The following is a 41,048-nucleotide window of genomic DNA, read 5'->3' as shown; positions in this document are numbered from 1 at the left end:
GGTTAAATGCCCTCATATTCCTGGCACTGCGGGAACAGACCACGGTGGCACACCAGCACAAAGAATTGGGTTTTAGCGACATTCCCGAACAAGTCCTCGCCTGGTGCGATTGCATGAACGAAGACGATCTAACACACCTGGCGGCAGAGATCGCAAATGGCTTATGGGATGAAAATATTGCGGCTACGCTAGTGATAAAAACTAGTGAAACTCTTGCTGCACAACCGATTGACGACCAAAAGCAACCCACATTATTGAGCGACTATTAACGCACTATGACCGATCAACCTGGAAATTACTACTCAGCCAGGGCGTTGATTGAGGAATGGATGCAAGGGGCAAATTGAAAGTGCGATCGCGTAAAGGAGGAACGCGATCGCGATTAAATCATCTACCCGGATAAAATTAACTCTCCAATGGAATCAGAACCAATTTGGGAAAAAGAAGTGGATCGCTTTACCCTTCAGGAATACGAGCCAAAACCATACTCACTCGGTTGTGTTGTTATCTACAACGGGCTTGTTTATGCTGGAGATCCTGAAGACGGCGACATAGATGAAATGCAATTTTCATTTAGAGATTGGGGGATGGAGCGAGAAGAAATCACGGCAGAACAATGCTTTATGGTTTGCCAGTCCCTACTGTGGAGTAATGCCAATGTTAGTATTTCAACTTTTGCTGACTGTTTGGCCTATGCTTTACCAGATTTTGAACAGGAAGAAGATGACTAACAAAACGTGCCCAAGATGCGATTGTACGCGACTACAATACCAAGAAAATTATGGTTACTGGGAGTGCCTTGACTGCGGTCATATCTGGGCATTGGATGCTAACGATCCAGATTATGACGAAATGGAACTTTGTTCCAAGTGCCACGGTAAAGGGGTACTTGCCTATGGCGGCGTAAATTACTCCTGTACCCTGTGCGGCGGGAGTGGCTTGATTTAATGGATACCCAGCTTACCAAAATCAACGAGCGGCTAAAAATTGCTCAAATCGGGGTAAGCATTGAGCAAATCAACAATCGCCTTTATCTTCGCGCCACCCTACCACCAAAACCAACCTCCAGCAAAACTAAACCCTACCAGCAACGCATCGCCTTGGGAATCTATGCCAGCCGCGAAGGATTCAAGCGGGCCGAAGCTGAAGCTCGGCTTTTGGGCGGGTTAATTGCCTGCAAAAATTTCCAATGGAGTTCTTATTTGAAAACGCCCGCCGGAGAATCATCTGAGGTTGAAACCATCGAAAGCCTGATCCAAAGATTTGAAAAATTTTACTTTGACACCAGAGATCGCAATCACCAAAGCGAGACGACCTGGACGATTGACTACTGGCGAATATTTCAAAAATTGCCCCAAAACGAAATCTTGAATCCTCAAAATATCTTAAAAGCGGTAACGGCGACCTTTCCCGACACCAAGACCCGCAAGCGCACTTGTATGGCACTTTCGGCGCTAGCTCGGTTCGCCCAAGTAGAAATCAACCTCAAACCCTACAAAGGTAAATACTCTCCGCGACTAGTGACGCCGCGAGATTTACCAACAGACACAACCATTGCTCAGGTTTTTTACGAGATTGAATCAGAAGCTTGGCGCTGGGTGTATGGGATGCTGGCGACTTACGGCTTGCGTAACCACGAAGTTTTTCGGCTTGACCTGGGAGCGATCGCTAGCGGCAACTACATCATCAGCGTCAGCGACAACTCTAAAACGGGGGGAAGGCAAGTTTGGCCTTGCTATCCAGAATGGTTTGAGGAATTTGACCTGCAAAACGTGGTTTTACCAAAAGTTGACTTAAATCAGTCAAATCGTGCCATTGGTCACGTGGTAACAGTTTGGTTTCACCGCCACGAGATTTTTGCCCCCTACAATTTGCGCCACTGCTGGGCAATACGTACTTTGGTGTTTGGGCTTGATATAACGCTAGCCGCCCAACAAATGGGGCATTCAGCAAAAGTTCACTCCGAACTTTACCACCACTGGATTAGCCAGCAGCATCACCAAAAAGCCTTTGATTTGATGGCGACCAAAAGAGACAGGCCCCAGGTTCCCCGGATTTTGGGACACACAAAAGCGGTAAAATCTTCGTGACTAAAACTTGACTGTTTCAATCCCTAATAGGGATTTTATATCCCTAGCAATCTGCCATGAAATTTAGTCAGAACCGCTTGCTGCTTGGTACTTTTGTGATGCCAGGAACCGGACTTGAACCGGTGACACGAGGATTTTCAGTCCTCTGCTCTACCAACTGAGCTATCCCGGCTGGGGCTTTTGTGAGCCACGATTAATAAATGTAGCAAACATCCAATAAAATAGCAAGCCTTTTGAGAAAAAAGATTTATGCGGCTTTCAAATTCAACTTAAAGCAGATGAAAACGGCTACAAATAGCAGAAATTGAACAAGAACAATACTTGGGCCAGAAGCAAAGTTAAAAATACCTGACACAATGATGCCAGCAATGCTACTAATGGAACCAACTATCACCGACATGATTAGAAAGCGGCTAAAGTGATGACTCATCAGTTTGGCGGTGGAGGCGGGAATAACTAAAAAGGCGTTCACCAGTAAAACGCCGACAGCTTTAATTGCTACAGCAACGGCGAGTGAAAGCAAGACCACAAACACGTAGCGGTACAACTGGACGGGAATACCTTGAACTTGCGCTACATCGGGGTTAAGGGTCAATAAAATTTGCTGGCGCAGGGTTGATAGTAAAAATATGCTGCCTCCCACAAGTACTAGCAGCGTCAAAATCAAATCTGTGGTATCGATCGCTAGAATATCGCCGAACAGCACAGCCATCAAGTTGCCACGATATCCTTTAATTAGGCTAGTGAGAATCACACCGATCGCTAATGCCCCAGATAGCACTATGCTAAGGACGCTATCACTACCTAAGTTGGTTTTGTCGATAAAGTAGAGGACAATAACCCCAAAAACCAAGGTAAAAGGTAACAGCATCCAAGTCGGATTTATTTGTAGCAGCACCCCTAACGCCACACCTACTAATGCTGCATGACCAACCGCGTGGCTGAAAAAGGACAACTGGCGCAAGGTGACAAAACTACCCAACATCCCGCCAAGTATTCCCATTAACACAGCACCTACGATCGCACGCTGCATAAAAGGGAATGTTAACAAGCCTACCAAGTCATTGCTACTGGCGATCGCTAGCCAAGCTATCTGGCAATCATTGCAGAAATCTATAATTACTAGCATCTTTCATTCTTTAATTACGAATTACGAATTACGAATTACGAATTATTTTAATGTTGGTGCTGGTAGCGACTGAAACCTGGGCCGTAGGTTGCTAAAAGGTTTTGCGGTGAAAGGGCAATTTCCGGCTTACCAGTACAAACAATGCTTTGGTTCAGGCAAAGCACGCGATCGCAATGGCGATTTACCATATCAATATCATGAGAAACTTGCAATACCGTCCAACCCTCCTCCCGTTTTAATTCGTTTAGCAAAGCATAAAAATCTGCTGAACCTTGCACATCAACACCAGCAAAGGCTTCATCTAGTACCAAGAGTTTGCGACGCATTACCAAACAATAAGCCAATAAAACCCGCTTGAGTTGACCACCGCTAAGAGTACCAATAGCTTGATACTGTAAATGATAAGCATCCGTTCGCCGTAAAGCTTCTTCTACTGCTGCCGATTTTTCGTGGTCTTGTCTCCACAGCCGAGAGAAAAATAAATCCCCTTTTTTCGCTTCTTTCTCCCATCCAAGTCCTACTAATTCGCTGACAGAAATGGGAAAGCTACGGTCAAAAATGAAGTTTTGCGGCATATAGCCTAACAGGTGACGTAAACGCCCCAGCCTTGCAATTGGACGACCTAAAATTTCAATCATGCCAGCACTTCGAGGTATCAAATCTAAAACCGCTTTTACCAGAGTACTTTTACCAGCACCATTGGGGCCGACGATGGCTGTATCTGTTCCTGGCAATAATTCAAAGGAAACATCTCGAACAGCTAGATAGCTGCCTTGATAGACAGTTAATCCTTCTACTTTTAAAATAGCAATGTCTTTATTCATTATTTAAAAAATGATGGTAGATAAATCAGGATTTATGATTTTTAATTCCTAACTCCTAACTCCTAACTCCTAACTCCTAACTCCTAACTCCTAACTCCTAACTCCTAACTCCTAACTCCTAACTCCTAACTCCTAACTCCTAACTCCTAACTCCTAACTCCTAACTCCTAACTCCTAACTCATCTACATGCCGTTTGCAGAGTTTGCAAGTTAGCTTTCATAGCCTTGAAATAATGCTGTGGATCTGTTTCGCCAGTTTCCAGAGAATCCAGAGGACGCAAAGTTAACTTTAAGTCTTTGGAGAGGCTGGATAGAAGTTTGTTATCTACTCCTGGTTCACTAAATAAAGCTTTAACTTTGTACTTTTTCACTGCATTGACTGCATTTTGCACATCCGTTGGTGAAAGTTGATCTTCGGGAATTTGTACCACAGCAACTTGCTTGAGGTTATAGCGTTGAGCTAAATATGGAAATGCATCATGAAAGGTAATAAAGGTACAACTAGGAGTTTTCTGCAAAGTCTGCTGAAATTCGCTATTTAAACTTTCTAATTCTTTAATATAAGTCGCAGCATTCGCCTCATAAGTTGCTTTGTTCGCTGGGTCAGCAGCAATTAATCCATCCCGAATATTAGTTACCTGCTGTTTTGCCAAAACTGGATCTAACCAAACGTGAGGATTACCTTGGACGTGTTCATGGTCGTGGTCTTCTTCCTCTTGGGCCGTTTTTACAACGGGTGAAATTTCATTTAAGGGTTTAATACCTTTACTAGCATCAATTTCGGCTAATTTGCTATTTTGGGCATTTTTGACAGTATTTTCCAGAAATTCCTCCAAACCTAAACCATTTTTTATTAACACATTTGCAGTAGCGATCGCTTTGACATTTTGTGGTGTCGCTTGGTATTCATGCACCTCCGTACCAGGTGGTACTAGAATTTCTACATCTGCCACATTTCCAGCTACTGCCTTAGTAAACAAATATATCGGCAAAAATGTTGTCACTACTTTAGTTTTTCCCGACTGCACCGACGGGGTAGAGGCAGCTTCCTGTGCTTGCGGCGACTGTGCCGAAGTTGTTCCCTGATTCGGATTCGATTGGCTACAGCCAGCAGTCATTGACAACATCAGCAAAGCAATTATAGGCAAGATGCCCCTTCTTTGCCTGCCTGTTCTAATTTCTCTGCAATTCACAATCACGATATTTTCTCCTCAAAACGGATGCTGACTCTGCCTCTGTCACAATTCCTATTGACAGTAAGACGTATTCTAAATTTTATATTATAATAGTTCTCATTCTCATTTTAGGTACATAATATCATTCTGGACTTCCTGTCTAATGAGTAACAACAAAACTTTTTCAGACGGTACAGCCCTCTGAAATTTAGTTTTCCCTGAATAATTAGGATTTATTGACTTTTTTTGTTAAAAAGTTTGCTTCCTTCTGATAAAATTGCTGAGAAATATTCTCATAAAATACACGTTTAAAAAAACGTGGTTTGGGTGTGAATTGGAGATCAGTGTGAGGAGAAAAATGCAAAAATTCTGGAAATATCTGCTAGTTAGTCCAGCAGTCTGCGGTGTCATGCTATTTGTTAATACTGCTACATTTGCAGGTGAAACATCGGGTAAGTCTGAAATCAATCAACCGCAAGTTTTAGCTAATCCAGATATAAAAGCTCAAAACATCGCGCCAGATCAGATAATGGGGCAAGTTACTTCCGTGTCTCAATTTTCCGACGTACAACCCACCGACTGGGCATTTCAAGCATTGCAGTCCTTGGTTGAGCGCTATGGCTGTATTGCAGGATACCCAAATAGCACTTATCGCGGTAATCGGGCATTAACGCGATATGAGTTTGCGGCTGGTTTGAATGCTTGCCTTGATCGGGTTAACGAACTTATTGCTACAGCCACTGGCGACTTACTTAACAAACAAGATTTAGCCACATTACAAAAGCTGCAAGAAGATTTTTCAGCCGAACTAGCGACACTCCGAGGTCGTGTAGATGCAGTCGAAGCACGCACTGCTGAATTAGAGGCGAATCAGTTCTCAACCACAACTAAACTGCAAGGACAAGTTGTCGCAGTCGTTAGTGATGTTTTGTCAGGAAATACAGTCAACAGTGAGGAAATTACAGACGAGAATACAACTTTAGGGGTACGGGCGCGGATAGAACTTGTGACCAGCTTCACAGGACAAGATACGCTGTTTACCAGAATCCAGGCTAATAATATTCTCAGCCCTGACATTCGTACACCAGAGGGCAATTTATTCTTTGCTGGTGACGGTACCACCAATGCTTCTATAGATGCACTCTTCTACAGATTTCCGTTGGGCGAAAGAACAGAGGTTATCGCTATTGCCAACGCAGGTGCAGCAGACGACCTTACCACTACTGTTAATATCTTTGACGGTGATGGTGCTTTTGGTGCTTTGTCCACCTTTGGTACACGCAACCCAATTTATTATCAGATAGGCGGCGCGGGGCTTGGAGTAACGCACGAGTTCGGTGACAAATTGGCACTAAGTCTAGGGTATTTGAGTGGTACAGCTAATGACCCAACGCCCAATAATGGTTTGTTCAATGGTTCTTATGGTGCGCTAGCACAGCTGACAGTTAAACCAAGCGATCGCATTACTATCGGTTTAACTTACATCAATTCCTATAATCAACCACTACTCACAGGTAGCAATGCAGCAAATCTCGCACCCTTGGATTTAGATGCCGATGGTACATTAGATTCCCGATTTTCCAGTAATTCTTACGGTGTCCAAGCATCTATTGGCATCACTGATAACATAGTCTTGGGTGGTTGGGCTGGATACACCAACAGCCGCACATTAAATGGGAACCGTGGAGAGGTTGACATTTGGAACTATGCCGTCACTCTCGGCTTCCCTGACCTCGGTAAAGAAGGAAACTTGGCTGGTATCATCGCTGGTGTAGAACCTAGATTAACAAGTTCTAACATCGCAGGATTGGATAGCGATCCTGATACATCCTATCATCTTGAGGCGTTCTACCAATATAAGCTGAGTGACAATATCACCATTACCCCAGGAGTCATCTGGTTAACATCCCCAGATCATAACAATGACAACGATGATGTTGTGATTGGCGCACTGAGAACTACATTCAGTTTCTAATTTTCAAAATATTCAAAAAAGACGCAAATTTATCTTTTGCGTCTTTTGTTTTGTGTGTAATCTCAAAAATAAAACCCAGTAAAATGCTGGCTTTGATAAACTGAGGTTTCAATACTGCTCGGTTAAGAAGATTTGTAGGTTGGGTTGTAGCAAGATCCCCGCAGGGGTACGGAGTGAAACCCAACAAAGCTGTGAAAATGTTAGGTTTCGTTCCTCAACCCAACCTACATTGGAGTTATTTTTTAAGCTTAACCGAACAGTATTGACTCAGGTTTGCACAGCAAATTCTTCTGGTTCTATTCCCCAATTTACCCAGCGAATTGCTTCAGGCGCTGATTTCATCTCAGGTGGAACTCGCAAGACGTGAATAAACCCTGTACTGGGGCAAGTCATTTTTAATAAGTAAATTGGTTCTTCATCTACATCATTATCTATTGTTAGTAGAGTATATTCTTGCCAAAAATCTAATTCGATAGCTTGTAATTCTTGGCAAATTCGGGCGTAACCAATACCCTGAATTAACACTCGTCGTAGTTCGGCGTTTTCCTCCGATAAAAGCCACTGAGATTGCCATTGCTGCGGGTGGATTTTACCGTATTTTTCAGGCAAAGTTACGCCGTGGTAGGAGTAGATGCTGTATCCATCAGTAAATTCAATGGCGGGTTCGCCTTCAGCGTGGAGGCGATTTTCATTGTCGAAGCGCAGGTGAAGGGGGCGATCGCAGATAATGCAAATGTCATCATACGCAAATAACCAACCACATTCTTGAATTAAGGATTGAAATACTCTCCATTCCTGTTGACGATGAACAATGTTCAAAACAGAGCTACAGAAATCAAAACCACTCATCAAATTACTGTAATTTTCTGGTTGAAAATAGTCATGAAGTTGAATTTCAATCCACCACGAAAAATTATCTGCTTGTTCGTTTATTTGAGTGCTAAATTTTTCAATTAAATCGTTGAATATTTTATGATTTAAAGGATTATCTCTTCCATTATAAAGATAAAAAAAGTTGCGTAATTGCCTACGCACTTGGGTTCCAAACTGTTGATTGAGTATACTCGAAAGTTCTTGAAAAAAATGAGCCGAAAATAAGCTGCCTAAACTATTAGGTTCATTGAGGTAACTGTCTATAAATTGAGGTGACAGTCGTTTTAGCATCCAGTTGCAGGCTGCATAAGGACTATCCTGAAAAAAGATTTCAGGCTCTTCATAGTCAAAGTCAATTGCAATATAGGCAGCTTTTACCGCTTTTGCCGCTTTTTCAGGATCAATTCGCTCGGTTGAAAGCGCGATCGCTCTCCACTTCTCTCGATAAACTGGAATCAAAGCCTCTTGCTCAGGCGTTAACTTTTCAATCAGCGACATAACGCCAACCTTCAGGCTCGTATTCCCTCTGAATTTTCACCATCCAGTCACCTTGGGGAATAGAAATAGCTTTATGCTCCTCATGGGCAAGCAATGCCGACTCTGAAAACACACGCAAATAGAGTGTGCTATCTTTTTCGTATAATTCTGCGTTTCCCTCAGTAATGCGATGCTTATGCCCTGTAACTTCGCCTTCTGCCAAAGTTAAGTGAGGTATTTTTTGTCCTTCAATTTGCTGCACAGGCAGTAAAATTACATCACCTTGACGAATCGGTTTCATAGTTTTGCTTTCCTGACATGGGTACAAACCCCACTTCGCTTTTGCTCTCAAGTTTGGTTTAATTTTGGCACAAGCTCTTAGAAATTGGGGATTGGGGATTGGGCATTGGGCATTGGTCAATTAATAAATAGTTATTCTTTCCTTTCTTCCCCTACTTCCTCATCTCCCATGCCCCATGCCCCATGCCCCATGCCCCACGCCCAATGATATTTTGAAAACTGTAGTCGCCAATTATGCGTTAGATAAGTTAAAGATTGAAATAGCTGGAAATTCACACCCAGCGTTTCCCTCCCCTAACCTCTGGGATAGACTGGGCAATAAGTTCAGCGAATTTTCTCCCAAGCAGGCAGTTTATGTGAGGATTAAATCACCGCCCTAAGCGTGACCTTTTATCTTGACAATTTGTAAAAATTACCTCAATTTGACTGTTTAGCTTAGTAGCTCTTCTTTTTATTGAAATTTCCATGTCAACTCTCGTCATCGTCGAATCTCCAGCCAAAGCTCGTACCATTCGCAACTACCTGCCATCAAGCTATCGGGTGGAGGCGTCTATGGGTCATGTGCGTGACCTCCCCCAGTCGGCTAGTGAAATTCCCGCTGCCGTCAAAGGGGAATCATGGGCGCAGCTAGGGGTAAATGTGGACGCCGACTTTGAACCGGTATATGTTGTCCCGAAAGACAAAAAGAAAATTGTCACCCAGCTTAAAGAAGCCCTCAAAGATGTAGATGAACTGATTCTGGCAACGGACGAAGACCGGGAAGGCGAAAGCATTAGTTGGCATTTATACCAATTGCTGAAGCCGAAAGTTCCGACTAAACGGATGGTGTTTCACGAAATAACCGAAGAGGCGATCAAAAAAGCTCTGAAAAACTGCCGCAATATCGATGAGCAGTTGGTTCGTGCCCAAGAAACGCGGCGGATTTTAGATCGACTGGTGGGCTATACCCTGTCTCCACTGCTATGGAAAAAAATCGCCTGGGGATTATCTGCTGGGCGAGTGCAATCTGTAGCCGTGCGGCTTTTAGTCACTAGGGAACGCCAACGCCGCGCTTTCCATGAGGGTACGTACTGGGATTTGAAAGCTAGTTTCTCAAAGGAAAAACCCCCCTTTGCTGCCCAGTTGGTAACATTGGCAGGAACCAAAATAGCTAACGGCAGCGATTTTGATGCAACAAGCGGACAAATTACCGCAGGTCGCAATGTCTTGTTGCTCAACGAAGACCAAGCGGTAGCCCTCAAGGAACGCCTAACTGGGAAAACCTGGAGTGTTACTGACATCGAGGAACGCCCAGTGACGCGCAAACCGTCGCCACCGTTTACCACCTCGACGTTGCAACAAGAATCTAACCGGAAGCTGCGCCTCTCAGCCCGTGACACAATGCGGGTTGCCCAGAATTTGTACGAGCAGGGGTATATTACCTATATGCGGACAGATTCGGTACATTTGTCAGATCAAGCGATCGCAGCTGCTCGGAGTTGTGTAGAAAAGCTCTACGGTCAACAATACCTCAGTCCCCAACCTCGGCAATACACCACCAAATCCAAAGGCGCACAAGAGGCGCACGAAGCAATTCGTCCAGCAGGTAGCAGTTTTCGCACGCCCCAAGAAACTGGTTTGGGCGGTCGGGAACTTGCCGTTTACGATTTGATTTGGAAGCGGACTGTTGCCTGTCAAATGGCTGATTCCCGCCAAACTCAAATTACCGTGCAATTGCAAGTTGAGGATGCTGGATTCCGTTCTTCTGGCAAACGGATTGAATTTCCAGGATACTTACGTGCCTACGTTGAAGGTTCAGACGACCCAGAAGCAGCACTGGAAGACCAAGAAGTGATTTTGCCGAATCTGAAAGTGGGAGATCATCCGAATTGTACAGAGCTAGAAGCTGTTGGACACGAAACCCAACCGCCAGCTAGATACACCGAAGCTTCTTTAGTGAAAACCTTAGAAAGCGAAGGTATCGGTCGTCCCAGTACCTATGCCAGCATTATTGGCACCATCATCGATAAGGGTTATGCCCATTTGGTGAGTAACGCTCTTATTCCTACCTTCACCGCTTTCGCCGTCACTGACTTGCTGGAAAAACATTTCCCGGACATCGTTGATCCCAGCTTCACCTCGAAGATGGAGCAAACCCTTGATGACATTGCCACAGGTGAAGCGAAATGGCTACCCTACTTGCAGCAATTCTATCTGGGGGAAAAAGGGCTGGAAACCCTGGTAAAAGAACGAGAAAGTGAAATTGATGCCACCACAGCTAGGACTGTAGAACTGGAGAATCTAGATGCCAAAGTCCGCATTGGGAAATATGGCCCCTACATTGAAGTCGAAAATGGTGACGGAGTTATCACCGCTTCAATTCCCAAAGACTTGACCCCAGCCGACCTCGACCCCAAACAGGTAGAAGTATTGCTGCGACAAAAAATCACAGGGCCTGACCAGGTAGGTCGGCATCCCGAAACTGGCGAACCGATTTATGTGAAAATTGGTGCTTATGGGCCTTATGTCCAATTGGGTGACAAAACCGACGAAAACCCCAAACCGAAACAAGCCTCCCTACTCAAAGGTGTCACCCCAGAAACCGTTACCCTGGAAATGGCTGTTGGTCTGTTGGCGCTACCCCGGACATTAGGAGTTCATCCAGGCACTGGCGGCAAAATCCAAGCAAGTTTGGGGCGCTTTGGCCCTTATGTGGTTCATGACCAAGGTAAGGAGGGGAAAGACTACCGTTCCCTGAAAGTTGCGGATAATGTATTGACAATTAGCTTAGAACGTGCATTGGAATTATTGTCTGAACCCAAAAAAGGACGCAGTTCCACCAACAGCAAGTCCAAGGCAGCCTTACGCGAATTGGGTACACATCCAGATGATGGAGAAACAATTAACATCTACGATGGCCCTTATGGCCCTTACATCAAGCATGGCAAAACTAATGTGAGTATCCCAGAAGGTCAAACGGTAGAAAATATAACCCTAGCTGAGGCGCTGAACTTGTTGTCAGCTAAAGCATCGACAGCAAAATCGACTCGGAAAACGAGTAAATCAACGAGTTCCAAATCTAAGTCAACTGCTAAGTCATCAACGACGGCTACGAAAAAAAAGGGGACAGAAGGTTAATTGCAAGTTAAGAGTCCAAAGTCCGATCCTTAACTCTTGACCCTTGATATCCATCCTTGATAGGATGCAGTTCAGTAGGTGCAAGTGTGATACTCTAAAAAGTAAGGGAAAACACAACGCCAAATTTTAGAAGTGGCTTATGTCCCAAATACGGGATTGTGTATCAGCCCGGTTGGAAGCCAGAGGTGCGAAAATATGCCAATTTCTGCGTACCTGTTAATCAAAAATTGAGGTAGTATCTCAGGAGTCGTCAGTTCATGGACTATATAGAAAAGGTGCTGGAAAAGGTTAAGGAATTAGCACGGAGGCTAATTGAGAGCCTGTTAGGGCCAGAGGCAGAACCGGAACCGGAACTGATTCCGATTCCTGTAAACGATCGCTCGCGTCGTCGCCACTAATCTCAAAGTGCTGAACTCGACGTTGCAACCCTTAAGCATTCTGGCACTGCATGGGCCAAACTTAAATTTGCTAGGACAACGAGAACCAGGAATTTATGGTGCGTTGACACTAGCTGAAATTAACCGCCTGTTAGAAGAAGAGGGATTCAAGTTACAGGCGAAAGTTTTTTCTGTGCAGTCAAATCATGAAGGAATTTTGGTAGATACTATTCATGGCGCATTAGGACAACATCATGGGATTTTGATTAATGCAGGGGCATATACCCACACAAGTGTGGCATTGCGAGATGCGATCGCGGCTGTTAACTTGCCCACAGTCGAAGTACATCTGAGTAATATTTACCGTCGAGAAGATTTTCGCCATCATTCGTACATCGCCCCAGTAGCGATCGGGCAAATAAGTGGTTTTGGCGGACAAAGTTACTTGTTGGGCTTACAAGCTTTGGTGAATCATTTGAGAGAGACGCGATTAATCGCGTCTGTACAAGAGAGACGCGATTAATCGCGTCTGTACAAGAGAGACGCGATTAATCGCGTCTGTACAAGAGAGATGCGATTAATCGCGTCTGTTAGGAGTTAGGAATTGGTAGTTGGTAGTAAAGTTAGGAATTAGCAATATTTCATTAACTCCTCACTCCTCACTTTTAACTACATAATTTATGCGTTATTCTCCTATAAGTCGGTTTAGAGGTACTTTACTCGGTGCATTCCTGGGGGAAAGTTTAGCCACTGGTGATATACAGTCTCAGAGTTACCTAGATTTCGGCAGAATGGCGGTTCTAGGTACTGAGAGTTTGATTGCGTTGGGTAGATTAGATTTAGATGATTGGATAGCGCGTCAGCAACAAGAATCTCTTCATTTAGCAGCAACTGATGACATATCGATAAAAATAATTCTTGCGACACTACCAGTAGCACTTTTTTTTCACGAAAATCCGATTAAGCTCCGACAAAACTTGCTGCATGTCCTAAAAATCTGGGAGGATGACCCAATAGTAAGGGATGGAACACTAGCAGTAGGATATGCGATCGCTCAAGCCTTAACAGAAAAACTCAACCCCCGAACCCTCATCCCACAAACAATTTCTTTTCTCACAGAAACACCGACATCAATACCAAAAAAATTATTAACAGTTCAGAATTTATTAGAGCAAGGGGCGGGATTGTCAAGGGCGCAAGCTGAGTTTGCTAGGGAAGAACAACTCAGTAACACTATTGCTATGGCATTTTACTGCTTTTTGAGTACCTTGGAAGACTTTCGGCTAGCAGTTTTGCGGGCTACTCACAATGGCAATTCCAAAGTGCAAGATTCTACGCCTCTAACCTCACAGGCTACAGGTGCAATTACTGGTGCTTTATCAGGAGCATATAACGGTATAGGCGGAATTCCCGTAAATTGGCGAGTCTTGCTCTTGCAAAGGAATTCTCCAACATGGGGACTAACTAGCTTTTCCCAAATGTTAAAATTGATCGATGCATTTGTGGCGGTGTGGTCAGGAGTGTATGATCTTACCTTAAATCCAAGGGAGTTAACAGAGGAGGGATGTGAGGTGGCTTTGCTTTCAGTTTACGCAGCTCCTCGCGTTATTCGGTCGCGTTAACAATAATTCGTAATTCGTAATGACGCTCGTTCCGACGCTCGATGACTCGCTAACGCTGCGCTATCGCTTTGCGCGTCGCTAACGTAATTCGTAATTTGTAATTAGCGCCCGCCACCGTAGTTGCAACTGGCGCAAATCAAACTTCCCTGATGATTGTCTTATTTTGAGCCATCAAAGTCAGCAATTACAGGCAGAAATAATGAAAATAAAGCAATTTTTGCAGTTCTTAACCCAGCAATTGACTAACTGGCGGCGACAGTACAAAGGACTACGCCGTAAGGGAAAGTTAATGAGAAGCCCCAAAAGCAAAACCCATAGAAGGGAACTTCTACGGACTATTGTTAAGAATGTAATTTTATTTTTATCTAAAACCAACGATAAAAGCGAGCGCCGAAAACAAGAAAGAGCGCTCCAGTCAAAAACAAAATCGGTCAAAACTAAGAGTACTATTTATGCAGTCGCTTTAGATTGGGTACATGAACAGCGTTCCTTGGTAATTTTAGCGATCGCTTTAGTGTCCCTCACGGGCGTTATTGGGCATAGATTATACAACCAAACTCAACTCCAAGTAGGAAATCCCGCGCCCCAAACGATTACAGCGCCTTACACAGCTAGCATCGAAGATCAGAAAAAAACAGAATCACAGCGCCAAGCCGTTAGTCAAACATCCTTACAAATGTTGATGATTGATGCGCGAATGAACCAACAAATCAACGAAAATTTGCAACAACTTCTAGATAATGGCAACGAAATTCGCGCCGTTGCTGGAGCTTTTCCTTTTTTTGATCCTATAGTTTTGTCCATCTCTACCCAGCGTTACCTCCGCTCTTGTCCTGACTCGGAATGGCAAGCACTGCTAGTAGCTGTAGAAAATACTAAAAATCAGCAGAGGAAAGGAACAGAACGAACCGCCGCCTCATCCGCACCCAATCAGACACCAACGCCACAGAAGACAAAGCCTGTTGATTTTTCTCAAAACACTGACTTTACTCAAGCAGTAGCAGAACTAGAATCTTACCGCGTCACACCTTCTGAGAAAAACTTGTCTTTAGTGATTGCCCAAATTTCCCAAGCACGCCAAAGATACACCCAAGCCACTGCCAAACTTTTACAGTTAGAGAGTGTTACCCCAGAAGTAGTATACGAGGAATCCCTACTTTTGGATTTGTCAGATGAGGAGTGGGAAACAACACAAATGGGAATCCATCAGAGTGCAGAGCGGATTCTAACCCAAGGCATCCCACAAGGACTGCCAAAAAATATCTTACAGGATGCGGTGAGTTTACAATTGCAGTCCTTTGTACCAAAATCCGCCGAATTTTTGGCAAAGAACCTGTTGTTAGCTGTACTCAAGCCGAATCTGCAAAAAGATGAAGAAAAAACCAGAGAAAACGCTCAAAAGGCTGCTGCTGGGGTGCCACCAGTGATGGTGAAGGTACGGCATGGCCAGGTGATTGTCAGAAAAGGAGCGCAGATTACTGCATGGAACTTTAAGGTGCTGGAGCATTATCACCTGGTTCGCCGAGAGGTAAAATGGCGGGAGTTGGTGAAGTTAGCAGGTGTTATTGCGATCGCCATTGGCATTTTTGTCTGGGTAGAACGGCATGTCGATTACGAATTGCGACAACGCGATCGCTTATTGGTGTTATTGCTGACTTTGAGTGTGCCAGGGTTGGTAACGATGGGATTGCCTTATACCACCTGGAGTGCCCTTGGTTTATTGTTGGGAAGCTTCTACGGCCCCATTTTGGGGTTGACAGTTGTCGGATTGCTGTTGCCGATATTAGCTATTAGCTTGGATATAAGCAAGGCTGCGCTTTTAGCTGGTGTTGGGGGAGGAATATTAGGTAGTTACATAGCGCAACGATTGCGATCGCGTGAGGAATTGGCATTATTGGGTGTTGCGATCGCCTTAACTGAGGGCGGCATTTATCTGGTTGTTAAAATCTTAATTGGTCAAGCATTTGGTTCAACTTGGTATATCGTCCTCCGAGAAGCCGGATTGTTTGCTTTATCCGGTTTAGGCTGGAGTGTTGTCGCTTTAGGGTTGAGTCCTTATCTAGAAAAAGTTTTTGATTTAGTCACTCCCATCCGTTTAGCGGAGTTGGCGAACCCTAACCGCCCTTTATTAAAACGACTCGCTACTGAAACTCCTGGAACTTTTCAACATACGCTACTTGTAGCTACCCTTGCTGAAGCTGCTGCCAAACAACTAAAATGCAATGTTGAACTAGTCAGGGCTGGTACACTATATCACGATATTGGCAAAATGCACGACCCTCTTGGCTTTATTGAAAATCAAATGGGGGGGCCGAATAAACATGATACAGAGATTAAAGACCCTTGGAAGAGTGCAGAAATTATTAAAAAGCACGTAACTGAAGGGTTGGTGATGGCGCGTAAACACCTTTTACCTACGGCAATTCAAGCTTTTATTCCAGAGCATCAGGGAACGATGCTGATTGCCTATTTCTATCATCAAGCCCAGCAAATGGCTCAAGAAGATCCAAGTTTAACAGTAGACGACGCGGATTTTCGCTACGATGGCCCGATTCCCCAATCACGGGAAACAGGAATTGTCATGTTAGCAGATTCTTGCGAAGCGGCGCTGCGATCGCTTGAAGCGTCAAATTCGGGTAAGCGTGTGGGAGAGAAGCGATCGCTTAAAGATGTTTCGACTGAACAAGCTTTAACAATGCTAAATAATATTCTGCGTGCCAAATGGCAAGACAATCAACTGGTAGATTCAGGATTAACACGAGAAGAAATGTCAAAAATTGCCGAGATATTTGTGGATGTTTGGCAGCAATTTCATCACAAACGGATTGCTTATCCTAAGTTGAAGGCTAGTGGCGCTGTGCGGAATTCGTAATTAAGAAACTTAGGTTTAACTCCTGTCCGTGGGTTTAAGTCCCCCGGTTCAATAAAAATTTTGTTTTGTGTTGGGGTTAAATCCCAATACGGTTCAGTTAAGGATAATCGTAGGTTGGGTTGTAGCAAGATCCCCGTAGGGGTACGAAGTGAAACCCAACAAACCACCGAAAATGTTGGGTTTCGTTCCTCAACCCAACCTACGCAGTTTAAGGTTTTTGGCGCTAACCCAAGCGTATTGCCCCCAACCCCTCTCGAAGAGCGGGGAGGGGAGACAAAGCACAGCTTTGGCGGGGTGGGGTTCTTCGGGTTAATAAGTAATCAAGCGGACATGATATGACTATCAGGGTTTGTGTGAAATGGTATTAAACTTTAGTGTTCCAAGCTTGGAGTTTGATGTTCCGAACTCGAAGTTTAGTGTTCCAAGCTTGGAGTTTGATGTTCCGAACTCGAAGTTTGGTGTTCCAAGCTTGGAGTTTGATGTTCCGAACTCGAAGTTTGGTGTTTGGAACTCGGAGTTTGGTGTTTGGAACTCGAAGTTTGGTGTTTAGAACTCAAAGTTTGGTGTTTGAAACTCGAAGTTTGATGTTCCGAACTCGAAGTTTGGTGTTTAGAACTCAAAGTTTGATGTTCCGAACTCGAAGTTTGCTGTTTGGAACTCAAAGTTTGCTGTTCCAAGCGAACTACGCTTGGATAATAAAATCAGATGCCTTGAGAATTGGCGCACCAGTTAGAGTCACAAATAGACCACCGCTGCCGAAACCAGCCGTGCTGCCATTTTCGTTGTAGAACAACTGCCCACTCACAGGATCGTAGACAATTTTCGCGGTGCTAGTCCCCCCTGAAGAAGTGATTTCAAAATCACTCTCGTTACTAAAACCTATTCCCGCAACAGAAGTAATTGTATTAAAGGTAGCCTTATCCAGTACAATCTTGTCACTTTGTGTAGTGGCTGCAAAAAATACACCGTAGAACCCACTAATACTATCTAGACCAACATCAGTGCTGTTAAAAGCAGCACTGGTGTTGTAAAGGAAGGTGTCAACACCCTCACCACCTGTGAGTACGTCATTGCCAGCACCACCGATGAGGGTATCATTGCCAGCACCACCGATGAGGGTATCATTACCAGTTCCACCCCGCAGCAAATCATTGCCACTATTGCCGTGGATGATGTCATCACCTCCCTGACCATTAATCACATCGCCGGAGTCCTTAAAACCCGTAATGTTATTGTTAAGGTCATTGAGGAATGTAACGGTGTTCGGGTTAAATAACTCAGTTTGAGTGGAGTTGGCATCGAAGGCATCAAAACTGTCAACGATGCCCCTCTGGTTATCAAACAGGATATTGCCAATAGCTGGGCTGGTATCAGATGCTGGTAAATTATTCAAGTTTTCTAACAGGAAGTTTTCTAGAATGATTTTGGTATTACTTGTATCTTCAAAAGTGATTTCTAGATTGTTGCCATTTTGATTTAATTGCAGATTTTTAGCAGTCAATCCTAATCTAGTAAAATCCAAGGTATCAACTTCAGCAATTACTGCCGCTGATGGATTTGAAGTATCAACTTCAGCAATTACCGCCGCTGATGGATTTGAAGTATCAACTTCAGCAATTACCGCCTCTGATGGATTTGAAAAAATACCTACGCCGCCAAAGTCGGTTATGGTGTCGATGCCATCGCCTGTTGAGAAGATGAATTTGTCTCGACCACCATTACCAGTGAGCTTATCGTTACCAGCTTTGCCCTCGATGATGTTGTTGTTGAATGTGCCGATGAGGATATCTGCATCAGGCGTGCCCGCGATCAATTTCTCGACAAAACCGAAAGTGGTGGTTGCCACTGCACTGGTGTTACTCAAATCTTGCCCGTCATCGACGACAAACTCAATTGTGGTGTTAACAGTGGTAGCTGTACTGTTGTAGGTAACGCTGCTGAGGACTTGTCGATAATTGGCAATGGTATCCGTGCCGCTAAGAGTGAGAGTGCCTGTGGTGGGGTTGTAGGTAGCGGTGATGTTGCCGATGGCAGTGGCATTGAGACTTTCGGCTGCGCCATTCAAGAGATTGGTAATGGTGATGGTGGCACCAGCTAGGGTAGTGTCGTTGTCGTCCAGGGTGAAGTTGCTATCGATGATGGAGACGGGAGTGCCGCTAAAGGTGGTGCTAAAATCAATACCCTGTGAGTTGCCGTTGAGGTCGAGAACGGGGGCGCGGTTGCCAAACACCACGTAGCTTTGCCCTGAGATGTTGTCGTTGGGGTCGGCAAAGGGTGCCCCAATAATCAGGTCGTCAATACCGTCGCCGTTGATATCTCCGGCACTGCTAACATTGCCTGAACGGTCATCTTGATTGATGCCGTTGATGGCAAAGCCATTTGTGCCGTTGAGGGTGGAGAGGTTGAGTTGGGCACCAAAACCCTCCTTGCTGCCAAACACCACGTAGCTTTGCCCTGAATTGGTGCCGTTGGGGGAGGCACCATTTGTCCCGATAATCAGGTCATCAATGCCGTCGCCGTTGATGTCTCCCGCACTGCTGACAGAGCCGCCCAACAAGCCGTTACCTTTATTGATGCCGTTGATGACGAAGCCGTTAGTGCCGTTGAGGGTGGAGAGGTTGAATTGGGCAGCAAAACTTTCCTTGCTGCCAAACACCACGTAGGTTTGCCCTGAATTGTCGCCGTTGGGGTCGGCAAAGGGTGCCCCAATAATCAGGTCGTCAATACCGTCGCCGTTGATGTCTCCGGCACTGCTAACAGAGTAGCCTGAACGATCCTCTGGATTGATGCCGTTGATGGCAAAGCCATTTGTGCCGTTGAGGGTGGAGAGGTTGAATTGGACACCAAAACCCCCCTTGCTGCCAAACACCACGTAGCTTTGCCCTGAAAAGTCGTTGGCGTCGGCAAAGGGTGCCCCGATAATCAGGTCGTCAACACCGTCGCCGTTGATGTCTCCGGCACTGCTAACAGAGTTGCCTAAGGAGTTATCTTGATTGATGCCGTTGATGGCAAAGCCGTTAGTGCCGTTGAGGGTGGAGAGGTTGAATTGGGCAGCAGCAAAACTTTCGTTGCTGCCAAACACCACGTAGGTTTGCCCTGAAGAGCTGCCGTTGGGGGAGGCAAAGGGTGCCCCGATAATCACGTCGTCAATGCCGTCGCCGTTGATGTCTCCGGCACTGCTAACAGAGTTGCCTAAGGAGTCATATTGATTGATGCCGTTGATGGCAAAGCCGTTAGTGCCGTTGAGGGTGGAGAGGTTGAATTGGGCAGCAAAACTTTCGTTGCTGCCAAACACCACGTAGGTTTGCCCTGAGGTGATGCCGTTGGGGGAGGCACCCTCTGCCCCGATAATCAGGTCGTCTAGACCGTCGCCGTTGATGTCTCCGGCACTGCTAACAGAGTTGCCTGACAAGTCATTTGGATTGATGCCGTTGATGGCAAAGCCCGACGTGCCGTTGAGGGTGGAGAGGTAGAATTGGGCAGCAAAACTTTCGTTGCTGCCAAACACCACGTAGGTTTGCCCTGAGGAGCCGCCGTTGGGGTCGCCACCATCTGCCCCGATAATCAGGTCGTCTAGACCGTCGCCGTTGATGTCTCCGGCACTGCTAACATTGCCTGAACGGTCATCTGGATTGATGCCGTTGATGGCAAAGCCATTTGTGCCGTTGAGGTTAGATAAGTTGAAAACTGAATTTGCCATGAGTTCGTCCTTTTGTTTTGAGAACTAAAAATTTAAACAATTGAACTTAAAGTCAGAATGACTGTTGAGTGTTGACCTTTATAGGCAGTTCTTGCAGTCCGAGAAAGATTCTGGAATACAAGGTGTCAAAAGGGTCTCAGAGCAAGTAAATTTATTTATGCTCAAGGGAAAAATATTTATTTCGAGATGCGTTGCACGAGAAATAATTCGTCCACAGTCTAAGGCCCCTACTTTGAAGTATGGGGTTTCCCTCTGCTAAGAGCAAGAACTGCCCCCATGCCTCTTGTTGACAGTAAGCGGTCTACACGATAATGTATACTATCTTTTTGTGGAATTAATAAACAGGGGTCGCCACAGTGGTAAGTAGCTGGACAAAAATATTTCTTGAAGTTTAGTGTTCTCTTCTGGAAGTTTGGTGTTCCAAGCGGATTACACTGATGCGTAGGCGTAGCCCGCCGCAGCCATCGCTTGATAGTCGCTGGAGTAAATTAATTTAACTATTCGTAAGCGATCGCCAGATTTAGTTTTAGTAAGTCAAACTTCATCTTCATCAGTAGCCAGTACAATTTCTTTTCCGGGGTGATCGCCCTTTGTACCATTTAGTCGAGATGCCTCAGATTTTGCATTAGAAGTAGAATTTCCACCTTTTCTAGCAAGTTCAGCCATCCATTTTTTAGTTCCAAATATTCCATTCATCAAAGCAGGAATACTCAAATCTACATCTAGGGTTTTCCAGTGTAATCCTTCACCAGAAGGTGTTACCTCTACTTCTGCTAAGTCCTTGACTGAAGCACCTGCTAGCCCTTGTCCTATCTCTGAAGGGAACCCAAACATACATTTGTTGGACAAGAAAACTATAATCATTCCTAAATAAGCGTCATAAAAAGCACGAGTAGCCCGTGGTTCAAATGTAGCGATCGCATCTGAGTTTGCTCTAGCATTGGCTAGCTTTTCTTTTAATTCTTCTGTAGCCGCAATCTTCTTAACCATGATATTCTCGCCATTTTTTTAGTAGTTCCAATTGGTGATCTGCAACTAACTGTAAGGCTTTCACCGCATCTTTATCACTCATTGCTGGGGATACCCAAACCCACTCTGGAGGTAGGTTTTCATCTCCTATGTTGATTTTTGCTTCTTTGCCCCCCTTAAAAACATGGACATGAGCAGGAATATCATCGTTAAGGTAGATACGAACCTCAAAACCGCCTTTTCTTAAGATTGTTGGCATTTGATATCTTATTTTATCAGATATAACCTAAGCGCTTAGGTTTATCAATAGAGCGAGTAATTGCTATACTTTTGTCACTCTATAGCGCTTTCCTGGAAAAGAGTTTTCCCGATATTCAATCCCTAATTCCCAGTACGTCGCACCCCAGCCAAAATAAAATTAACTGCTGCTTGAGTATGCTGCTCAATCATTTCTGGACTCAGTAGTTGCAAATCTGGTCTAGTATGCTTGATGTTTTCGTAAGCGTTGAAGTATAAATTACAAACCCCAATAATATGAAGAGTGGTGAGAAATGGATCGATCTGACGGAAACAACCTTCTGCCATCCCCCGCTCTAAAATCTTGATGAGATAGCTAAAATTTTCTTGCCAATTCCCCTGTTTGAAATACTTTCCCTGATTTTGGTTTGCTTCTTGAAACCAAAGCATCCCCCGGTGCGGGTGAGCAGCTTCATAAGCGATCGCTTCTTTGACAAGCACCTTCAACGCCTCCTCTGGTGGGAATTGATCCAAATTTAGCTGTTGAAACCCTTCGTGCATCTCCACCGCCGGACGTTGCAAAACAGCTTCATATAGTCCTTCCTTGCTCTGGAAGTAGTAGTAAATCATCGCTGTGGTGACACCTGCACCTCTAGCGATCGCTTCTGTCCGCGCCCCTTGAAGTCCATTTCTGGCAAACTCCGCTTCCGCCGCATCGAGAATCTGCTTTTTCGTCGCTTCTGCATCGCGTACCTGACGCGGCTTTTTAGCTGAGAATTTTGACTGCGTTGAACGACCCACGTTGCTCCATCATCATAACGAAAATATATTAACTAAAAAATTGGTTAGTAGTTGACATAGAAGATGAAATTTATTAAATTAATACTCACTAACTAAAAAATTAGTTAGTTATTTGCATAATTCAGCAATGCAGTAGCCAAAATTAGCCGAGCAAATGCGCGGTTGTATTAGTTCGTCCATTGCAGACAAGACTTTATTATCCCGATTTTCATTCAAAAGAGTGATGTAGGACAGGCAACACCAAGTTTTAATATTGCGTGACGTTTTACTAACTCATCTAGGATTTTTCAATAAATTATCAATATTTTGGAGGAAAAATGGAACCAATTTTACCTGGTGCGCCTTGGTTAATCGCGCACAAATCTATATTAGGAGTGAATAAACCGAATAAAATCACATTAAACGGTCAAGATTATGTCATTTGGCAAAACCAAAAATTAGACTGCCAAATGAAGAGATTATGTTCTACGCAGAAAAACTCTACCGCGATTGGTAATTTGGATTTGCAAAACCTAACTACGCTTTACAATTAAGTAGATACTGTAGCTGATTACTGCTGGAGGTACTCAAATATGCGACAGCTAAAATCCGCCGAGGAAATGCCTGGTAGCTATGGCTTGCCCCTCGCCTGTTTTTGGGAAGTCAGAACAAGAGCGAAGTTGAGCAAACTAGTCAGTGGTTTACACAACTGCTAGAGAGCAGTATGGCAATATTCAAATTGAATGTCCCTTTTACTTTATATAGTCGCGGTCAAAATGCTAGGGGTAAGTTAGTGGCTTTCTTGCGTCAAGCGATTGCACAGCGTATCGAGCAAGGTAACTTAGAAGAATCAAAAGATGTTTTGGGATTGCTGCTAGCAGCTGTTGATGAAGACGGTAATAAATTGAGCGAAGCACAGATAATCAACGAGGCATTGCTACTGCTGTTTGCTGGACACGAGACGACAGCCTCCTTGCTCAGTTGGGTAATATTTGAATTAGGTAATCACCCAGAATGGCGATCGCTACTGCGCCAAGAACAATTAGCAGTTGTGGGAAATAATCCCCTTAACCTGTCCCATCTCAAACAACTTCCAGATTTAACCAACGTCTTAAAAGAAGTAGAACGGCTTTATCCGCCAGTGTATGCCTATACTCGTGGAGTCCTCAAAGATATTGAGTATGCAGGTTATCGCATCCCAGCAGGTTGGTTTGTGACTATCTCGCCGATGTTGACTCACCGTCTACCAGAACTGTATACCGATCCCGATCGCTTCGACCCCGATCGCTTTGCACCACCTCGTGAAGAAGATAAGAAACATACCTTAGCACTAGTGGGTTTTGGTCATGGTTCGCACCGATGTTTAGGTATGGAATTTGCCCAAATGGAAATGAAAATCGTGCTTTCTACACTGCTTCGCCATTATGACTGGACAGTAAAACCAGATTATTCTGCGATCGCTCCAATTCGTCAGCCTTCTAAAGTTAAAGATACTCTACAAGCATATATTGAGCCTTTAGGTAGCAACCTAAGTCTTTAAAGTGACATAAAGTTCGATTTGGTGTATTAACCGAAAATTAAGCATAACTGCTACAACTTTCAAGCAGTGTTATACCGTTCAGTTTCTAGGGAATCCTATATTTGAAACTCTATAACACTTGTCAGCCAAGAGGTATGAAAATTACAGGAACAATCAGGGGTATCAGTATCAGTCAAAATAATCGAGATTTGCGACTTGAGCGCACGGCACAGGGAGAATTGATTATCATGCCACCAACTGGATGGGGAACCGGAAATCGGAATAGTAAACTGACACAGCGCTTAAGTAATTGGGCTGACGCTGATGGCACAGGTTTAACTTTTGACTCCTCAACAGGTTTCAAACTCCCTAATGGTGCAAATCGCTCTCCTGATGCGTCTTGGGTGAGCCGGGAGCGATTAGAAACCCTGAATCCAGACCCCGACAGATTCCTGCCGAACGCTCCAGATTTTGCGGTAGAATTACGCTCTGCTTCAGACAGCTTAAAGACTGTGCAACAAAAAATGCAGGAGTATATTGACAACGGTGTGCGTTTAGGCTGGCTGATTGATCCGCAGAACCAACAGGTGGAAATTTATCGCCCAGGACAGAATGTCGAGGTTTTGCGTAGGCGTAGCCCGTCGGAGACATCGCCTACTAGCTTATCAGGAGAGAATGTATTGCCTGGATTTGTGCTGGATTTGACGCAGATTTTGAGTTAAGCGGCTCCTTCAAAATTCGTAATTCGTAATTCGTAATTCGTAATTCGTAATGACGGTTGCGGACTCGCTACTGCTGCGCTAACGTAATTCGTAATTATTACGCTGTGGATGAATCCGGGTGGCTCTGAATAAAAATGAGAGCGATGTCTACGACGGGCTACGCCTACGCTTCTTACTCGCACCTCTTCTCAAAAGGCGATCGCTCAATTTCACTCATTTCACAATCTGGGCAACTTGCAACTCTAATTTGAGAAAAATTTACAGTCAAAAATACAAAATTAATATTGACTAAATATTAAAAACACAGTCTGCAATAACCCGATGACAAAACCCAAAACACCACCTAAAGTTACAATCGCTTGCAATTCATTTTTCACAATTCCCTCGATTGCAGCTTCTAAATCAGCCGGTGAAGTTGATTTTACCCGATCAACTATCACTTGATCTATCGACAAAATCGGAATTACTTGCGCCACAATTACTTCTAAATCTTTTTCCAAATACTTATCTAATATTAAAGCCAACTCTTGACTCATGACTTCTAAAGAAGTATTGACAACAGGTGAAGTACTCAGACGATTTAGCAGCACTACAGCAATATTTTCCCAATCAACAGAATCAGTTAATCCTTGTAAAAAATCGCTGCCACTGTTTTGTAAGTAATGGCGGACACTTTCGCGGGTGGTCTTTCGGAGTTGGCGCACCGTCCCAATTGGCAAGTTTTGTAATGATAAATTTTGCAGTAATTTCCTAATGCGATCGCGGATTTGCAAATCTTTAGTCAATTCTTGCAAGCGAGTATTAGCAGCCTCTTTTTCATCCAAACAAAAAGTTCGTAGCCGTGTGAGAGTATTACGTAAGCCAAACAAATTTGCTACTACCCAATAAGTCCCACTGGTTTTTTCGCGGAAGCCTTCATCAATAATTTGAATTGTGCGATCGGTCAAAAAATCAACTATCGTCTGCCGCAACACATCTGGCGGTAAAACTACTTGCAACAACCAATCAGCAAGCCGCGTGGCTTGTTCTTCACTCAATTGAAATTCCAGCAATATCTGGTCAAAAATTTGATTGATCTGCGCTTCCAAAAAGTCTTCACGTCGCGCTAAAACCTTGAGTAACCGTGGCAAGGATTCCCCTATTAAATCCCGCAAAATGCCTGCCACAATTTTGGCACTTTTCTCGTTTTTATCTGTTTTAATTTGTTCAATAGCCAGCCGCAACAACCAGAGAATTGCTCCTTGTACGCGTTCTGTTTGCAACAAACGCCGCGCTAGATTTTGCAATTCTTGTGGTGTCAACAGTGACCCCATGATTGTCTTAGAAATGTTCAGAGCCAAACGTTCCTGGTTGCGGGGAATCAATCCAGGGGTGAAGGGTACTCTTCGTCCAGCAATGTAAATTGCTCGGTAAGGACGGAACAACATTTTGATGGCTATATCATTTGTGAAATAGCCAATAATTCCACCCAGTACCGGGGGAGACACATAAAGCCAAAGATGAGACCAGTCCAAGGGAAGAATTAAAAAAGTTAGGAGTTTAGAGCTTAGAGTTAGGAGACGCGATTAATCGCGTCTGTACAAACACGATTAATCGCGTCTGTACAAATGCGATTAATCACCTCTGTACAAGAGTTAGGAGTTAGGAATGATAAATTTTAAATGAGAATTTATCACTACTCATAATTCATAACTTTTAACTAATAACTCCTAATTTACTAAGCACTAGCACTCCCATCATACCGTTCACAATGGGGTAGTGTGTGGCAACAGCAAAACCAACTTGCCGCGCTAACTCTATTTGCTCTCTCCCGATGGGAAAGCGGTCTAAGCTAGGGCTGATGTAAGCATATTCTTCTTTTAACCCTAAATAACTGGCAACTGGCACCACAAAACTGTCCAGATACAACTGCTGAAGGGCACGTAGCTGAGGATTACTCGGTCGATGAAAGTCTAAAATTGCGGCTTTAGCACCCGGCTTCAAAACCCGATATAACTCTTGGAGACTGCGGGAAATATCTTTAACATTTCTTAAACCATAGCCCATTGTTGCGGCATCAAATTGGTTATCCTCAAAGGGTAAATTTAGCACGTCGGCTTCTACCCAGGCGATCGCAGGTTGGGGGTACTGCCAATGTGAGCGTTCTTTAGCTTTTTCTAGCAGGTTGGGGGAAAAATCCACTCCGTACACCTTCCCTGTTGCTCCTGTGCGCCGTGCCAGACGTAAGGCTAAATCACCACTACCGCAACACAAATCTAATGCAGTATCACCCGATTTAGCTGCACTCCATTTCACTGCCATTTCCTTCCATATTCGATGCTGTCCCAGACTCAACCAATCGTTCAACTGGTCATAAACCGGAGCAATACGGTTAAAAATGGACTGAATTTCGTTAGTCATTGGGTATTGGGTATTGGGCATAGGGCATAGGGCATAGGGCATAGGGCATAGGGCATGGGGCATTGGTTTTTGACTAATGACAAATGACTAATGACTAATGACTAATGACTAATGACTAATGACAACTAGTAAGAGCGATCGCTATCAGTTGGGCTGATAAATTAATTAGCATTAATTCATCTTCCCGTAAAGTGCAGGGTTGTTTCCACTGTAGGGATAATACGCCCAAAAGTTGATTACGGTAGCTAATTGGGATAACTAAATGTGCTTGCACACCCGTATTTTTGTAGTGAATAGCATCAACTAATTTTGTGTCTTTAAGTATATTTAAGGAAACTTGCATTTGCCCGGTGGCGATCGCTTCCTTTGTTAGTGGGTCAAGAGATAGCCAATTCTCAATTGTACCTGTATCGCTGTAAGTTCCTTGAGTCGCAATCAGAGTATTTCCATCTGTCAGTTGTAGAATACACCCGTCTGTTCCAAAAGTATCACTCACAGCCCTAGCAATTGGAGCGAGAGTTTCTTCTAAGCTAGAAGCTCCTTGAGTTACCTGTACCAAAACACTCAGCAGGGCTATTTGAGCATGAGAACGGCGTAATTCTTCTGTACGTTGCTTGAGCAAGTCGTAGGTTTCTGCTGCTCTTTGCACCACTGCCTTCAGTTCGCCTGGGTCCCAAGGCTTGGTAATATATTTGTAGACTTGCCCCGCATTAATCGCCTCTACCAAGTCTTCAATATCAGTAAATCCGGTGAGAATTATCCTAACCGTATCGGGAAACTGAGGTACAGTCTTGCTGAGAAACTCAGTTCCTTTCATTTCTGGCATCCGTTGATCGGAGATAATCACCGCTACCTCCCCGGATGCTGCCAAAACTTCTAGGGCGTTCACCCCACTATCAGCTTTCAGAACATTAAAGTCGCGTCGAAAGGTGCGATAAAGCAGATCGAGATTATCTGGCTCATCGTCAACTACCAGGATTTTCAGCTTTTTTGGTTGTTGGAGAGTCATCACTTGATATTGGAGTTTATCAATTTCGAGATTGGGCTTATCCATAAGATATTTCCTTTAAATATTCACTATCTTGTTATATTCCATACCAAGCTTAGTTGAGAATAGCTGAAATTTATCAAGGGTTTTTACGGAGTTAGCTAGCAAGTTTAAATACGGCAAATGTGAGTGTCACAGAGGAGATTTGCCTGCCCAAATATCTGAAGCAAGAAAAAATTGCACAAGAAGAATTAACTAGATAAGTTTCTAGGACTTACGCATTGACAAGAAATATTAAATATGGATCAAGGTTAAAAACTATATCTTTCGTAAGGGCACAGCATTGCTGTGCCCCTACAGGATGGTCTATTTAGGGACTTCCAAGAAATAAATTACCCAAACAAATAAACGTAGACGCAAAGCGGTGAAGCAGCGCGGTCTTGGGGGTTTCCCCCATCTTGGACTGCACCAAGCCGGAGGGCTTGCCGCAGGCTACCACTCCAGACACAGAGAACACAGAGGAATGAGGAGGAGAGAGCTTTTTCGTTAATTTTTGAGTATTTTTTATTTGGAAGTCCCTTATACCAATTCTGTATGAAGATGCGCTAAACCATATTTAAGTACAAGAAAGAAGAAAGAGAAACGAACCGCAAAGGACGCAAAGGACACAAAGAAAGAAAGAAAGAAGTTAAAAGGGTTTGGCGCAGCCTCACAAAGAAATGGTATTACGATCGCAGAATAATTAAGAAAAGCCTGAAAACTTCCTATTTTAGGTAATGCACATCACGATGCATTTGTACAGTGCGTAACTCGTAGTTTCTATAGATCAACGCAAGGCAGTAGTTATACTCAGAACTTGCACCAGCCCCAACAACCGCCTCAAAATTCATTCTGAGGCTATTAGCTTGCATTCTTCTAAAGAAGACTCAATAAGGATTAGAGTCCACGCTTAGTGGACTTGCGCTAAAAGCCTGTGAAATAAATTTCTTGCGGGGAAAGTGGGCAGGTGCAAGATATAACTATGGGTAGTTCATAGATTAGAATAAGACTTGCTCATGAGGTATTAATCAACCTCTCAAGTTGAAGCTCGCACTCCGATTATGACTGATCTACCACCCAACGCTCAGAATCCCGAAGAAAATGCTACCAACGATGTAGCACAAGAATTACTGCGAAGGCTGAGGCAAAAACAAGGCAACTGGGTGGAATGGGGAGCCGCGATCGCCTCGTTGCTAAAAACCGGTTACAACCCCCAAGAAATTTTTGAGGCGACTGGATTTGAGCCGATTCAACAAAATCAGGTGGTTGTTGGTTCTCAAGTTTACAATTCTTTGGAAAAGTTTGGAGTATCGGAAGCAACGCGATCGCACTATGCTACACGCGGCAGTGATGTTTTATACGAACTGCGTTTGCTCACCCAAGAAGAACGCGCCGCCGCCGCCGAACTAATCTTCGTCCACAATGTTGATGCCGATGAGGCACGGGAAATAGCAAAAGCACTTAAAGAGTTCTCTTATTACCGCACTTTACCAGAAGGATTTTCTGCCCATCCTGGGGATGCTGTTGCTCATCAAGTTTGGAAACTGGCACGCCAAAATGCAGATTTACAACAGCGATCGCGCCTAATCGCCAAAGGTTTACGCTTTGCTCACACGCCAGCAGCAAGGCAAAAAATCGAACAACTACTGACTGATTTTACTACCGTTCCCCAGCGTCCAGCGCCAATTTTACCCTTTTACCGCCTGGAATTTGAAGAACAATTACCCCGAATCTTGCCCGTGGTAGGCGAGTTGCCATTATCACGACAAGACTTGCAAGCTGTGCCTATACTGACAGAAATTGAACCATTTCGGATGGTCAAGTTTTCTGGAGAGCAAGCTTGGATACCATTACCAGGTTGGCAAGTGTTGTTGGCGGCAGAAGATCCAGTAGTGATTTTAGCGAATAGCGATCGCTTCCCCATCCAAACCCAAAGCCAAATAGGGCCAGTCGTAGTAGTGATAGATCGTGCCCAACGGCAATGGGATGCCTCCAGCTACTTTGTTGTTGAAAATGGTGATGAATTAGATTTTCAGTGGTTTGAAACTGAGCCAGAAATTCCTCTACTAGGACAAATTATCATCATCGTGCGTCCTAAGAAAATTCTAGATGAAGAATTAACTAAGGATTCATGGCAGATTGACGAATAAATTCAATTTTAGACAGGACTAACTGTGTGATGTAATCTATTAATACCGTCCAAATAGCGCATAGTAGACCGGGCATTAGTTCATTTTTCTATTTGGCCAATGCCGCCAGTTGCTTTAACTCTCTTAAGCAGAGCAAGGCACTGGCTCCCCAATGCTTTGTCTAAACTCTTTATTTTCATCGAATTAAGAGAACAGAGAACAGTATTTTTTCAATTTAAAGTTTATAAAACTATTACAAAATTTAAATAAATTTTCAAACCATTTTTAATAGAACTCACTGGAGCAAGAATCTCAACAAATGTATCATTCTGAGCAAAATGCTTAAGAAATTAAGTATTTTCTTGGTTATTTTATCTTTTCCGGTATCTTCTTTTATTACCACAATTATTGAGTAAAAAACAAATCCCTATTTTTTTGATTTAGTTTCTTGAAGAATTCAGAAGTCAGAATTCATTAGTGAGGGATTTAGAACTGTCACTAATTGGAAATTTAATGGAAAGAAAACAAACCCAATGGATTTCTGTTGATATAAATGACTCAAGGATTGTCCAACATCGCTATCACTCGTTTGTAGCTGAACAAGGAGTTTTCCAAAAATGTCTCTAACTAAACGTTGCTTGGCCGAATTTATTGGTACATTGTGGCTTGTCTTAGGTGGTTGTGGTAGTGCTGTTCTAGCCGCAGCCTACACGGCAGATGCAGCAAAAATCAGCGAAAATACTTCTTTTCCACTGGGTATTGGATTAGTCGGTGTATCTTTGGCGTTCGGGCTTACCGTCCTCACAGGGGCTTATGCTTTTGGTCATATTTCTGGTGGCCATTTCAATCCAGCTGTTTCCTTTGGACTGTGGGCAGGTAAGCGTTTTCCGGCGTCTGACTTACTACCTTACATCGCCTCTCAAGTAATCGGTGCAGTTGTTAGTGCGGGCCTTATCTACCTGATTGCGAGCGGCAAAACTGGATTTATCTTAACTGGCTCTAACCCATTGGCCACTAATGGCTACGGGACTCACTCTCCAGGTGGTTACACGCTGTTTGCTTGCTTCATTAGTGAAGTTGTGATGACTTTCATGTTTCTATTGATTATTTTGGGTGTAACTGATAGGCGTGCTCCTAAAGGATTTGCACCACTGGCAATTGGTTTTGGACTCACCTTGATTCACCTCATTAGCATTCCTGTAACCAATACCTCGGTTAATCCCGCCCGTAGTACTGGAGTTGCTCTATTTGCAGGTGTAGAACTCTTTTCCCAAGTCTGGCTGTTCTGGATAGCTCCGATTTTGGGGGCTATTTTAGCAGGATGGTTGTATGTAGCCGTCTTTAGTGAATCAACTGTGGACGAACGGCAAAATGTCGAAGAGCTAGTCTAAAAGTCATTTTCAACTATTGCCGCTTTTTATCGCAGTTGATCAAAAGCGGCAATAGTTGGAGCTGCTTTGTGCTTATAATCAATCTCTCAGATGAAGTTGCGTAGGCGCAGCCCAACCTAGGCATCGCTTGAGATTTCGTTTTGAGATTTCTTAATAATCCTCCGACTAAATGAACAAATGAGCCAAGCGAAATTTGTTTTGTCGGGGGATTATTATATTGTCCCAGGTTCCGATTGTCAAATAATAATTGAGTAGTGGAAATTGTTCGTATAGCGGTTGCCATTCAGATGCGGTAGAACATTTATCGCAAGGTGTAGGGGCACGGCATGTCGTGCCCCTACGGGTGTACCTCACGTAAACGAGAACCGCTATAGTTTAGGCTAATTTGATTTATTTTCGCATACTTACTTACGAACCTATTAAATAAAACTTGATAGACTACTATCAGCAATTTAGTAATTTGGGATTAAGAATCACCGAAGATATTGATATCTGCGGTTTGTAAATTACATTCAACATATATTGAATATATAAAATTTGGTATGTCAGACTCTAAATTTACTGCTCCTCTGGCTCAAGAATTACTCCACTCAGAATTGTCTGAACGATCGCCCGTGTCATCCCTACGGGCAGAAGCCATAGCACGCATCCGCAACAGTTTACGTCCTGGACAACAGCAAATGGCTGACTGGCAATCTGGCCCTTTGGCTATTTCTGCCGTTCCTGGTGCAGGCAAATCTACTGGGATGGCGGCGGCGGCAGCGATCGCGATCGCACGTCAGTATGAACGTTCATCCTCGCGTCGTCAGTTGGTAGTTGTTACCTTTACTCGTTCAGCTGCTGCCAATATTAAAGCGAAGATTCGCAAATTCTTACGAGATGATTTATCTCTCCCTCAGACGGGATTTTTCGTCTATACCCTACATGGTCTAGCGTTGAACATTGCCAGTCGCCATTCTGATTTATCGGGTTTGCAGTTAGAAAATGTCACATTAATTACACCAACCCAAAGCCACCGCTTTATCCGAACAGCTGTAGAGCAATGGATTGCAAATAATCCAGGAATATATTTGCGGTTATTAGAAGGTCATCAATTTGACGGAGAAGAAACAGAAAGGTTACGTCGCCAATCGGTGCTGCGAACAGAAGTATTGCCAGAATTGGCTAATACGGTAATTCATGAAGCAAAAAGTTCTGGGATATCGCCAGAATTATTGCGGGAGTGGAGTAAACAAACCACAGACGAATATACAATTTTGAGTGTAGCGGCGGGATTGTATGAGCAATATCAAAACTTAATGCGATCGCGTGATTTCATCGATTACGATGATATGATTTTAGCCGCACTGCGCGTTTTAGAAAACGACAGTGCCCGTCGCATCGAGCAAAACCAAGTATTCGCAGTCTTTGAAGACGAAGCCCAAGATTCTAGCCCATTACAGACACAGTTGTTAGAAATTTTGGCAAGTGATGGGGGATATGGGAGAGCGAGGGGAGATGAGGGAGATGAGGGAGATAATTCTTCACTCCTAACTCCTAACTCCTCACTCAGTACAGACGCGATTAATACAGACGCGATGAATCGCGTCTCTACGCACTCCCCACTCAACTTAGTCCGAGTTGGTGACCCGAACCAAGCGATTAACTCTACTTTTACCCCAGCCGATCCGATTTATTTTCGGCAATTTTGCGAAGAGTGCGATCGCATCGAACGATTGGCAACGATGGATCAAGCTGGTCGCAGTACTAGAATTATCATTGAAGCTGCTAACTTTGCCCTCAAATGGATCAATAAACAGTCGTTAGCAACAACGAATAACGGACAAAAGACTCCTGACAACCGACAAGTACCATTTCGCTTGCAGACAATTCGCCCTGTTGAAGTTGGTGATCCGCAAAATAACGCCAACCCAGCACCAGTAGGACGAGGACTGGAACTTTATACCCCGCGTGACATTCATCACACCGTTAAATTGTTATCTCAAAGAGTGATTGAGTTATTTGGTGAAGACCCAACACAAAATAGTGCAGCAGTTTTAGTGCGAGAAAATCGCCAAGGAAGATGGTTAGCAGAAGCTCTAACACCTGTGTGCAAAGAGCATAAAATTACACTCTACGATGTGGGAGAACGCGATCGCCGTTCCCATGTTCCCCAAGAGATTTTAGCATTACTGCAATTTTGCGATCGCCCCCACTCCCCCGATTACCTGAAAGCCGCATTAGAAGCATTAGTACAGCGCCAGTTAATTCCTACTCAAGACCTTAACGCCCTTGCTAGTCTCCCAGAAGAATTTTTGTATCCTGGCCCCCTAGCAGCACCCCAGCCAGAAACAGTCCAAAAAGCTGCTCGCTTGTGTCGCAATTTACTTCGCGCCCGCTTGGAATTGCCCCTGTACCAGCTAATTTCCTTTCTCGCCTTGACCTTAAATTACGACCAGGCAGAATTGGCAACTGCTGACAAACTCGCAGAACGGGTAAACCAGCAGATAGCTGGCAATAGTTCGATGGGGGGAATGCTGTCAGCTTTAAGTGAAATCGTCAGTTCCGAACGGTTTGAACCAGTGGAAACCGAAGATTCGGAAGAACGTTACACTCGTCGCGGTCAACTGACCATTATTACTATGCACAAAGCCAAAGGGCTAGATTGGGACTATGTGTTTCTTCCCTTTCTCCACGAAAACTTAATTCCTGGGAGATTTTGGGTTCCTCCCCAAAGCCAGTTTTTAGGAGATTTTACCTTATCAGAAGTAGCCCGCGCCCAAATTCGTGCTGCTCTCCACGGAGAATCTACCATACCAGATGTTACACAAGCATGGGAACAAGCAAAGCACTTGAAAATATCTGAGGAGTACCGTTTACTATACGTTGCGATGACACGAGCAAAGCGTCTGGTGTGGATGTCAGCAGCGCAGAAAGCCCCATTTACTTGGAGTAAACCGGACAATTTACAAGAACAAGCGCCTTGTCCGGTTTTTCCAGCATTAAAGCGCCAATTTCCTGAATGTGGGATGAATTTAGGAGTAATGACCAAACAAGTGTGATCAAAACTTTTAGGACTTGTGATCGTAAATAGACGATGCTGTAGGGGCACAGCAATGCTGTGCCCTTACGAAAGATATGGTTTTTAACCTTAATCCATATTTGGTATTTCTTGTCAATGCGTAAGTCCTAACTTTTAAGAAATTGAATGCAATCCACAGTTATTAGCGATCAGATTGTGAATATTTGTACGAAATAAGCTACCTATAGTGAAAGTTGCCGTTTGAAAATTGGTGTTATAAATTGGTGCTGAGATTTTAATCAGAAATTTATTTACCAATGAAAACCCAACAGTTGACAACGACACAAGAAAATAGACCCAGAAAGACAAAAAAACAGTCTTTTCCTGGCATTAGTATTGGTACTCCTAAAGTACCATTCCGCCAATGCAAGAAAGCTGTACAACAGCATGAGTTACTCTGTGACTGGGAACACGCCAGTTAATTTTGTAACATCCTCTCATACCAACTTACCAGTCGTGATGCATAAATTAGGAGTGCCTATGCCAAGCTTAAATTTACTCAATTGCCACCAGACACAACGGCTTTATTATGTATAGCAGTGTCTTCAGGCTTTCTCTGCCATTTCCCATCATTGCCTGGTTCGTATTCATTCTTTACACTATTCCAAGCAATATCACGCGCACCCTCTTCACTCAAACCATTACTTTGAGCAGCGTTAAGTGCTGCTACAAAAATCTATGCCACTTATAATTGCCGCTTATTAGTTAATGAAAGCATTTTACATAACTACGGCGATCGCTCTATATTAATCACGGGATTAGATGATTTAGTCAGCAAACCCGATTTAATCAAATCACTCCAAGGTGTTCGCCCTCAACAAAACCATTTATTACTTGCCCACTCACCAGCATATCGAGATTCCTTTTCAAGTGATGAGTTAGCAAAGATAACACAATACAAACCACAATATATGTTATCAGGACATACTCATGGCGGACAATTATCATTATTTGGCTTTGCTCCTTTACGTCCGCTACCAGGCGGACGTTATGTCAGTGGTTGGTATCGAGATGGTGCGATTGCCCTGTACGTATCGCGTGGACTAGGAGTTTCTGTTTTACCAGTAAGAATGGGTGTAGTCCCAGAGATTAGCTATTTTGAGTGGTTTCTGAACTCAGCTTGATTTTTTAGCGAGATCGCCCAAGCCGCATCGCGTCTGCATCATCTCAACAAAAATATTTTCTTCTCAATAACCTCGAACGTAGTCGCATTAGTTGTAATTTTCAACTGGGAGAGGGAACGAAATTTGCGATAGCGCTCCCAATTTAACCCTCTAAGAAATTGAAAACCATACGATAATAGTTACTTTAACTTGGCTCTAATCGTTTCTATTCGTTGACGATTGACACCCAAATCGCTCTGACCTAAGCGTGAGGCTGAACGTACTTGGATCACATTAGCATTCCGGTCTAAATAGAATTCTACATCATCCACAAATCCCAGTAAAGCGCTTTTAAATTCTGCATATAAATAATCTTGGCTTTCGCTAATTATTTTAGTTCTTGGTAAGGACTCAATAATCTGTTTAAGATTACTAATCGCTTCTTCTGGAGTAGATGTAAAAATAAGTGGTGCAATTTTGTGAACTGCATCTGTACTCTGACTAGAAACACAGTTAGGAGAATTAGGGCAGAGTGCTAATTTACCGTTGCTAATACCTAAATTATTTGGTCGTTTGCCAGCAAAAACCATAATTATGTCTCCGGGTAAGTAAATAAGTATACTCTCACACATTTGTTTTAGGACTTACGCAAAAAGTGCTAAAAAGCTTAATTTATCGAACCGCCAAGACGCCTTCTGGTGCGTCGGCTTCCGCCAACGCGCAGCGTCTCGTAGAGAAGAACGCCAAGAGTCGTAGAGTTTGCGTAAGTCCTATGTTTGAATCACTGTAATACTTTGCCGTAATCGCATCTTCTGGCAAATGACAGATTCGCTAAAACATCGGTGATGCGTTCGCCTCTGGCGTTGGCGAAGCCATCGCTCTATGATTCGGTAAGTATCGTCTAGGCGAAGACAGATTATGACGCAAACGATTTCAATCAACGACTCTGGGCGCTTGCAACTTACACCGTTAGAAATTCCATCCCGTTTGCTGTTGGGGCCTGGGCCCTCCAATGCCCATCCTACAGTTCTCCAAGCGATGAATACCTCACCAGTTGGGCATCTTGACCCAGCTTTTCTCGCACTCATGGATGAAATTCAATCGTTGCTACGCTACGTATGGCAAACAGAAAACCCACTCACCATTGCAGTCAGTGGTACGGGAACAGCCGCAATGGAAGCAACCATTGCCAATGCGGTAGAACCCGGTGATGTGGTTTTGATTGGTGTAGCTGGTTACTTTGGTAATCGCCTCGTGGATATGGCTGGACGTTATGGCGCGGATGTGCGAACCATTACCAAACCTTGGGGACAAGTTTTCAACCTGGATGAACTTCAAACAGCATTAAAAACTCATCGTCCAACTATTTTAGCCCTAGTTCATGCCGAAACCTCCACCGGCGCACGTCAACCATTGGAAGGTGTCGCTGATTTGTGTGATGAATTTGGCACTTTGTTGTTAGTTGATTCAGTCACAAGTTTAGGTGGTGTCCCCTTGTTTTTAGATGCTTGGGGAGTTGACTTAGCCTATAGTTGTAGCCAAAAAGGGTTGGGTTGCCCGCCTGGTGCTTCGCCTTTTACCATGAGTCCGCGTGCCGTTGAGAAATTGCAACAGCGTCAAACAAAGGTTGCAAACTGGTATTTGGATATGTTGTTACTGGGTAAGTATTGGGGCGCTGAACGCACCTATCACCATACAGCACCCATTAATTTATATTATGCATTGCGGGAAGCATTACGTTTGCTTGCAGAAGAGGGATTAGCAAACTCCTGGCAACGGCATCAGAAAAACGTAGAATATCTCTGGGAAGGGTTGGAGAACTTAGGACTGAGTATGCACGTTGAGCAAGAATATAGACTGCCAACGCTGACTACTGTCTGCATTCCAGCAGGGGTAGATGGGAAAGCGATCGCCCGGCAGTTACTCAATGAACATAATATTGAAATTGGCGGTGGTCTTGGCGAACTAGCTGGTCTTGTTTGGCGCGTCGGATTGATGGGCTTTAATAGTCGAAAGGAAAGTGTTGACCAACTTTTAGCAGCACTACGGCAAGTTTTGCCTAAGTAGTTTTCGGGTGAAAATGGTGCGTTAATAGTAGCTTAACGCACCTGATATAAAGAGCGTAGGCGTAGCCCGCCGTAGGCATCGCGCTAACATTACTTTGAGGATTAAAGCAAAGCTGATGCTCCACACTTACTTGCTCTTTTTACTTATCCAAAAGATTAAAGAAAGGGCAGGTTAATTTTTGCAGGCCGATACAATGGCATTGTTAGTCGATGCAATAGCATTGTTAGGCGACACAATGGCATTGTCAGGCGACACAATGGCATTGTCAGGCGACACAATGGCATTGTTAGGCGACACAATCGCATTGTTAGGCGACACAATCGCATTGTTAGGCGACACAATCGCATTGTCAGTCGATGCATTAACAATTTACGAGATTGGGTTAAGATGCCACGGCAATACAAACTGCGACTCGTTTCAATACTGCGTAGGTTTTGCCTGAAAAATCACTCTGGAGTAGGTTGGGTTGAGGAACGAAACCCAACATTATCAAGGCTTTGTTGGGTAACACTTAAGTTCAACCCAACCTACAAATCTTCAAAACCTACGCAGTATTGCGACTCGTTCACATTTTGTGAAAAACGTCGGGAGAATATATCTGTTGAGTATTCCTCGCTAACTCATTGCGAGAAAAAACCAACAAACAGTAGAGGCAAGAGTATTAGTATGGACACAATTAAGACGAGGGTTGCCGGCTCGATTTTAATCTGGTTCTTCTGTGGATCGCGCATTTGGCACTCCCTCGAACAATAAGTATATTAACTCAGCCTAAAGGATGTTTATTCCTTTTTCCAAGCCCAATCAGCTTTAAAAATGTAAATTTTTTAAATAGGCTAATGCATTAAATTTACATTTTTTTGATTTTAATAACTATTAATCCCTTGATTCATCCCTCCATTTGCTTATTTCTTCCAGGGTAGTTTAGTTCCCATTTCAGTCAATGCAGAAAAGATGAGATAGAGGACGAGTAACCCAGCACCCGCACAAAAAGCCAGTAAATCGTTATCCATAAGTGGTATTTGCTAAAACTTCGCTAATCATAGCGGAATCACTTAAATATTTAGCATTTTTCTACAGCCCTACAATCTTTGGTCTTTTGGATGCAAACTATACCATCCATACCAGTGACGAACTGCTAGCCAGACGGCACAAAGCAAACCCGCGAGGCTGAGGGTTAGTCCACTGAACGGTATTAATAAGCCAAAGACGGGTAGCACTGCTCCAGCAATAGTGCAGATAATAGCAGCAAGGGAAGCACTGCGACTTGCCCCCAATCCCCATGTAAGAAACAGTAAGATGATGGAAATTAAAGTCCAAGCCAACTGAGCATTGATGACGCGAGCCAGATAGGTCAAAGTCAATAGACAAGCAAAGAAAATACTAGCAGCGATCGCTATATTTTTGAAACTCATTGGCAGTGACAAATATAACAACAATATCCACCACAAAAATATTGCTGGTGCTAGCAATAAAAGACGCACAATTACGCCAGTGTGACGAATAGGTTCAGTGTTGGTAAACACTCCAAATGGATTTTTGACTGAAACATTATCGTCAAATTTCCAAGTAAATTGCGTACTGCGTCCGTCAACTTTAATTTCATTAGGTACAATACCACTGGCAAAATCAGCCGGAGCAAAGTTAGCAATTGCTGTAAGGCGGAAGTTGGAAAGCAACTGTCCCGTTGCACTATAAACCCAGCGCGGCCCTCCTTGAGCCTGATAAGTAACTCGAAAGGTGGTTTCTTCTCCTGGTTGTAAGCGGAAGGGAAAACTATAATTACCCGCGTTGGTTGGTTGTAGCCTAGTCCCGTCACGCTCAACTTTATAGCTAGCAAGCAGTGTGTAACCGTTGGGTGGCGGTGCTTCAAAGAAAAAATTATTAATATCCTTGAGTTGGTTAATTACTTTATAATCGGCAGTATAATTTGCCTGATAAATTGAGCTGCGGCCTGGAACATCTACGCTTTGGTCAAGCTTAACTTGAATTTGCGAACCAGCCAGCATTAAGAAGCGGGTAATCTCTCGCGTCTGATTTACCTTAACAATCTTGCCATTGATTTGAGTGTTATAAGAGTACGGCTCTTGAATAGAGTAGCGCACTTGCGGCGCAAATTGTTCGAGCCTTTCACCTGCAACAGTTTGAGCCACTTGAGCTACTTTTCCTTGTTCCCAGTGGTGGTAGCGATTGCTTAAAGTTGAACAGAGAAAAAATCCCGGTATTAATAGAATTAATACCAGGGTTAAATGTTGTAATCCCCGCAAAAGTTGGGAATAACCAACAGCCCATTCGCCGATGAATATTACTTGTTCCGGCTTGCTTAGACGTAGAGAAAAACTGATCAGTGCGATCGCAACTCCCAAAGCTACGACCAAAAATACTAATAACAGTGAAGCTTTGAGCGCCTGGGTTCCAAATTGGACAAGCTCAATTGGATGCGTCAAATCGGGTAATCCGGGAATACCTTGAGCAGAAGATGACATTGGTTGATTTTTGCAGAATTTGGAAAACCAGACCGATAAAATCTCTTAAAAGTTTCTGGAAAAAAGTTTTATTTGATACCCAAACAGTTTAAACAAATGCTGCGTAGGCGTAGCCAGCCGTAAGCATCGCTCTGACCCTGACTTACACAAAAACTCTCTCAAACTCTTATTTCTCTGTGTTCTCTGTGCCTCTGTGGTAGCCTGCGGCAAGCCGCTTCTCTACGAGACGCTTTGCGAACGCGTCTACGTTTTTCCAGTACCCATCTGTAATTACTACTATTGGTATAAAGATCAAAAGCCCAGTCTTCATGACCAGGCTTTTGAGCGTAAACAATGGGGCCATATTCCCCGAAGGTTAGTTATAGAGGTTCAGTATAATATCGATGCTCTAATAAGTGATACCACTTTGCTGTTATCAATTCCGGAAAATTCGCTAAAAATTTTTGAGTAGCCTTTTTGTCCCAAAATACAGCAAGCGGCTGGCAGCTTCAGCGTGTAGAATGTGACATCTCCTACACTGACTCTGCGAGTACAGTGTAGGCTTCCAAGACAATCCGGCTATTGCTTAGGAGGCTCTTGGCTTTAAGAACGGAATGCCCTACCGCTCTATTTTTTATATTTATCGCTGC

Annotated in this window: 37 protein-coding genes, 1 tRNA gene and 2 pseudogenes; 24 read left to right on the top strand and 16 right to left on the bottom strand. The window is 43.9% G+C overall.

Annotated features, from left to right (window positions below):
• The 4 genes from LC586_RS27940 to LC586_RS27925 form a co-directional block, all read left to right on the top strand.
• On the top strand, positions 1 to 269 hold a 269-nt coding region (locus tag LC586_RS27940), incomplete at its 5' end, for a hypothetical protein (RefSeq protein WP_229488471.1).
• Between the two features lie 147 nt (positions 270 to 416).
• Positions 417 to 731 (top strand): hypothetical protein, encoded by a 315-nt coding sequence (locus tag LC586_RS27935; protein WP_229488470.1) that lies wholly within the window; start codon positions 417 to 419, stop codon positions 729 to 731.
• Entirely contained in the window at positions 724 to 948 is a 225-nt protein-coding gene (locus LC586_RS27930) for an eL43 family ribosomal protein (protein WP_229488469.1), read from the top strand. The genes LC586_RS27935 and LC586_RS27930 overlap by 8 nt, the downstream gene beginning before the upstream one ends.
• The gene (locus LC586_RS27925) at positions 948 to 2,090 is read left to right on the top strand and encodes a site-specific integrase (protein ID WP_229488468.1); all 1,143 of its coding nucleotides are present in this window, start codon (positions 948 to 950) and stop codon (positions 2,088 to 2,090) included. The genes LC586_RS27930 and LC586_RS27925 overlap by 1 nt, the downstream gene beginning before the upstream one ends.
• A 99-nt stretch (positions 2,091 to 2,189) precedes the next feature.
• On the opposite strand, the gene LC586_RS27920 is transcribed toward LC586_RS27925, so the two are convergent.
• From LC586_RS27920 to LC586_RS27905, 4 genes are all read right to left on the bottom strand, one after another.
• Positions 2,190 to 2,262, bottom strand: a tRNA-Phe gene (locus LC586_RS27920).
• Between the two features lie 75 nt (positions 2,263 to 2,337).
• Positions 2,338 to 3,219, bottom strand: coding sequence for a metal ABC transporter permease (locus tag LC586_RS27915; RefSeq protein WP_229488467.1), 882 nt, complete (start codon positions 3,217 to 3,219; stop codon positions 2,338 to 2,340).
• A gap of 47 nt (positions 3,220 to 3,266) precedes the next feature.
• The gene (locus tag LC586_RS27910) at positions 3,267 to 4,043 is read right to left on the bottom strand and encodes a metal ABC transporter ATP-binding protein (RefSeq protein ID WP_229488466.1); all 777 of its coding nucleotides are present in this window, start codon (positions 4,041 to 4,043) and stop codon (positions 3,267 to 3,269) included.
• Between the two features lie 179 nt (positions 4,044 to 4,222).
• On the bottom strand, positions 4,223 to 5,170 hold the full coding sequence (locus LC586_RS27905) for a metal ABC transporter substrate-binding protein (protein WP_229488474.1): 948 nt from the start codon (positions 5,168 to 5,170) through the stop codon (positions 4,223 to 4,225).
• A gap of 406 nt (positions 5,171 to 5,576) precedes the next feature.
• On the opposite strand from LC586_RS27905, the gene LC586_RS27900 reads away from it, so the two are divergent.
• Positions 5,577 to 7,193, top strand: a complete 1,617-nt coding sequence (locus LC586_RS27900; RefSeq protein WP_229488465.1) for an iron uptake porin — start codon at positions 5,577 to 5,579, stop codon at positions 7,191 to 7,193.
• A gap of 267 nt (positions 7,194 to 7,460) precedes the next feature.
• Here the strand turns inward: LC586_RS27900 and LC586_RS27895 are convergent, their stop codons facing one another.
• Both LC586_RS27895 and LC586_RS27890 read right to left on the bottom strand, forming a co-directional pair.
• A complete protein-coding gene (locus LC586_RS27895; protein WP_229488464.1) occupies positions 7,461 to 8,564 on the bottom strand; it encodes a DUF6745 domain-containing protein in 1,104 nt (367 codons plus the stop codon).
• Positions 8,551 to 8,844, bottom strand: a complete 294-nt coding sequence (locus LC586_RS27890) for a DUF8820 family protein (protein ID WP_193866988.1) — start codon at positions 8,842 to 8,844, stop codon at positions 8,551 to 8,553. Before LC586_RS27890 ends, LC586_RS27895 begins: the two co-directional genes overlap by 14 nt.
• A gap of 84 nt (positions 8,845 to 8,928) precedes the next feature.
• Here LC586_RS27890 and LC586_RS40850 point away from each other — a divergent pair, with 84 nt between their 5' ends.
• The 7 genes from LC586_RS40850 (at position 8,929) to LC586_RS27860 (ending at position 17,381) form a co-directional block, all read left to right on the top strand.
• The gene (locus tag LC586_RS40850; RefSeq protein ID WP_267921734.1) at positions 8,929 to 9,051 is read left to right on the top strand and encodes a hypothetical protein; all 123 of its coding nucleotides are present in this window, start codon (positions 8,929 to 8,931) and stop codon (positions 9,049 to 9,051) included.
• Between the two features lie 257 nt (positions 9,052 to 9,308).
• Positions 9,309 to 11,960: a type I DNA topoisomerase gene (topA, locus tag LC586_RS27885; RefSeq protein ID WP_229488463.1), complete on the top strand. Its 2,652-nt coding sequence runs from the start codon at positions 9,309 to 9,311 to the stop codon at positions 11,958 to 11,960.
• Between the two features lie 257 nt (positions 11,961 to 12,217).
• The gene (locus tag LC586_RS27880; RefSeq protein ID WP_167407621.1) at positions 12,218 to 12,358 is read left to right on the top strand and encodes a hypothetical protein; all 141 of its coding nucleotides are present in this window, start codon (positions 12,218 to 12,220) and stop codon (positions 12,356 to 12,358) included.
• 7 nt (positions 12,359 to 12,365) lie between these two features.
• A complete protein-coding gene (gene aroQ, locus LC586_RS27875) occupies positions 12,366 to 12,860 on the top strand; it encodes a type II 3-dehydroquinate dehydratase (protein ID WP_229488462.1) in 495 nt (164 codons plus the stop codon).
• 157 nt (positions 12,861 to 13,017) lie between these two features.
• Complete coding sequence (locus LC586_RS27870; RefSeq protein ID WP_229488461.1) at positions 13,018 to 13,959, top strand: ADP-ribosylglycohydrolase family protein; 942 nt, start codon at positions 13,018 to 13,020, stop codon at positions 13,957 to 13,959.
• Positions 13,960 to 14,158: 199 nt separating this feature from the next.
• On the top strand, positions 14,159 to 16,831 hold the full coding sequence (locus LC586_RS27865) for an HD family phosphohydrolase (RefSeq protein WP_229488460.1): 2,673 nt from the start codon (positions 14,159 to 14,161) through the stop codon (positions 16,829 to 16,831).
• A 358-nt stretch (positions 16,832 to 17,189) separates the two neighbouring features.
• On the top strand, positions 17,190 to 17,381 hold the full coding sequence (locus tag LC586_RS27860) for a hypothetical protein (RefSeq protein WP_229488459.1): 192 nt from the start codon (positions 17,190 to 17,192) through the stop codon (positions 17,379 to 17,381).
• Positions 17,382 to 17,513: 132 nt separating this feature from the next.
• On the opposite strand, the gene LC586_RS27855 is transcribed toward LC586_RS27860, so the two are convergent.
• The 4 genes from LC586_RS27855 to LC586_RS27840 all read right to left on the bottom strand — a co-directional run bounded on the left by LC586_RS27855 (position 17,514) and on the right by LC586_RS27840 (position 22,538).
• Positions 17,514 to 20,531: a hypothetical protein gene (locus LC586_RS27855; protein ID WP_306423292.1), complete on the bottom strand. Its 3,018-nt coding sequence runs from the start codon at positions 20,529 to 20,531 to the stop codon at positions 17,514 to 17,516.
• A gap of 534 nt (positions 20,532 to 21,065) precedes the next feature.
• Positions 21,066 to 21,521 (bottom strand): DUF2442 domain-containing protein, encoded by a 456-nt coding sequence (locus LC586_RS27850; protein WP_229488458.1) that lies wholly within the window; start codon positions 21,519 to 21,521, stop codon positions 21,066 to 21,068.
• Entirely contained in the window at positions 21,514 to 21,759 is a 246-nt protein-coding gene (locus LC586_RS27845) for a DUF4160 domain-containing protein (protein ID WP_229488457.1), read from the bottom strand. The genes LC586_RS27850 and LC586_RS27845 overlap by 8 nt, the downstream gene beginning before the upstream one ends.
• A gap of 122 nt (positions 21,760 to 21,881) precedes the next feature.
• Positions 21,882 to 22,538 (bottom strand): TetR/AcrR family transcriptional regulator, encoded by a 657-nt coding sequence (locus tag LC586_RS27840; protein ID WP_229488456.1) that lies wholly within the window; start codon positions 22,536 to 22,538, stop codon positions 21,882 to 21,884.
• Positions 22,539 to 22,855: 317 nt separating this feature from the next.
• Between LC586_RS27840 and LC586_RS27835 the strand changes: the two are divergent.
• The 5 genes and pseudogenes from LC586_RS27835 to LC586_RS27820 all read left to right on the top strand — a co-directional run.
• Positions 22,856 to 22,975 (top strand): annotated as a pseudogene (locus tag LC586_RS27835) (Rieske (2Fe-2S) protein); the annotation flags it as partial.
• A 135-nt stretch (positions 22,976 to 23,110) separates the two neighbouring features.
• Positions 23,111 to 23,233: a hypothetical protein gene (locus LC586_RS40845; protein WP_267921733.1), complete on the top strand. Its 123-nt coding sequence runs from the start codon at positions 23,111 to 23,113 to the stop codon at positions 23,231 to 23,233.
• Between the two features lie 8 nt (positions 23,234 to 23,241).
• Positions 23,242 to 24,057: a cytochrome P450 gene (locus LC586_RS27830; protein ID WP_229488455.1), complete on the top strand. Its 816-nt coding sequence runs from the start codon at positions 23,242 to 23,244 to the stop codon at positions 24,055 to 24,057.
• Positions 24,058 to 24,191: 134 nt separating this feature from the next.
• Complete coding sequence (locus LC586_RS27825; protein ID WP_229488473.1) at positions 24,192 to 24,758, top strand: Uma2 family endonuclease; 567 nt, start codon at positions 24,192 to 24,194, stop codon at positions 24,756 to 24,758.
• Positions 24,759 to 24,876: 118 nt separating this feature from the next.
• Positions 24,877 to 25,050, top strand: a complete 174-nt coding sequence (locus LC586_RS27820) for a hypothetical protein (protein WP_229488454.1) — start codon at positions 24,877 to 24,879, stop codon at positions 25,048 to 25,050.
• On the opposite strand, the gene LC586_RS27815 is transcribed toward LC586_RS27820, so the two are convergent.
• From LC586_RS27815 to LC586_RS27805, 3 genes are all read right to left on the bottom strand, one after another.
• Positions 25,037 to 26,272: a DUF445 domain-containing protein gene (locus LC586_RS27815; protein WP_229488453.1), complete on the bottom strand. Its 1,236-nt coding sequence runs from the start codon at positions 26,270 to 26,272 to the stop codon at positions 25,037 to 25,039. The genes LC586_RS27820 and LC586_RS27815 overlap by 14 nt on opposite strands.
• Positions 26,273 to 26,453: 181 nt before the next feature.
• Complete coding sequence (ubiE, locus tag LC586_RS27810; RefSeq protein WP_229488472.1) at positions 26,454 to 27,158, bottom strand: bifunctional demethylmenaquinone methyltransferase/2-methoxy-6-polyprenyl-1,4-benzoquinol methylase UbiE; 705 nt, start codon at positions 27,156 to 27,158, stop codon at positions 26,454 to 26,456.
• Positions 27,159 to 27,273: 115 nt separating this feature from the next.
• A complete protein-coding gene (locus tag LC586_RS27805) occupies positions 27,274 to 28,212 on the bottom strand; it encodes a response regulator (RefSeq protein ID WP_229488452.1) in 939 nt (312 codons plus the stop codon).
• A gap of 1,034 nt (positions 28,213 to 29,246) precedes the next feature.
• Between LC586_RS27805 and LC586_RS27800 the strand changes: the two genes are divergently transcribed.
• The 4 genes from LC586_RS27800 (at position 29,247) to LC586_RS27785 (ending at position 35,188) form a co-directional block, all read left to right on the top strand.
• Positions 29,247 to 30,335, top strand: coding sequence for a RuBisCO accumulation factor 1 (locus LC586_RS27800; RefSeq protein WP_229488451.1), 1,089 nt, complete (start codon positions 29,247 to 29,249; stop codon positions 30,333 to 30,335).
• 596 nt (positions 30,336 to 30,931) lie between these two features.
• The gene (aqpZ, locus tag LC586_RS27795; RefSeq protein WP_229488450.1) at positions 30,932 to 31,705 is read left to right on the top strand and encodes an aquaporin Z; all 774 of its coding nucleotides are present in this window, start codon (positions 30,932 to 30,934) and stop codon (positions 31,703 to 31,705) included.
• 542 nt (positions 31,706 to 32,247) lie between these two features.
• On the top strand, positions 32,248 to 34,746 hold the full coding sequence (locus LC586_RS27790; RefSeq protein WP_229488449.1) for an ATP-dependent helicase: 2,499 nt from the start codon (positions 32,248 to 32,250) through the stop codon (positions 34,744 to 34,746).
• A 277-nt stretch (positions 34,747 to 35,023) separates the two neighbouring features.
• Positions 35,024 to 35,188 carry a hypothetical protein gene (locus LC586_RS27785; protein WP_229488448.1) on the top strand — a complete coding sequence of 55 codons (165 nt, stop codon included), beginning with the start codon at positions 35,024 to 35,026 and terminating at the stop codon, positions 35,186 to 35,188.
• Between the two features lie 77 nt (positions 35,189 to 35,265).
• Here LC586_RS27785 and LC586_RS27780 read toward each other — a convergent pair.
• Positions 35,266 to 35,442, bottom strand: a pseudogene (locus tag LC586_RS27780) (ChaB family protein); the annotation flags it as partial.
• 235 nt (positions 35,443 to 35,677) lie between these two features.
• On the opposite strand from LC586_RS27780, the gene LC586_RS27775 reads away from it, so the two are divergent.
• Positions 35,678 to 35,890, top strand: coding sequence for a metallophosphoesterase family protein (locus LC586_RS27775; RefSeq protein WP_229488447.1), 213 nt, complete (start codon positions 35,678 to 35,680; stop codon positions 35,888 to 35,890).
• A 179-nt stretch (positions 35,891 to 36,069) separates the two neighbouring features.
• On the opposite strand, the gene LC586_RS27770 is transcribed toward LC586_RS27775, so the two are convergent.
• Positions 36,070 to 36,459 carry a DUF1499 domain-containing protein gene (locus LC586_RS27770; RefSeq protein ID WP_229488446.1) on the bottom strand — a complete coding sequence of 130 codons (390 nt, stop codon included), beginning with the start codon at positions 36,457 to 36,459 and terminating at the stop codon, positions 36,070 to 36,072.
• Between the two features lie 328 nt (positions 36,460 to 36,787).
• Here LC586_RS27770 and LC586_RS27765 point away from each other — a divergent pair, with 328 nt between their 5' ends.
• Together LC586_RS27765 and LC586_RS27760 are read left to right on the top strand one after the other, a co-directional pair.
• Positions 36,788 to 37,936 carry an alanine--glyoxylate aminotransferase family protein gene (locus LC586_RS27765; RefSeq protein WP_229488445.1) on the top strand — a complete coding sequence of 383 codons (1,149 nt, stop codon included), beginning with the start codon at positions 36,788 to 36,790 and terminating at the stop codon, positions 37,934 to 37,936.
• A 178-nt stretch (positions 37,937 to 38,114) separates the two neighbouring features.
• Positions 38,115 to 38,378 (top strand): hypothetical protein, encoded by a 264-nt coding sequence (locus tag LC586_RS27760; RefSeq protein WP_229488444.1) that lies wholly within the window; start codon positions 38,115 to 38,117, stop codon positions 38,376 to 38,378.
• 637 nt (positions 38,379 to 39,015) lie between these two features.
• Here LC586_RS27760 and LC586_RS27755 read toward each other — a convergent pair.
• On the bottom strand, positions 39,016 to 40,419 hold the full coding sequence (locus LC586_RS27755) for a hypothetical protein (protein WP_229488443.1): 1,404 nt from the start codon (positions 40,417 to 40,419) through the stop codon (positions 39,016 to 39,018).
• Positions 40,420 to 41,048: the final 629 nt, after the last annotated feature.

This window comes from Nostoc favosum CHAB5714 (assembly GCF_020829495.1).
GTDB lineage: Bacteria > Cyanobacteriota > Cyanobacteriia > Cyanobacteriales > Nostocaceae > Nostoc > Nostoc favosum.
This window is presented reverse-complemented; position numbering and strand designations above follow the sequence as displayed.

Excerpts from the sequence above, each read along its gene's own strand:
- topA (WP_229488463.1), top strand. The coding sequence starts at position 9,309 with ATGTCAACTCTCGTCATCGTCGAATCTCCAGCCAAAGCTCGTACCATT.
- LC586_RS27825 (WP_229488473.1), top strand. The coding sequence starts at position 24,192 with ATGAAAATTACAGGAACAATCAGGGGTATCAGTATCAGTCAAAATAAT.
- LC586_RS27925 (WP_229488468.1), top strand. The coding sequence starts at position 948 with ATGGATACCCAGCTTACCAAAATCAACGAGCGGCTAAAAATTGCTCAA.
- LC586_RS27905 (WP_229488474.1), bottom strand. The coding sequence starts at position 5,170 with ATGTTGTCAATGACTGCTGGCTGTAGCCAATCGAATCCGAATCAGGGA.
- LC586_RS27775 (WP_229488447.1), top strand. The coding sequence starts at position 35,678 with ATGTTATCAGGACATACTCATGGCGGACAATTATCATTATTTGGCTTT.
- LC586_RS27855 (WP_306423292.1), bottom strand. The coding sequence starts at position 20,531 with ATGGCAAATTCAGTTTTCAACTTATCTAACCTCAACGGCACAAATGGC.
- LC586_RS27755 (WP_229488443.1), bottom strand. The coding sequence starts at position 40,419 with ATGTCATCTTCTGCTCAAGGTATTCCCGGATTACCCGATTTGACGCAT.
- LC586_RS27900 (WP_229488465.1), top strand. The coding sequence starts at position 5,577 with ATGCAAAAATTCTGGAAATATCTGCTAGTTAGTCCAGCAGTCTGCGGT.
- LC586_RS27910 (WP_229488466.1), bottom strand. The coding sequence starts at position 4,043 with ATGAATAAAGACATTGCTATTTTAAAAGTAGAAGGATTAACTGTCTAT.
- LC586_RS27800 (WP_229488451.1), top strand. The coding sequence starts at position 29,247 with ATGACTGATCTACCACCCAACGCTCAGAATCCCGAAGAAAATGCTACC.
- LC586_RS27935 (WP_229488470.1), top strand. The coding sequence starts at position 417 with ATGGAATCAGAACCAATTTGGGAAAAAGAAGTGGATCGCTTTACCCTT.
- LC586_RS27915 (WP_229488467.1), bottom strand. The coding sequence starts at position 3,219 with ATGCTAGTAATTATAGATTTCTGCAATGATTGCCAGATAGCTTGGCTA.
- LC586_RS27770 (WP_229488446.1), bottom strand. The coding sequence starts at position 36,459 with ATGGTTTTTGCTGGCAAACGACCAAATAATTTAGGTATTAGCAACGGT.
- LC586_RS27790 (WP_229488449.1), top strand. The coding sequence starts at position 32,248 with ATGTCAGACTCTAAATTTACTGCTCCTCTGGCTCAAGAATTACTCCAC.
- LC586_RS27785 (WP_229488448.1), top strand. The coding sequence starts at position 35,024 with ATGAAAACCCAACAGTTGACAACGACACAAGAAAATAGACCCAGAAAG.
- LC586_RS27805 (WP_229488452.1), bottom strand. The coding sequence starts at position 28,212 with ATGGATAAGCCCAATCTCGAAATTGATAAACTCCAATATCAAGTGATG.
- LC586_RS27930 (WP_229488469.1), top strand. The coding sequence starts at position 724 with ATGACTAACAAAACGTGCCCAAGATGCGATTGTACGCGACTACAATAC.
- LC586_RS40845 (WP_267921733.1), top strand. The coding sequence starts at position 23,111 with ATGCGACAGCTAAAATCCGCCGAGGAAATGCCTGGTAGCTATGGCTTG.
- ubiE (WP_229488472.1), bottom strand. The coding sequence starts at position 27,158 with ATGACTAACGAAATTCAGTCCATTTTTAACCGTATTGCTCCGGTTTAT.
- LC586_RS27830 (WP_229488455.1), top strand. The coding sequence starts at position 23,242 with ATGGCAATATTCAAATTGAATGTCCCTTTTACTTTATATAGTCGCGGT.
- LC586_RS27860 (WP_229488459.1), top strand. The coding sequence starts at position 17,190 with ATGGTATTAAACTTTAGTGTTCCAAGCTTGGAGTTTGATGTTCCGAAC.
- LC586_RS27865 (WP_229488460.1), top strand. The coding sequence starts at position 14,159 with ATGAAAATAAAGCAATTTTTGCAGTTCTTAACCCAGCAATTGACTAAC.
- aqpZ (WP_229488450.1), top strand. The coding sequence starts at position 30,932 with ATGTCTCTAACTAAACGTTGCTTGGCCGAATTTATTGGTACATTGTGG.
- LC586_RS27845 (WP_229488457.1), bottom strand. The coding sequence starts at position 21,759 with ATGCCAACAATCTTAAGAAAAGGCGGTTTTGAGGTTCGTATCTACCTT.
- LC586_RS27870 (WP_229488461.1), top strand. The coding sequence starts at position 13,018 with ATGCGTTATTCTCCTATAAGTCGGTTTAGAGGTACTTTACTCGGTGCA.
- LC586_RS27765 (WP_229488445.1), top strand. The coding sequence starts at position 36,788 with ATGACGCAAACGATTTCAATCAACGACTCTGGGCGCTTGCAACTTACA.
- LC586_RS27880 (WP_167407621.1), top strand. The coding sequence starts at position 12,218 with ATGGACTATATAGAAAAGGTGCTGGAAAAGGTTAAGGAATTAGCACGG.
- LC586_RS27890 (WP_193866988.1), bottom strand. The coding sequence starts at position 8,844 with ATGAAACCGATTCGTCAAGGTGATGTAATTTTACTGCCTGTGCAGCAA.
- LC586_RS27895 (WP_229488464.1), bottom strand. The coding sequence starts at position 8,564 with ATGTCGCTGATTGAAAAGTTAACGCCTGAGCAAGAGGCTTTGATTCCA.
- LC586_RS27850 (WP_229488458.1), bottom strand. The coding sequence starts at position 21,521 with ATGGTTAAGAAGATTGCGGCTACAGAAGAATTAAAAGAAAAGCTAGCC.